Source organism: Massilia sp. UMI-21, from assembly GCA_015277795.1.
Classification (GTDB): Bacteria; Pseudomonadota; Gammaproteobacteria; order Burkholderiales; family Burkholderiaceae_D; genus Telluria.
Genome location: CP063848.1, coordinates 692,059 through 747,604, shown reverse-complemented (window position 1 = coordinate 747,604; position 55,546 = coordinate 692,059). Strand labels below are relative to the sequence as shown.

Annotated in this window: 63 protein-coding genes, 1 tRNA gene and 1 pseudogene (2 of these 65 running past the window's edge); 20 read left to right on the top strand and 45 right to left on the bottom strand. The window is 64.7% G+C overall.

Features of this window, described 5'->3' with window-relative positions; all coding sequences use genetic code 11:
• Both IM543_03285 and hemB read left to right on the top strand, forming a co-directional pair.
• Window positions 1–108: the 3' portion of a YihA family ribosome biogenesis GTP-binding protein gene (locus tag IM543_03285; GenBank protein QOY94936.1), read on the top strand. It extends 633 nt beyond the left edge of the window; the window shows 108 of its 741 coding nt (coding positions 634–741); the start codon falls outside the window, past its left edge; its stop codon occupies window positions 106–108.
• Between the two features lie 29 nt (window positions 109–137).
• A complete protein-coding gene (gene hemB / locus IM543_03280) occupies window positions 138–1,151 on the top strand; it encodes a porphobilinogen synthase (protein QOY94935.1) in 1,014 nt (337 codons plus the stop codon).
• A 66-nt stretch (window positions 1,152–1,217) separates the two neighbouring features.
• On the opposite strand, the gene IM543_03275 is transcribed toward hemB, so the two are convergent.
• The 6 genes from IM543_03275 to IM543_03250 all read right to left on the bottom strand — a co-directional run bounded on the left by IM543_03275 (window position 1,218) and on the right by IM543_03250 (window position 10,654).
• A complete protein-coding gene (locus tag IM543_03275; protein QOY94934.1) occupies window positions 1,218–2,912 on the bottom strand; it encodes a tyrosinase family protein in 1,695 nt (564 codons plus the stop codon).
• Window positions 2,913–3,184: 272 nt separating this feature from the next.
• Window positions 3,185–4,087, bottom strand: coding sequence for a hypothetical protein (locus tag IM543_03270; protein QOY94933.1), 903 nt, complete (start codon window positions 4,085–4,087; stop codon window positions 3,185–3,187).
• A 181-nt stretch (window positions 4,088–4,268) separates the two neighbouring features.
• The gene (locus tag IM543_03265; GenBank protein ID QOY94932.1) at window positions 4,269–7,361 is read right to left on the bottom strand and encodes an efflux RND transporter permease subunit; all 3,093 of its coding nucleotides are present in this window, start codon (window positions 7,359–7,361) and stop codon (window positions 4,269–4,271) included.
• Window positions 7,358–8,518, bottom strand: a complete 1,161-nt coding sequence (locus tag IM543_03260) for an efflux RND transporter periplasmic adaptor subunit (protein QOY94931.1) — start codon at window positions 8,516–8,518, stop codon at window positions 7,358–7,360. Before IM543_03260 ends, IM543_03265 begins: the two co-directional genes overlap by 4 nt.
• A 52-nt stretch (window positions 8,519–8,570) precedes the next feature.
• Window positions 8,571–9,932, bottom strand: a complete 1,362-nt coding sequence (locus IM543_03255; protein ID QOY94930.1) for a HAMP domain-containing protein — start codon at window positions 9,930–9,932, stop codon at window positions 8,571–8,573.
• A complete protein-coding gene (locus IM543_03250; protein ID QOY94929.1) occupies window positions 9,929–10,654 on the bottom strand; it encodes a response regulator in 726 nt (241 codons plus the stop codon). The genes IM543_03255 and IM543_03250 overlap by 4 nt, the downstream gene beginning before the upstream one ends.
• Window positions 10,655–10,858: 204 nt before the next feature.
• On the opposite strand from IM543_03250, the gene IM543_03245 reads away from it, so the two are divergent.
• Window positions 10,859–11,443, top strand: a complete 585-nt coding sequence (locus IM543_03245; GenBank protein ID QOY94928.1) for a Spy/CpxP family protein refolding chaperone — start codon at window positions 10,859–10,861, stop codon at window positions 11,441–11,443.
• 115 nt (window positions 11,444–11,558) lie between these two features.
• Here the strand turns inward: IM543_03245 and dsbD are convergent, their stop codons facing one another.
• The 30 genes from dsbD to IM543_03095 all read right to left on the bottom strand — a co-directional run bounded on the left by dsbD (window position 11,559) and on the right by IM543_03095 (window position 28,164).
• Window positions 11,559–13,379 (bottom strand): protein-disulfide reductase DsbD, encoded by a 1,821-nt coding sequence (gene dsbD, locus IM543_03240; protein ID QOY94927.1) that lies wholly within the window; start codon window positions 13,377–13,379, stop codon window positions 11,559–11,561.
• A 128-nt stretch (window positions 13,380–13,507) separates the two neighbouring features.
• Entirely contained in the window at window positions 13,508–13,903 is a 396-nt protein-coding gene (gene rplQ, locus IM543_03235; protein ID QOY94926.1) for a 50S ribosomal protein L17, read from the bottom strand.
• Between the two features lie 120 nt (window positions 13,904–14,023).
• Window positions 14,024–15,001 carry a DNA-directed RNA polymerase subunit alpha gene (gene rpoA, locus IM543_03230; GenBank protein QOY94925.1) on the bottom strand — a complete coding sequence of 326 codons (978 nt, stop codon included), beginning with the start codon at window positions 14,999–15,001 and terminating at the stop codon, window positions 14,024–14,026.
• Between the two features lie 321 nt (window positions 15,002–15,322).
• The gene (rpsD, locus tag IM543_03225) at window positions 15,323–15,946 is read right to left on the bottom strand and encodes a 30S ribosomal protein S4 (GenBank protein QOY94924.1); all 624 of its coding nucleotides are present in this window, start codon (window positions 15,944–15,946) and stop codon (window positions 15,323–15,325) included.
• Window positions 15,947–16,216: 270 nt separating this feature from the next.
• Window positions 16,217–16,621 (bottom strand): 30S ribosomal protein S11, encoded by a 405-nt coding sequence (rpsK, locus tag IM543_03220; protein ID QOY94923.1) that lies wholly within the window; start codon window positions 16,619–16,621, stop codon window positions 16,217–16,219.
• A 14-nt stretch (window positions 16,622–16,635) separates the two neighbouring features.
• A complete protein-coding gene (gene rpsM, locus IM543_03215) occupies window positions 16,636–17,001 on the bottom strand; it encodes a 30S ribosomal protein S13 (protein ID QOY94922.1) in 366 nt (121 codons plus the stop codon).
• A gap of 12 nt (window positions 17,002–17,013) precedes the next feature.
• Window positions 17,014–17,127 (bottom strand): 50S ribosomal protein L36, encoded by a 114-nt coding sequence (gene rpmJ / locus IM543_03210; GenBank protein ID QOY94921.1) that lies wholly within the window; start codon window positions 17,125–17,127, stop codon window positions 17,014–17,016.
• 36 nt (window positions 17,128–17,163) lie between these two features.
• Window positions 17,164–17,382, bottom strand: coding sequence for a translation initiation factor IF-1 (gene infA / locus IM543_03205; GenBank protein ID QOY94920.1), 219 nt, complete (start codon window positions 17,380–17,382; stop codon window positions 17,164–17,166).
• A gap of 20 nt (window positions 17,383–17,402) precedes the next feature.
• Complete coding sequence (secY, locus tag IM543_03200; GenBank protein QOY94919.1) at window positions 17,403–18,737, bottom strand: preprotein translocase subunit SecY; 1,335 nt, start codon at window positions 18,735–18,737, stop codon at window positions 17,403–17,405.
• A 28-nt stretch (window positions 18,738–18,765) separates the two neighbouring features.
• Window positions 18,766–19,197: a 50S ribosomal protein L15 gene (rplO, locus tag IM543_03195; GenBank protein QOY94918.1), complete on the bottom strand. Its 432-nt coding sequence runs from the start codon at window positions 19,195–19,197 to the stop codon at window positions 18,766–18,768.
• Window positions 19,198–19,225: 28 nt separating this feature from the next.
• On the bottom strand, window positions 19,226–19,405 hold the full coding sequence (gene rpmD / locus IM543_03190; GenBank protein QOY94917.1) for a 50S ribosomal protein L30: 180 nt from the start codon (window positions 19,403–19,405) through the stop codon (window positions 19,226–19,228).
• A gap of 11 nt (window positions 19,406–19,416) precedes the next feature.
• Window positions 19,417–19,935 carry a 30S ribosomal protein S5 gene (gene rpsE, locus IM543_03185; protein QOY94916.1) on the bottom strand — a complete coding sequence of 173 codons (519 nt, stop codon included), beginning with the start codon at window positions 19,933–19,935 and terminating at the stop codon, window positions 19,417–19,419.
• Between the two features lie 12 nt (window positions 19,936–19,947).
• Entirely contained in the window at window positions 19,948–20,310 is a 363-nt protein-coding gene (rplR, locus tag IM543_03180; protein QOY94915.1) for a 50S ribosomal protein L18, read from the bottom strand.
• Window positions 20,311–20,321: 11 nt separating this feature from the next.
• Window positions 20,322–20,855, bottom strand: a complete 534-nt coding sequence (rplF, locus tag IM543_03175; protein QOY94914.1) for a 50S ribosomal protein L6 — start codon at window positions 20,853–20,855, stop codon at window positions 20,322–20,324.
• A 9-nt stretch (window positions 20,856–20,864) separates the two neighbouring features.
• The gene (gene rpsH / locus IM543_03170; protein QOY94913.1) at window positions 20,865–21,260 is read right to left on the bottom strand and encodes a 30S ribosomal protein S8; all 396 of its coding nucleotides are present in this window, start codon (window positions 21,258–21,260) and stop codon (window positions 20,865–20,867) included.
• A 14-nt stretch (window positions 21,261–21,274) separates the two neighbouring features.
• A complete protein-coding gene (gene rpsN, locus IM543_03165; protein QOY94912.1) occupies window positions 21,275–21,580 on the bottom strand; it encodes a 30S ribosomal protein S14 in 306 nt (101 codons plus the stop codon).
• Between the two features lie 4 nt (window positions 21,581–21,584).
• Window positions 21,585–22,124, bottom strand: coding sequence for a 50S ribosomal protein L5 (gene rplE / locus IM543_03160; protein QOY94911.1), 540 nt, complete (start codon window positions 22,122–22,124; stop codon window positions 21,585–21,587).
• 5 nt (window positions 22,125–22,129) lie between these two features.
• A complete protein-coding gene (gene rplX, locus IM543_03155) occupies window positions 22,130–22,444 on the bottom strand; it encodes a 50S ribosomal protein L24 (GenBank protein QOY94910.1) in 315 nt (104 codons plus the stop codon).
• A gap of 9 nt (window positions 22,445–22,453) precedes the next feature.
• Complete coding sequence (gene rplN / locus IM543_03150; GenBank protein QOY94909.1) at window positions 22,454–22,822, bottom strand: 50S ribosomal protein L14; 369 nt, start codon at window positions 22,820–22,822, stop codon at window positions 22,454–22,456.
• Between the two features lie 226 nt (window positions 22,823–23,048).
• On the bottom strand, window positions 23,049–23,321 hold the full coding sequence (gene rpsQ, locus IM543_03145) for a 30S ribosomal protein S17 (GenBank protein ID QOY94908.1): 273 nt from the start codon (window positions 23,319–23,321) through the stop codon (window positions 23,049–23,051).
• A complete protein-coding gene (rpmC, locus tag IM543_03140) occupies window positions 23,318–23,509 on the bottom strand; it encodes a 50S ribosomal protein L29 (protein ID QOY94907.1) in 192 nt (63 codons plus the stop codon). Before rpmC ends, rpsQ begins: the two co-directional genes overlap by 4 nt.
• Before the next feature lie 12 nt (window positions 23,510–23,521).
• Window positions 23,522–23,941 (bottom strand): 50S ribosomal protein L16, encoded by a 420-nt coding sequence (gene rplP / locus IM543_03135; protein QOY94906.1) that lies wholly within the window; start codon window positions 23,939–23,941, stop codon window positions 23,522–23,524.
• A 2-nt stretch (window positions 23,942–23,943) separates the two neighbouring features.
• A complete protein-coding gene (rpsC, locus tag IM543_03130; GenBank protein ID QOY94905.1) occupies window positions 23,944–24,774 on the bottom strand; it encodes a 30S ribosomal protein S3 in 831 nt (276 codons plus the stop codon).
• An 11-nt stretch (window positions 24,775–24,785) separates the two neighbouring features.
• Complete coding sequence (rplV, locus tag IM543_03125) at window positions 24,786–25,118, bottom strand: 50S ribosomal protein L22 (protein QOY96503.1); 333 nt, start codon at window positions 25,116–25,118, stop codon at window positions 24,786–24,788.
• Window positions 25,115–25,390, bottom strand: a complete 276-nt coding sequence (rpsS, locus tag IM543_03120; protein ID QOY94904.1) for a 30S ribosomal protein S19 — start codon at window positions 25,388–25,390, stop codon at window positions 25,115–25,117. The genes rplV and rpsS overlap by 4 nt, the downstream gene beginning before the upstream one ends.
• Window positions 25,391–25,400: 10 nt before the next feature.
• Window positions 25,401–26,228 (bottom strand): 50S ribosomal protein L2, encoded by an 828-nt coding sequence (rplB, locus tag IM543_03115; GenBank protein ID QOY94903.1) that lies wholly within the window; start codon window positions 26,226–26,228, stop codon window positions 25,401–25,403.
• The gene (gene rplW / locus IM543_03110; GenBank protein QOY94902.1) at window positions 26,228–26,545 is read right to left on the bottom strand and encodes a 50S ribosomal protein L23; all 318 of its coding nucleotides are present in this window, start codon (window positions 26,543–26,545) and stop codon (window positions 26,228–26,230) included. Before rplW ends, rplB begins: the two co-directional genes overlap by 1 nt.
• Entirely contained in the window at window positions 26,542–27,162 is a 621-nt protein-coding gene (rplD, locus tag IM543_03105; GenBank protein ID QOY94901.1) for a 50S ribosomal protein L4, read from the bottom strand. The genes rplW and rplD overlap by 4 nt, the downstream gene beginning before the upstream one ends.
• Window positions 27,163–27,164: 2 nt before the next feature.
• Window positions 27,165–27,821 (bottom strand): 50S ribosomal protein L3, encoded by a 657-nt coding sequence (gene rplC, locus IM543_03100; protein ID QOY94900.1) that lies wholly within the window; start codon window positions 27,819–27,821, stop codon window positions 27,165–27,167.
• Between the two features lie 266 nt (window positions 27,822–28,087).
• A tRNA-Val gene (locus tag IM543_03095) sits at window positions 28,088–28,164 on the bottom strand.
• 369 nt (window positions 28,165–28,533) lie between these two features.
• On the opposite strand from IM543_03095, the gene ggpS reads away from it, so the two are divergent.
• The 9 genes from ggpS (at window position 28,534) to IM543_03050 (ending at window position 39,103) form a co-directional block, all read left to right on the top strand.
• Window positions 28,534–30,882, top strand: coding sequence for a glucosylglycerol-phosphate synthase (gene ggpS / locus IM543_03090; protein QOY94899.1), 2,349 nt, complete (start codon window positions 28,534–28,536; stop codon window positions 30,880–30,882).
• Between the two features lie 14 nt (window positions 30,883–30,896).
• Window positions 30,897–31,991: a mechanosensitive ion channel family protein gene (locus IM543_03085; GenBank protein QOY94898.1), complete on the top strand. Its 1,095-nt coding sequence runs from the start codon at window positions 30,897–30,899 to the stop codon at window positions 31,989–31,991.
• Window positions 31,992–32,296: 305 nt separating this feature from the next.
• Window positions 32,297–32,872 (top strand): TerD family protein, encoded by a 576-nt coding sequence (locus IM543_03080; protein ID QOY94897.1) that lies wholly within the window; start codon window positions 32,297–32,299, stop codon window positions 32,870–32,872.
• 79 nt (window positions 32,873–32,951) lie between these two features.
• Window positions 32,952–33,971 (top strand): ATP-grasp domain-containing protein, encoded by a 1,020-nt coding sequence (locus IM543_03075; GenBank protein ID QOY94896.1) that lies wholly within the window; start codon window positions 32,952–32,954, stop codon window positions 33,969–33,971.
• A complete protein-coding gene (locus IM543_03070; protein ID QOY94895.1) occupies window positions 33,968–35,152 on the top strand; it encodes a phosphoribosyltransferase domain-containing protein in 1,185 nt (394 codons plus the stop codon). The genes IM543_03075 and IM543_03070 overlap by 4 nt, the downstream gene beginning before the upstream one ends.
• Complete coding sequence (locus IM543_03065; GenBank protein QOY96502.1) at window positions 35,130–35,882, top strand: hypothetical protein; 753 nt, start codon at window positions 35,130–35,132, stop codon at window positions 35,880–35,882. Before IM543_03070 ends, IM543_03065 begins: the two co-directional genes overlap by 23 nt.
• Complete coding sequence (locus IM543_03060; GenBank protein QOY94894.1) at window positions 35,879–36,967, top strand: cysteine protease StiP family protein; 1,089 nt, start codon at window positions 35,879–35,881, stop codon at window positions 36,965–36,967. Before IM543_03065 ends, IM543_03060 begins: the two co-directional genes overlap by 4 nt.
• Entirely contained in the window at window positions 36,960–37,865 is a 906-nt protein-coding gene (locus IM543_03055) for an HpcH/HpaI aldolase/citrate lyase family protein (protein QOY94893.1), read from the top strand. The genes IM543_03060 and IM543_03055 overlap by 8 nt, the downstream gene beginning before the upstream one ends.
• Window positions 37,862–39,103 (top strand): TerD family protein, encoded by a 1,242-nt coding sequence (locus IM543_03050; protein ID QOY94892.1) that lies wholly within the window; start codon window positions 37,862–37,864, stop codon window positions 39,101–39,103. Before IM543_03055 ends, IM543_03050 begins: the two co-directional genes overlap by 4 nt.
• A gap of 31 nt (window positions 39,104–39,134) precedes the next feature.
• On the opposite strand, the gene IM543_03045 is transcribed toward IM543_03050, so the two are convergent.
• From IM543_03045 to IM543_03035, 3 genes are all read right to left on the bottom strand, one after another.
• The gene (locus tag IM543_03045) at window positions 39,135–39,713 is read right to left on the bottom strand and encodes a hypothetical protein (protein ID QOY94891.1); all 579 of its coding nucleotides are present in this window, start codon (window positions 39,711–39,713) and stop codon (window positions 39,135–39,137) included.
• A 93-nt stretch (window positions 39,714–39,806) separates the two neighbouring features.
• Window positions 39,807–40,394, bottom strand: coding sequence for a hypothetical protein (locus IM543_03040; protein ID QOY94890.1), 588 nt, complete (start codon window positions 40,392–40,394; stop codon window positions 39,807–39,809).
• On the bottom strand, window positions 40,391–40,756 hold the full coding sequence (locus IM543_03035; GenBank protein ID QOY94889.1) for a hypothetical protein: 366 nt from the start codon (window positions 40,754–40,756) through the stop codon (window positions 40,391–40,393). The genes IM543_03040 and IM543_03035 overlap by 4 nt, the downstream gene beginning before the upstream one ends.
• 9 nt (window positions 40,757–40,765) lie before the next feature.
• Between IM543_03035 and IM543_03030 the strand changes: the two genes are divergently transcribed.
• Window positions 40,766–40,957: a hypothetical protein gene (locus IM543_03030; GenBank protein ID QOY94888.1), complete on the top strand. Its 192-nt coding sequence runs from the start codon at window positions 40,766–40,768 to the stop codon at window positions 40,955–40,957.
• A gap of 107 nt (window positions 40,958–41,064) precedes the next feature.
• Here the strand turns inward: IM543_03030 and rpsJ are convergent, their stop codons facing one another.
• The 5 genes from rpsJ to rpsL all read right to left on the bottom strand — a co-directional run bounded on the left by rpsJ (window position 41,065) and on the right by rpsL (window position 46,118).
• Entirely contained in the window at window positions 41,065–41,376 is a 312-nt protein-coding gene (gene rpsJ / locus IM543_03025) for a 30S ribosomal protein S10 (protein QOY94887.1), read from the bottom strand.
• Between the two features lie 249 nt (window positions 41,377–41,625).
• Window positions 41,626–42,816 (bottom strand): elongation factor Tu, encoded by a 1,191-nt coding sequence (tuf, locus tag IM543_03020; GenBank protein ID QOY94886.1) that lies wholly within the window; start codon window positions 42,814–42,816, stop codon window positions 41,626–41,628.
• An 84-nt stretch (window positions 42,817–42,900) separates the two neighbouring features.
• On the bottom strand, window positions 42,901–45,006 hold the full coding sequence (gene fusA / locus IM543_03015; protein ID QOY94885.1) for an elongation factor G: 2,106 nt from the start codon (window positions 45,004–45,006) through the stop codon (window positions 42,901–42,903).
• 116 nt (window positions 45,007–45,122) lie between these two features.
• A complete protein-coding gene (gene rpsG, locus IM543_03010) occupies window positions 45,123–45,593 on the bottom strand; it encodes a 30S ribosomal protein S7 (protein QOY94884.1) in 471 nt (156 codons plus the stop codon).
• 138 nt (window positions 45,594–45,731) lie between these two features.
• Window positions 45,732–46,118: a 30S ribosomal protein S12 gene (gene rpsL / locus IM543_03005; protein ID QOY94883.1), complete on the bottom strand. Its 387-nt coding sequence runs from the start codon at window positions 46,116–46,118 to the stop codon at window positions 45,732–45,734.
• A 395-nt stretch (window positions 46,119–46,513) separates the two neighbouring features.
• On the opposite strand from rpsL, the gene IM543_03000 reads away from it, so the two are divergent.
• Window positions 46,514–48,304 (top strand): phosphoethanolamine transferase, encoded by a 1,791-nt coding sequence (locus tag IM543_03000; protein ID QOY94882.1) that lies wholly within the window; start codon window positions 46,514–46,516, stop codon window positions 48,302–48,304.
• Here IM543_03000 and IM543_02995 read toward each other — a convergent pair.
• Window positions 48,291–48,954 (bottom strand): annotated as a pseudogene (locus IM543_02995) (hypothetical protein). The gene IM543_03000 and the pseudogene IM543_02995 sit on opposite strands and share 14 nt — an antisense overlap.
• A 178-nt stretch (window positions 48,955–49,132) precedes the next feature.
• Between IM543_02995 and IM543_02990 the strand changes: the two are divergent.
• The 6 genes in view from IM543_02990 to IM543_02965 are tightly spaced (at most 42 nt apart) and all read left to right on the top strand, a layout consistent with a single transcriptional unit that may run on beyond the window.
• Complete coding sequence (locus IM543_02990; protein QOY94881.1) at window positions 49,133–50,401, top strand: efflux RND transporter periplasmic adaptor subunit; 1,269 nt, start codon at window positions 49,133–49,135, stop codon at window positions 50,399–50,401.
• Window positions 50,402–50,438: 37 nt separating this feature from the next.
• A complete protein-coding gene (locus IM543_02985; GenBank protein QOY94880.1) occupies window positions 50,439–51,149 on the top strand; it encodes an ABC transporter ATP-binding protein in 711 nt (236 codons plus the stop codon).
• A 13-nt stretch (window positions 51,150–51,162) separates the two neighbouring features.
• The gene (locus tag IM543_02980) at window positions 51,163–52,473 is read left to right on the top strand and encodes an ABC transporter permease (GenBank protein QOY94879.1); all 1,311 of its coding nucleotides are present in this window, start codon (window positions 51,163–51,165) and stop codon (window positions 52,471–52,473) included.
• Between the two features lie 19 nt (window positions 52,474–52,492).
• Window positions 52,493–53,725 (top strand): ABC transporter permease, encoded by a 1,233-nt coding sequence (locus IM543_02975; GenBank protein QOY94878.1) that lies wholly within the window; start codon window positions 52,493–52,495, stop codon window positions 53,723–53,725.
• A gap of 42 nt (window positions 53,726–53,767) precedes the next feature.
• A complete protein-coding gene (locus tag IM543_02970; protein ID QOY94877.1) occupies window positions 53,768–55,105 on the top strand; it encodes a sigma-54-dependent Fis family transcriptional regulator in 1,338 nt (445 codons plus the stop codon).
• Window positions 55,102–55,546: the 5' portion of a HAMP domain-containing histidine kinase gene (locus IM543_02965; protein QOY94876.1), read on the top strand. The gene runs 917 nt beyond the window's last position; 445 of the gene's 1,362 nt are visible here — the first part of the coding sequence; its start codon is at window positions 55,102–55,104; its stop codon lies beyond the right edge, outside the window. The genes IM543_02970 and IM543_02965 overlap by 4 nt, the downstream gene beginning before the upstream one ends.

Genomic DNA, 55,546 nt, shown 5'->3' with positions numbered 1-55,546 from the left:
AAGATCCTCGAACTGCTCGGCCTCGACCAGGAAGACGAACAGGAAGAAGACGCCGACGGTGCGGCGCCGGATGCGCCGGCCGCGGGCCAGGATCCGGATTCGGAATAACGCTTCATTGGGACATCATTGGAACTGAAATGACCATCATCACGCCAGCCACCTACCCTGCCGCCCGCATGCGCCGCATGCGCCGCGATCCATTCTCGCGCGCACTGATGCGCGAGAACGTCGTCACCAGCGCGGACCTGATCTATCCGGTGTTCATCCTCGATGGCGAGAACCAGCGCCAGCAGGTGGCCTCGATGCCGGGCGTGGAACGGGTATCGGTCGACCTACTGTTGACGGTGGCCGAGGAATGCGTGGCGCTGGGCATCCCGATGCTGGCCCTGTTCCCGGTGGTCGACGCCTCGCTCAAGACCTATGACGGCATCGAAGCCACCAATCCGGACGGCCTGGTGCCGCGCGCCGTGCGCGAGCTGAAGCGCCGCTTCCCGGAACTGGGCATCATGACCGACGTCGCGCTCGACCCCTACACCACCCACGGCCAGGACGGCCTGCCCGACGAGAACGGCTACATCGTCAACGAAAAGACCATCGAGATGCTGATCAAGCAGTCGCTGGCGCAGGCCGAGGCCGGCGTGGACGTGGTGGCGCCCTCGGACATGATGGACGGCAGGATCGGCGCGATTCGTGGCGCCCTCGAACAGAACGGCCACATCCACACCCGCATCATGGCCTACTCGGCCAAGTATGCGTCGGCGTTTTACGGCCCGTTCCGCGACGCGGTCGGCTCAAGCGCCAATCTGGGCAAGGCCGACAAGAACACCTACCAGATGGACCCGGGCAACAGCGACGAGGCCCTGCGCGAAGTGGCGCTCGACCTGGCCGAAGGCGCCGACATGGTGATGGTCAAGCCGGGCATGCCCTACCTGGACGTGGTGCGCCGCGTGAAGGACGAGTTCAAGGTACCGACCTTCGCCTACCAGGTCAGCGGCGAGTACGCGATGCTCAAAGCAGCGGCGCAGAACGGCTGGCTGGATCACGACAAGGTCATGATGGAATCGATGATGGCCTTCAAGCGCGCCGGCGCGGACGGCGTGCTGACTTATTTCGCGCTGGAGGTGGCGCGCAAGCTGAAAGCGCAGGGCTGATGCGCCCGACATGATACTGAAAGACGGCGCCGATGGCGCCGTCTTTCGTTTGCGCGAGCACTCCGCTCAGTAGGTTTCGACATTCACCGCCAGCAACTCCACCGCCTCCGCCCCTCCCATGCCATGGTGGTGCCCCGGCATCGCCGCCAGCGGCAGCACGCGCAGGCGGATGCTGCCGTCGGCCGGTAGCGGCTGGGCGGCGCTGGCCTGGCGCAGCTTCTCGGTCAGGGGCAAGCTGTAGGTCAGCGCGCCGCAGGCGCCGCGGTGGCCGAACATCATGATGGTCGCCAGGTAGAACGGGCTGCCCGCATCCACCTGCGTGGCGTCGTCCGGACCGTTGAGCACCACCACGTAGGCGTCGTGCACCATCAGCGGGAAGTTCAGGGTGACGTTGACCACCAGCACCTGGCTGGCTGTGCGCGCCCCGTCGATGGTCGCGCCGGACAGGCGCACGACCGCGCTGGCCGGCTCGGCGGTGGAAATTTCGCGCCGCAATACGGTGCCGTTGGTGCGGCCACGCTTGGCTTTCGGCCCCGGGACGGTGGCGTAGCGCGGAATCTGCTCCTCGCCCGCACCGGGCTCGTAGTCGTAGGCGAAGGCCGTGGTCCAGGCGTAATCGCCGGCCCGGGTCTGGGTGACCGGCTTGCCCTGGGCATCGACGAAGAACAGTATCGGCTCGCGCGCCCAGCGGTAGTAGTCGCTCGCGCGTTCCGCCGGCGACTTCTGCTCGTCCGGCAGGTCGGTGCGCAGGTCGTAGCCGGCCGGCAGATAAGGCAGGCCGAGCTGGATCTGCTTGCGGGTCCAGACGTCCCACAGGCGGTCCATGTTGCCATGGTGAAGGAAGAAGATCGGGTCGACCGGGGACAGCATGTCGCCCATGAATCCGCGTGCCTCGGTGAAGTTGCAGTCGCGCGAGCCGACGCAGCGGTGGATCGAATTGTGCGGCCGCGCTTCCAGGATGCCGAAGCCGGCGCTGGTGTGATGGTTCGCGCTCTTCGCGCTGCCGAAGGTGAGGAAATCCGGCGCCGCCAGCGCCGCCTCGATGGTGGCGGGTGCGACGGCGTCGGCGGTGGCCAGCGAGAAGCCCGGCTGCTCGCGCCGGATGCCGCGCGCGCCGGGCTGGTCGAAGAACATGCGGCCGGACGGATCCTGGACGATGTCGAACATCAGGTCCTGCTCGAAACGGATGCGGCGCGACAGCAGTTGCCCGAGTTGCGTGCGGCTACTGAAGCCGGTGCCGGGCAGCGACCAGTAACCGGCCTGCTCGATGACCCCTGTCAGCATGCGTTCGAAGTCCGGCGCGCTCGCCAGGTAGGCAGGGTGATTGGGATCGAGCACATCGTCGAACATGCCGTCGGGGATCTTCTGCTCCACCGTCCAGTCCCAGTACGGCAGGGCGAACTGCGGGTCGCCGCTGAGCTCGCGACAGACCTGCTCGAACCAGCCGAGGTAGCCGCGGTGCCATGGCAGGAACCACCAGTTGCCATGCGGGCAGTCGAGCGTGTGGACGATTGCCTGGCGATACCAGTTGCGCGGGTCTTCGGGCGGCAGCGCCAGCATGGCGCGGATGGCCTTGGCGTAGCTCTTCAGCATGCGCGCCCCCTGCTTGCCGGACGCGTTGTAGCGTCTGTAGCGCACGGGCTTGCTGCTGGCCATGGCGGTGCCGCCAAACGGCAGCATGCTGGTGCAGAGGGTGATGCCGGCGGTCTTCAGGACGGTGCGGCGCGACGGGCTGGGCAGCGCGAGTGGCTTGTCGATCATGGATGCTCTCCGTTGATGTGAAGAACAATGCCTGGAAACAGTTCCTCCAGACACGAAGGGATGACCCGCCCGAATGGCGGGCATGAACCCAGCCTAAATGCTTCGCCCGCAGCGCCATCTGGCCGCGCACAAGCATGCTCATCCTCGCGGCATTGCGCGGGATCGAGCCGCTTGCATGGGAACAGTCGAAAAGGGAGGCGGCTGCCGCGGACGCCGCAACCGGAGGTGGACAGCCAGTGAACGGGACGGCCCCGCCCCGCCCTGGGCCGGTGTCAGCGCCACTGCGCCGGCGGCTTGTACTCCGGGAACATTTCTTTGAACAAGAAGGTCATCAGCTGGTCGGTATCCTGTGGCCGCGCGCTCAGCTTGACGACGCGCCCCAGGCGGTGCGAATCCCACTCGAAGTCGCCGGTCTTTTCGCGGCGGATCAGTTCGATCATCTTCTTGACCACGGCAATCTCGAGGTCCGGCTCGCTGCCCTGCTCCACCGTCACCTGCGTCAGCCAGCGGCGCTGGAAGTTCGGATTCCAGCCGCGGAACTTCAGGTCCATGCTGTGGAACGTCTTGTTCGACACCGAGAACACGCCGCCGCTCTCGTTGCGGTCTTCGCGGCCGCGGCCGTTGATGGCGGCGACGTTGGCCAGCGCATTGCGCATGCCCTTGGCCGACTCGCTCTCCTGGGCCGGCTGCTCGCTGCCGGTGGGCGCCCCGCGCTGGCGGCGGCGCGCTTCGATGAAGGCCTGCATGTCGACCGGTTTTTCTTCGTCGAACTTCTGCGGCGGCCTGGTTTCCTTGACCGGCTCTTCCGGCGGCGTGGTGATCGTGTCCGGCAGGCGCGCGATCTCGATGCGCTCCTGGCGCGGCACCGGGATGGATGGCATCGGCAGGGGCTTCGGCGCCTGCTCGCGCGGCGCGTCCGTCGGCTTCTGTTGCATCGGTGCGACGTACACCACCTGGCCTTCGTCGCCCGAGGCCGGCTTGGCCTGCTTTGCGTCCTTGTCGGGATTGAACAGCCAGATCAGGACCAGCAGCAGGTGCAGCAGGATCGTCGCGACCAGCGCCGGCCGGTTCGGCCCCCGGCGTCCGTATACAGGCACGGGACGGGCGTGCAATGGCTGGCCGCAGTGCGCGCACACGTCGCTGTGCTCGTCGTAGATGTGGGAGTGGTCACGCAAGGTCGAACGGGTTCCTGGATCGGCGTCTAATCAATACTGCATGTGTGCCGCAGTCTACCCGTTTTGCGGCTGCGGCGCAGCTTAGGGGAAGCTTAGCGCGGGGCGATGCAGCCTTGATCGATGTTACAAGATGTTTCAGGACGAAAAAACGGCAGGCGGGTCGCGCCGCCTGCCGGTGTCGTCAATGGGTCGCTTCCAGCTTGCTGAGCTGCCTGTCGGTCATCGGGCCGGTACCGCTGTACCTGTCCAGGTACAGGTAGATGACCGGGGTGATGTACAGCGTGATCACTTGCGAGAAGATCAGGCCGCCGACGACGGCGAGGCCGAGCGGCTGGCGCAGCTCGGCGCCGGCGCCGATGCCCAGCGCGATCGGCAGCGCGCCCATCATCGCCGCCAGGGTCGTCATCAGGATCGGACGGAAACGCAGGATGCAGGCCTCGCGGATCGCCTCATGCGGGCTCAATCCCTGGTTGCGCTGGGCGTCGAGCGCGAAGTCGATCATCATGATCGCGTTCTTCTTCACGATACCGATCAGCATCAGGATACCGATCATCGCGATCAGGGTCAGGTCCATGTCGAAGATCCACAAGGTCAGCAGCGCGCCCACCGCCGCCGACGGCAGGCCGGCCAGGATGGTGATCGGGTGGATGTAGCTCTCGTAGAGCACGCCCAGCAGCACGTAGATCACGCCGATCGCGGCCAGGATCAGGATGAGCTGGCTCGACTGGGTGTCCTTGAACACCGCGGCGTCGCCGCCGTAGTTGGTGATGACCGAGGCCGGCAGCTTCATGTCGCGCCCCATCTGCTCGATGGCGGCGGTGGCGTCGCCCAGCGGCACGCCGGGCGCCAGGTTGAAGGACAGCGTGATCGCCTGCAGCTGGCCCTGGTGGTTGACCGCCAGCGGGCCGACCGTGCGCCGGACGGTGGCGAAGCTCGACAGCTTGACCAGTTCGCCGGACTTGGCGCGCACCGACACCCGCGACAGCGCTTCGTCGTAGTAGCGGTCGGCCGGGGCGGCTTCCAGGATCACGAAGTAGCTGGCCGCGGTCGAGTAGATGGTCGAGACCTGGCGCTCGCCGAAAGAGGCGTACAGCACGGTGCGGATGTCGGCCATCCCGACGCCCAGCAGCGCGGCCTTGTCGCGGTCGATGTCGATGGTGGCCTGCAGCGCCTTGTTCTGCGAGTCGCTGGTGACGTCGCGGAAGCGCTGGTCGGCCCGCATGCGCTCGAGGAACTGCTCGGCCCAGCCGCCGATCTCGCCGCCCGACACGCTCTGCAGGGTGTACTGGTAGCGGCTCTTGCTCGAGCGGCCGCCCAGCTGCAGGTTCTGCAAGGGCGCCATGAACACCTGCACGCCGGCGACGCCGCGCGTGGCCTGGCGCAGCTCGTCGACCACCTGGGCCATCGGCGGACGCTCGCTGCGCGGCTTGAGCACCATGAACATGCGACCGGTATTCCCGCCACCCGTGAACGAGGTCACGTCCTTCACGTAGGGGCTGGCGCGCATGATCGCCAGCACCTGGGCCTGCAGGCCGACCAGGGCCTGCGAGGACGTGTCTTCCGATGCCTCCACCGTCACGCGCACCTGACCGATGTCTTCCTCGGGGAAGAAACCCTTCGGCATGCTCATGTACAGCACGGCGGTCAGCACGAAGGTGCCGAGCATCAGCATCAGCACCAGGGGACGGTGGCGCAGCGCCATGTCCAGCGTGCGGGCATAGCCGTCGCGCACGTTGGTGAACATCGCTTCGAACCGGCGGCCGACCCAGGACATTTCTTTCGGATCGACGTGGCCGCCGTGCTTGATCAGGCGCGAGCACATCATCGGCACCAGGGTCAGCGACACCACGGCCGACACCAGCACCGCCAGGCCGACGATCACCGCGAATTCACGGAACAGCAGGCCGATCACGCCCGGCATGAAGAAGATCGGGATGAACACCGCCACCAGCGAGATCGAGATCGAGATGATGGTGAAGCCCATCTCGCGCGAACCGACCAGGGCGGCCTGCATCGGTTTCTTGCCCATCTCCATGTGGCGCACGATGTTTTCCAGCACCACGATGGCATCGTCGACCACCAGTCCCACCGCCAGCGTGATGCCGAGCAGGGAGATGTTGTCGAGGCTGTAGCCGAAGGCGTAGAGCAGCGACAGCGCGCCCAGCAGCGAGATCGGCACGGTGACGGCCGGGATCAGGGTCGCGGTGAGGCGGTGCAGGAACAGGAAGATGACCAGGATCACCAGGATGACGGTGCCGGCCAGGGTCAGGTTGACGTCGTGGATCGCTTCGCGGATCGACACCGAGCGGTCGCTGACGAGGTGGATCTTGATCGATTGCGGCAGTTGCTGTTCGAAACGCGGCATCAGCGCGCGCACCGCGTCGACCACCGCCACGGTGTTGGCGTTGGGCTGGCGCTGCAGCATCAGCACGATCGACCGCTCGCCGTTCAGGCTGCCCTGCGCCTTGACCGACTGGTAGCTGTCCTCGACCTCGGCGACGTCGCGTACGCGCACCGGCAGGCCGTCGCGGGTGGCGACGATCACCTTGGCGAAATCGGCGGCGCGCATCAGCTGGCCCGCGCCCTGGATGGTCAGGGTCTGGCTAGGCCCGTCGAGCATGCCCAGCGGCGTATTCGAGTTGGCCGAGCGCAGGGCCGCAGCCAGTTCGTCCATCGAGATGTTGCGCGCGTTCATCAGGTCGTGCTTCGCGCGCACCCGCACCGCAAAGCGCTTGCCGCCGTTGACCGTGACCTGGGCCACGCCCGGCAGGGTCGAGATCGCGGGCGACACCAGGTTTTCCGCGTAGTCGTTGAGATCGGCCAGGTCCATCGACGGCGAGGTCATGTGCATGAACAGGACCGGGGCGTCGGCCGGGTTGACCTTGCGGTAGGACGGCAGCTCGGTCATTTCCTGCGGCAGGCGGCGCTGCGCCAGCAGCAGGGCCGCCTGGACGTCGACGGCGGCCTGGTTGACGTCGATCGATTCGTCGAACTCGAGGGTGATGTTGGTGTCGCCCTCGGTGCTCGTCGAGCTGATCATCTTGATGCCGGCGATCGTCGCGAACTGTTTCTCCAGCGGCAGCGCGACCGAGGATGCCATGGTTTCCGGGCTGGCGCCCGGCAGGTCGGCGCGGACGTTGATGACCGGCGTGTTATAGCTCGGCAGCGCGGCGACCGGGATGTGCATGTAGGCCAGCACGCCGGCCAGGACCAGGCTGATCGACAGCAGCACCACCATCACCGGACGGCGGATACACAATTCCGACAGGTTCATGCCTTGTCACCTTTCTGGGCCGCCGCCGGCGTGCCGGCCGGACGCACCTTGCCGCCCGGACGCAGGTTCTGCTTGCCTTCGGTGATGACCTTCTCGTTACCGGCCAGGCCGGTCACGGCAGCATACTCGCCAAAACCGTGCAGGCGCGCCACCTTGACCTGGCGCGCTTCGTTGCCTTCGCCCACCACGTAAACGAAGGTGCCGTGGGTATTCGTGATGATGGCGTTCTGCGGGATCACGACCGCGTCGCGCAGGGTCTGCACGGTGACGCGGGTGGAGACGTACTGGCCCGGCCACAGGCCCGTTTCGGGATTCGCGAACTGGGCCTTCACACGGATCGTGCCGGTGCTCGGGTCGACCGCATTGTCCACGAATTTCAGCTCGCCGCTCACGGGCCTGGCTTGCGCGCCGGTGCTTGCCTGCACGACGACCTTGCCCGCGCGCTGGGCCGTCAGCAATGCCCCGAGCGCCGATTCCGGCAGGTTGAACGAGACGTCGATCGGGTCGAGCTGGGTGATGGTGGTCAGCGAGGTGGCCGGCTGCACCAGCGCGCCCGGGTGGATGTCGATGGCGCCGACGCGGCCCGCCATCGGCGCGCGGATGGTGGTGTAGCTGGCGCTGACCTGGCTGGCGCGTGCGGCCGCGGCATTGCTCTGCACCAGCGCGCGCGCCGCCTCGACCTGGCTTTTCAGCGAGTCGACGGCGCTCTGGGACAGGAAATTCTGGGACGCGAGCTCCTGGCTGCGCTTGTACTGGCGCTCGAGGTCGGCCAGGGTCGCGCGGTTTTGCGCCACCTGCGCTTCGGCGCGGGCGACGTTGGCGCGATCGGCGCGGTCGTCGAGCGAGAACATGACCTGGCCCTGCTTGACGAACTGGCCTTCGCGGATGTGCACCTGGCGGATGGTGGCGGTGGTCTGCGGGTGCAGGTCGACGGTGCGTACCGGGGTGACGGTGCCGTTGGCCGAGAGCTCGACGCCGACGTCCTGCCGTTGCGGGCTCACCACGTTGACCGTGGTCGGCGGCATGCCGCCCTTGCCGCCCGGGCCCTTGCCGCCGCCGTTCTCGGCATGGGCGGCGTCGCCCTTGTTCAGGTACCAGGCACCGGCGACGGCCAGCGCCACGACGCCGACGATGAATCCCGCATTCTTGTTTTTCATGATGTCCCTTGCTGCCGGTTCCGGCGGCTCTTTCTGTAGGATGGTGTATTCGCTATTTGTTGGGGTAGTACTCCGGCAGCACCAGTGTGACCTCCAGGCCGCCTTCCGGATGGTTGGCCAGCGCGATGCTGCCGCCGTGCCGTTCCGCGATGTTGCGTGCGATGGTCAGACCCAGGCCGGTGCCGCCCGATTCGCGCGAGCGCGAGGTCTCGACGCGGTAGAACGGGTCGAATACCCGGCCCAGCTCGCTCGCCGGAATGCCGGGGCCGCTGTCGCGGATACGCACGCGTGCCGCGCCGCCCACGCGGTCGACGCAGACACGCGCATCGCGGCCGTACTTCACCGCATTGTCGATCAGGTTGCCGAGGCAGCGGCGCAGGTCCAGCGGACGGCCCAGCAGGGCCATGCCGGCATGGCCCTTGAGCTCCACCTGCTGGCCGGCATCGACGGCGTCGGCGCACACGGCTTCGAGCAGCGAGTCGAGGTCCAGCATCTGCATGTTCTCGGTGGTATCCATGCTGCGCGCCAGCACCAGGCCTTCGCGCACCATTGCCTGCATGGCGGACAGGTCGCCGATCAGGCGTTCCTGCAGTTCGGCGTCCGCCACCTTCTCCAGGCGCAGGCGCATGCGGGTCAGCGGCGTTTGCAGGTCATGCGTGATGGCCGCCAGCATCTGGGTGCGCTGGAAGATGTACTGGCGGATCCGCGCCTGCATCGCGTTGAAGGCGGCGCTGGCCTGGCGAATCTCGCTGGCGCCATTGAGTTCGAGCGGCGCGCGGTTGATGTCCTGGCCCAGGTCCTGGGCGGCGCGCGCCAGCACCTTCAAGGGGCGGGTGGTCATGCGCGCCACCACATAGGCCAGCGCGGCGATGCTCACCAGGAACAGGCCGATGGTGCTGCGGTAGTCGGTTTCCGGGCCGGTGAAGGACGAGCGCGGCGGCAGCACCGACAGGCGCAGCTCCTCGCCGTCGCGCAGGCGCACGTTCAGGGTTTCGCAGGCGCCTTGCCACTGGGTGCGGATCAGGCCGTAGAGCACGGTCTGCTGGTGCGGCATGTCGCACGAGGCGGGCCGGAGCCCGGCCGAGTCGATGCCGTAACCGTCGCCGAGGCGTGCCGCCAGCGAACGCGCGAACCAGCTGCGGCTGGCGGCCAGCGGCTGCGGCGCGCCGACTTCGAGGCGCAGGCCCGGGCGGTTGGCCACCGACAGGTAGACCGAGCGTGCCGAGGTCGGCACGATTTCCGTGGCCATCACCAGTTGTTCGGCGCGCTCGAGCAGGTGCTGGTCGCGCTGTTGTTCGATGACGCGCTTGCGTTCGAGGTCGGCGGCCAGCTGGGTCAGTGTTGCCGAGATCAGGATACCGAGCAGCAGCGTGATGAACACGCGCCCGGTCATCGATCCGAGGAAGGCTTTCACGCAGGCTCCACGGTTACCTGTCCGGCCAGCACATAGCCACCGTTGCGCACGGTCTTGATGATCTGCGGCATGCGCGCGTCCTCGCCCAGCTTCTGGCGCAGGCGGCTGATCTGGATGTCGATCGAGCGGTCGAAGGGATCGGCGTCGCGGCCCTGGGTCAGGTTGAGCAGCTGGTCGCGGTTGAGCACACGGTTCGGGTGCTCGAGGAACACGCGCAGCAGGCGGAACTCGGCGCCCGAGAGCATGATCACCATGCCCTGCGGATTGACCAGGTGGCGTGCGGTCAGGTCCAGGGTCCAGCCGGAGAAACGCATCTGCTGCACGTTCTCGGACGGGGTATTGGACGGCATCGCGTGCGAGCGGCGCAGCACGCTGCGGATGCGGGCCAGCAATTCGCGCGGCTCGAAGGGCTTGGGCAGGTAGTCGTCGGCGCCCATTTCGAGGCCGAGGATGCGGTCGAGCGGCTCATTGCGGGCGGTCAGCATGATCACCGGCAGGCTCGAGGTGGCGCGCAGCTTGCGGCACAGTGTCAGGCCATCGTCGCCGGGCATGTTCAGATCGAGCACGATCAGGTCGGGACGGGCGTCGTCGAGCGCTTTCCACATGCCGGTGCCGTCGGCCGCCGACAAGCTGCGGTAGCCGTTCGATTCCAGGTAGTCGGCGAGCAGGCTGCGGATGTCGCGGTCGTCGTCGACGATCAAAATCGTAGAGGGATTATCCATGATCGTAATTATCCGCATCTACAGCAAGCATGGACAGCGGTTTTGTATCGGCTTGTATATGCCGATAGGCGCGAAACATATTGATACAAAGAACCGGACAGGGGAAATCCCGCGGTTACAGTTTGTGGCGATGATGGGAACCGTGCAGCGAGCAGTCCGGATGCAACGTGCACACCTTACTGACTCTGACCAAAGGAAATTACCATGAACACCGTCCGCAAGAATGTCCTGAAGAATGTTGTGATTGCACTGAGCGCGGTCGGCATTGCCGGCGCCGCGATCGGCGTGCAAGCCCAGACCGCTGCCCCCGCCGAAGGACGCCATGGCCACGCCATGAGCCAGGAACGACACGCCGCCAAGCGCGCCGAGTTTCGCGCCCTGAGCCCGGAACAGCGCCAGGCCAAAATGGCCGAGTTCCGCGCCAAGCGTCTCGAACAGCGTGCCGCCCGCCAGGCCAGGCTGGCGGACGCGCTCAAGCTGACCCCGGCCCAGCAGCCGGTGTGGCAGGCTTTCGTGGCCACCATGACGCCGCCGCAAAAAGGTGAACGTGCCGGCCAGCGCCTGAGCAAGGAAGCGCGTGCCGCCCTCACCGCGCCGCAGCGCATGGAACGCCGCATCGCCATGCAAAAACAGCGCACCGCCCGCATGGAAGCCCGCCTGTCGGCCCTGAACAGCCTGTATGCGGCCTTGAGCCCGGAACAGCGCAAGGCGTTCGACGCGCAGCAGCGGCGCGGTGGCGGCCGCCATCATGGCGGCCACCGCGGCCATGGCATGATGATGCGCGGCTAAGCGCCCCGCAAACGGCCAGGCCCGCTCCCTGTCGCGTCAGGGAGCGGGCCTGGTTCTTGGTAGTCATGTGACAGCACGCCTCACGGGGCGACGAACGGCCTTGAGTGGCGGCCCGTCAGGCCGAGGGCAGCCTGGCCAGCGAATTCAGGAACTTGCCGGCATCCTGGTAGCCGATCACGCGGCTGTCGGGGATTTCCTTGCCGTCACGGTCGAACAGGATGATGCCCGGCGGGCCGAACAGCTTGAAGCGCTTCAGCATCGCCTTGTCTTGCGCGTCGTTGGCGGTCACGTCGACCTGCAGCAGGACCGTATCGGCCAGCTTCGCCTGCACCGCCGGATCGACGAAGGTCAGCTTTTCCATCTCCTTGCACGACACGCACCAGTCCGCATAAAAGTCGAGCATCACGGTCTTGCCGCCGCTGCCGGCCAGTTCGCGGTCGAGGTCGTCCACCGTCTTGATGCGCTTGAATACGAGTTCCTGATGCGCGCTATCGGTCAGGTGCGCCAGCGGGGCAAGCGCATCGCGCCCGCCGGTTGCGGCGCCGACCAGCTGCACGCCGCCCAGCAAGGCGAAGGCGGCGCCCGCCGCCATCGCCATCCAATGCCTGTGCTTGCGCAGCAGGTAGAAGCCATAGCCGAACAGCAGCGCCGCCCAACCCAGCATCTGGACGATCGGCGGCAGCACCGGCGACACCAGCCACAGGGCCATGGCCAGCATCAGCACGCCGAACAGGCGCTTGACCGATTCCATCCACGCCCCTGCGCGCGGCAGCAGCGAGCCTGCCGATATGCCGACCAGCAGCAGCGGAATGCTCATCCCGACCGCCATCGCGAACAGCGCGGCGCCGCCGATCAACACGTCGCGGGTCTGGCTGATGTAGACCAGCGCGCCGGCCAGCGGCGCGGCCACGCAGGGGCCGACGATCAGCGCCGAGATCGCGCCCATCGCGAACACGCCCAGCAGCTTGCCGCCCGACTGGCGGCTCGATACGCCGGCCAGCCTGCTTTGCAGCCCGCTCGGCAACTGCAGCTGGTAGAAGCCGAACATCGACAGGGCCATCGCCACGATCAACAGGGCGAAGGCGCCCAGCACCCACGGGTTCTGCAGCGCCGCGGCCAGGCCCTCGCCGGCCAGGCCGGCGGCCACGCCCAGCGCCGTATAGACGATCGCCATCCCGAGCGAATACGTGAGCGACAGGATGAAGCCGCGCGCGCGGCTGACCTGGCGGCCTTCGCCGACGATGATCGAGGACAGGATCGGCACCATCGGCAGCACGCAGGGCGTGAAGGCCAGGCCCAGGCCGAGTATCACGAAGGCCGGAACGATCGCCAGCAGGCGGCCGCCTTCGAGGACGCCGGCGATGCCGGCCAGTTCGGACGGCTGCGCAGCGGAGGCGGCCTCGGGAGCCGGCGCCGCGGCCGGCGCCGCCGGGGTGTCCATCTGCGGCGTCGACGACAGCGCTGCGGTCGACATCTGCGCCGCGCCGGCGCCGCTCGACAGCCGGGCGCTATGCTCCTGGGGCGGATAGCACAGGCCGGCGTCGGCGCAGCCCTGGCTGGTGGCAGTCAGGGTAAACGGCGCGCTGCCTTCGACCGGGATGCGGACCCGCAGTTCGCCTTTGTAGGTCTCGACATCCTTCTGGAAAGTCTCGTCGAACTTCACCTTCCCGGGCGGGAACGTGGGACTGCCGAGCTGCGCGCCGCTGGCGCGGAAGGCGAAGCGCTCGCGGTACATGTAATAGCCCTCGGCGATCTGGTAGCGCACCTCGACCGTCTGCGGGTCGAGCATGCGCGCCTCGAAGCGGAAGGCGATCGCGGGGTCGAGGAAGTCGTCGGCGGCCCGGGCGCTGCCGGCACCCGACAGCAGCAAGGCGGCGAACAGCACGATGCAGGCCTGCAGCAGCCCGCGCGAAAAACGGTGGAGCGTGAAGAACATGGTATCCGATGAGTTGTTACTGCGCACCGGCATGGTACACCCGGGCGCGTTTTCATGTGTAACGGCCGGTCGGCGTACGGGCGAAAAAAAACCAGGCCGAAGCCTGGTTCTCGCGTCGCGGAAAGCGATTACTCGGCGGTCGGTGCTTCTTCAGCCGAGGTGACTTCCGGACGGTCCAGCAGTTCGACGTAGGCCATCGGCGCATTGTCGCCCACGCGGAAACCCATTTTCAGGATGCGCAGGTAGCCGCCGTTACGGTTGGCGTAACGTGGGCCGAGTTCAGCGAACAGCTTCTGCACCATTTCGCGATCGCGCAGGCGGGCGAATGCCAGGCGCTTGTTGGCCAGGGTGTCGGTCTTGCCCAGGGTCAGGATCGGTTCGATGACGCGACGCAGTTCCTTGGCTTTCGGCACGGTGGTTTTGATGGCTTCATGACGCAGCAGCGAGACGGTCATGTTGCGCAGCATTGCCAGGCGGTGGGACGAGGTACGGTTCAGCTTACGGAGGCCGTGACGGTGACGCATGGTACTTCCTTTCGAGTGTTTAATATCCAGTTCTTCGATCGTTCATGCTTGCGCATGCCCGCGGACCGGTTCTAGGGGTTTAAAACTGCCCGGACAACATTGCTCGGGCAGGTGCAGCAATTATTTTTCGAGACCAGCCGGCGGCCAGTTTTCCAGCTTCATGCCCAGGGTCAGACCACGGGATGCCAGCACTTCCTTGATCTCGTTGAGCGACTTGCGGCCCAGGTTCGGGGTCTTCAGCAGTTCGTTTTCCGAACGCTGGATCAGGTCGCCGATGTAGTAGATGTTCTCGGCCTTCAGGCAGTTTGCCGAACGGACGGTCAGTTCCAGGTCGTCCACCGGACGCAGCAGGATCGGATCGACCAGCGGAGCACGCGACGGTGCTTCGGCGGCGGCTTCGGTGCCTTCCAGGGCGGCGAACACGTTCAGCTGGTCGACCAGCACGCGTGCCGACTGGCGGATCGCTTCTTCCGGGGTGATGACGCCGTTGGTCTCGATGTTGATGATCAGCTTGTCCAGGTCGGTACGCTGCTCGACACGGGCCGATTCCACGGCGTACGACACGCGGCGCACCGGCGAGAACGACGCGTCCAGGATGATGCGGCCGATGGTCTTGTTGGTGTCTTCCGACAGGCGACGCACGTTACCGGGAACGTAGCCGCGGCCCTTCTCGACCTTGATCTGCATGTCGAGCTTGCCGCCGGCGGTCAGGTGAGCGATCACGTGATCCGGGTTGATCAGTTCCACGTCATGCGGCAGGTCGATGTCCGATGCCAGCACCGCGCCTTCGCCTTCCTTCTTCAGGGTCAGGGTGACGGAATCACGGTTGTGCACCTTGAACACGACGCCCTTCAGGTTCAGCAGCAGGTCGACGACGTCTTCCTGCACACCGTCCAACGACGAGTACTCGTGCACGACACCGGCGATCGTCACTTCGGTCGGCGCGTAGCCGACCATCGACGACAGCAGCACGCGACGCAGCGCGTTGCCCAGGGTGTGACCGTAACCACGCTCGAACGGCTCCATCACGACTTTAGCGTGGCCGGCACCGAGTGCTTCGACATCGATGATACGTGGTTTCAACAGACTGTTTTGCATGAAATGTCCTTTTCAATACCCTCGGTTCGTTACACCGATAAGGCTGATGGCATTAATAGAAAGCGCCTGCTCGACGAGCAGGCGGTGAGACGAATTCGATGAACGACCGAAGTGGAGGAATATGGATTCTTGCAAATCCGGTCTTCGTTGCGAGGCCGAGCCTTCGCTCGCTGCACTCGCACACCACCACGTCGTACCCGCCACTGGCGGCTCCAACTTTCCGCGCAGGCGGGAACCCAATTTTTCGCAGCTGAGCCACCAAAATTGGATCCCCGCCTGCGCGGGGACGACATCGTCGCGGGAAGACCGCGACGATGTCGATTAACGCGAGTACAGTTCGACGATCAGCGCTTCGTTGACGTCAGCAGCGATCTCGTTGCGTTCCGGGAACGAACGGAAGGTGCCTTCCATCTTCTTGCTGTCGACCGACACCCATGCCGGCATGCCGATTTGTTCAGCCAGCGACAGGGCTTCCTGGATACGCACTTGCTTCTTGGCCTTTTCGCGCACAGCGATGACGTCGCCGGTCTTGACCTGGTACGACGCGATGTTCACGACGTTGCCGTTCACGGTGAAGGCCTTGTGGCTCACCAGCTGGCGCGCTTCAGCGCGGGTCGAGCCGAAGCCCATGCGGTACGCGACGTTGTCGAGACGCGCTTCCAGCAGCTTCAGCAGGGTTTCGCCGGTGTTGCCCTTGCGGCGCGATGCTTCCGCGAAGTAGCGGCGGAACTGGCGCTCGAGCACGCCGTACATGCGCTTGACCTTCTGCTTTTCGCGCAGCTGGTTGCCGTAGTCCGAGGTGCGGGCACCCGACTTGACGCCGTGCTGGCCTGGCTTGATGTCCAGTTTGCACTTCGAATCGAGCGAGCGACGTGCGCTCTTCAGGAACAGGTCAGTGCCTTCACGGCGCGACAGTTTTGCTTTTGGTCCGATATAACGTGCCACGTTGAATACCTTTATAAATTAAATCACGCCCCAGAGGCATCGCAAGCGATGCGGCAGGCGCTAGTCCACCGCTGCATGACGATGGACGTGGCTTGAAAAAATCGCCGGCCGTACGAACGGCAGACGACAATAGCCGGGCAGTATAACCCATTTTCAGGGCACTGCACCGGCCAATCTCGTAAAACACAACGGGGCGCAAGGCCCCGTTGTTGGCTTTTCGCGACGCCAGGCGGTCCGAAGACCACCTTGCATCAGCTTCAGCGAGCCGTATTAGATACGACGACGCTTCGGCGGACGGCAGCCGTTGTGCGGAACCGGGGTAACGTCCTGGATCTCGGTGATCTTGATGCCCAGGTTGTTCAGTGCGCGCACAGCCGACTCGCGGCCTGGGCCTGGGCCCTTGATGCGCACTTCCAGGTTCTTCACGCCCGATTCCTGAGCGACCTTGCCTGCGGCTTCGGCAGCAACCTGCGCTGCGAACGGGGTCGATTTGCGCGAACCCTTGAAGCCGGCGCCGCCGGAGGTTGCCCACGACAGAGCATTGCCCTGGCGATCGGTGATCGTGATGATGGTGTTGTTGAAGGACGCGTGGACGTGGGCGATGCCCTCGGCGACGTTCTTCTTGACTTTCTTGCGCACGCGGGCTGCTGCTGCGCTGCTCTGTTGCTTGGCCATAGTCGGTTCCTAGATTATTTCTTGAGCGATTGAGCGGCCTTGCGCGGGCCCTTGCGGGTACGTGCATTGGTACGGGTACGCTGGCCGCGCACTGGCAGGCCCTTACGGTGACGCATGCCGCGGTAGCAGCCCAGGTCCATCAGACGCTTGATGTTCATGGACAGTTCGCGGCGCAGATCGCCTTCCACGACAAACTTCGCGACTTCGTCACGCAGCTTCTCGAGTTCGTTGTCGTCCAGGTCCTTGACCTTCTTGTTGGTCGCGATACCGGTTGCGTCGCAGATTTTCTGCGAACGTGGACGGCCAACACCGTAGATCGCCGTCAGGCCGATAACAGTGTGCTGATGATTTGGGATGTTAACCCCTGCAATACGTGCCATTCGTTATTCCTCTTAACCTTGACGCTGCTTATGACGCGGCTCGACGCAGATCACGCGGACCACGCCCTTGCGCTTGATGATCTTGCAGTTGCGGCAGATCCGCTTGACTGAAGCGTTAACTTTCATTTTGCACTCTCTTCGGTTCGTTTACTTTAATAATTTTTACTTGGTGCGGAACACAATGCGAGCCCGGGACAGATCGTACGGGGTGAGCTCCACCGTTACTTTGTCACCCGGGAGAATGCGGATGTAATTCATGCGCATTTTACCCGAGATATGTCCAAGAACCACGTGACCGTTTTCCAGCTTCACGCGAAATGTTGCGTTCGGGAGGTTCTCGAGAACCTCCCCTTGCATTTGGATGACGTCGTCTTTTGCCATTCGGTCTATGCCTCCCCCGCTTATCGCGACGGAATTCCGCCCTTGAAGTTCGCCTTCCGCAACAATGATTCGTACTGTTGCGACATGACGTAGTTCTGCACTTGTGCCATGAAGTCCATTGTCACCACCACGACGATCAGCAGCGACGTGCCACCGAAGTAGAAAGGAACTTTCCACTGCGAGGTCATGAATTCTGGCACCAGGCACACCAGGGTGATGTAGACCGCACCGGCCAGGGTCAGGCGCATCAGGATCTTGTCGATGTAGCGGGCAGTCTGCTCGCCCGGACGGATGCCCGGAACAAACGCGCCGCTCTTCTTCAAGTTGTCCGCCGTTTCCTTGCTGTTAAATACCAGCGCCGTGTAGAAAAAGCAGAAGAACACGATCGCCACCGCATACAGCAACGCGTGGATCGGCTCGCCCGGTGCCATCGACGCGGCCAGGTCCTTCAGGAACCCGATGAACGGGCTCGAGGAGTCCTTGCCACGCGTGAACCAGTCGACGATCGTCGCCGGGAACAGGATGATCGACGAGGCGAAGATCGGCGGGATCACGCCTGCCATGTTCAGCTTCAAGGGCAGGTGGCTGGTTTGGCCACCGTAGATCTTGTTGCCGACCTGGCGTTTGGCGTAATTGACCAGGATCTTGCGCTGGCCGCGTTCCACGAACACGACGGCATACGTCACCGCCGCCACCAGAATCACGATGAGGATCGCGGAAATGCTGCCGATCGAACCGTTCGAGACCAGGGTGAACAGGCCACCCAGGGCCGACGGCAGACCTGCTGCGATACCGGCAAAAATGATGATCGAAATACCGTTGCCAAGACCACGTTCGGTGATCTGCTCGCCCAGCCACATGAGGAACATGGTGCCGGTCAGGAGCGTCACGACCGTAACGAAGCGGAAGCCCATGCCCGGATCGAGCACGAGACCAGGCTGCGCTTCGAGCGCGACCGCGATGCCGAACGCCTGGAACAATGCCAGTGCCACCGTGAAGTAACGGGTGTACTGGGTGATCTTGCGGCGGCCGGCTTCGCCCTCTTTCTTCAGCGCCTCGAGTTGCGGCGAGACGATCGATGCAAGCTGCATGATGATCGAAGCCGAAATGTAAGGCATGATGCCGAGGGCGAACACGGTAAAGCGGGACAGGGCGCCACCCGAGAACATGTTGAACATGCCCAGGATGCCGCCTTCGTTCTGCTTGAACAGCGCTGCCAGCTGCACCGGGTCAATCCCGGGGACCGGGATGTGAGCACCGATGCGGTACACGACCAATGCGCCAAGCAAAAACCACAGCCGACCCCAGGGGAAGCCGGACGCGGCGCTTTTACCAAGTTGTGAATTAGTCGCCAATTTTTGCTCCGATCAGGCAGGGCCGCAATTAAGCGACCGAACCGCCAGCTGCTTCGATCGCCGCTTTCGCGCCGGCAGTAGCCTTCAGGCCCTTGAGGGTCACCGCTTTGGTGATCTCGCCCGACAGGATGACGCGCACGTCGCGTGCCACCACCGGCAGGATGCCTGCTTGCTTCAGCACCAGGATGTCGATTTCGCCGACGGCCAGGTTGTTCAGGTCCGACAGACGCACTTCAGCCTTGAACGATGCGTTCAGCGACTTGAAGCCACGCTTCGGCAGACGACGCTGCAGAGGCATCTGACCGCCTTCGAAGCCGACCTTGTGGAAGCCGCCCGAACGCGATTTCTGACCCTTGTGACCGCGACCGGCAGTCTTGCCCAGACCCGAGCCGATACCGCGGCCAACGCGACGCTTCGCGTGCTTGGCGCCGTCAGCTGGTTGAATGGTATTGAGTTCCATTGATTTCTCCGTACGTAAGCCCGAAGGCTTACGAGACTACTTTAACGAGGTACGCGACTTTGTTGATCATGCCACGCACGGATGGGGTGTCCTGCAGCTCGGAAACCGAGTTGACACGACGCAGGCCCAGACCGCGGACGGTAGCACGGTGATCCTGACGGGTACCGATCAAGCCCTTGACGAGCTGAACTTTGACAGTGTTTGCCATGTTTGTTCCCCTTAACCCAGGATGTCTTCAACCGACTTGCCGCGCTTGGCAGCGATGTCGGATGCAGTGCTCATTTTCGACAGGCCGTCGAGGGTGGCGCGAACCAGGTTGTACGGGTTCGACGAACCGGTCGACTTGGCGACCACGTCGGTCACGCCCATCACCTCGAAGATAGCGCGCATTGCGCCACCAGCGATCACGCCGGTACCAGGCTTGGCCGGCATCATCATGACGCGCGAGGCGCCGTGTCGACCCGACACCATGTGGTGCAGCGTACCGTTCTTGAGGGGCACCTTGATCAGGTTGCGGCGGGCTTCTTCCATTGCTTTCTGCACGCCGACAGGAACTTCCTTCGACTTGCCCTTGCCCATGCCGATGCGGCCATCGCCGTCACCGACAACGGTCAGCGCTGCAAAACCCATGATACGACCACCCTTGACCACTTTGGTCACGCGGTTGATCGCGATCATTTTCTCGCGCATGCCATCATCCGGCTTGTCGCTTTGCATTTTTGCTTGCATTTTTGCCATGACGATTCTTCCTTAGAACTTCAGACCGGCTTCACGCGCGGCTTCTGCCAGCGCCTTCACACGGCCGTGGTAACGGAAACCCGAGCGGTCGAACGCAACTTCGGTGATTCCTGCTTTCAGTGCTTTCTCTGCGACGCGCTTGCCGACCAGGGCAGCAGCGGCAGCGTTGCCGCCGGCGCCGGTCTTGCCAGCCAGTTCGGCGCGCACTTCTGCTTCCAGCGTCGAAGCCGACACCAGCACCTTTGCGTCCGGGCTGATCAGGTTCGCATAGATGTGCAGGTTGGTGCGGTGAACCGACAGACGGTTCACGCCCAGCTGGGCGATCTTGATGCGGGTTTGACGTCCGCGACGCAGACGCGATTGTTTCTTGTCCATGTCAGCTCCGATTATTTCTTCTTGGTTTCTTTAAGCTTCACCACTTCGTCCGAATAACGGACACCCTTGCCTTTGTAAGGCTCAGGCGAGCGGTAAGCGCGCACTTCAGCGGCGACCTGGCCGACCTTTTGACGATCGATACCCTTGATCAGGATTTCGGTCGGGGTCGGGGTCACTGCGGTGACGCCTTCCGGCATCGCGTGCAGCACCGGGTGCGAGAAGCCCAGCGACAGGTTCAGGGCGTTGCCCTGCACAGCTGCCTTGTAGCCCACGCCCACCAGGTTCAGCTTGCGCTCGAAGCCCTTGGTGACGCCGGTAACCATGTTGTTGACCAGGGCGCGCAGGGTGCCCGACATGGCGTTCGATTCACGGGAATCGTCCACCACGTCGAACGTCAGCGTGCCGTTGTTGTTTTCCACTTTGACCAGGCCGTTCAGCGGCTGGGTCAGGGTGCCGAGCGGGCCCTTGACGGTGATCGACGACGCGTTGATCGCGACATCGGTACCTGCCGGGACGGCGATTGGCATCTTAGCTACTCGAGACATGTCTACTCCTTAAGCCACGTAGCACAGCACTTCGCCACCGACGCCGGTAGCACGTGCTTTGCGGTCAGTCATGACGCCTTGCGGGGTCGAGACGATTGCCACGCCCAGGCCGTTCATGACCGACGGGATTTCGTTCTTGCCTTTGTAGACGCGCAGGCCAGGACGGGACACGCGCTCGATGCGCTCGATGACCGGACGGCCGGTGTAATACTTCAAACCGATTTTCAGTTCAGCCTTGCCACCTTCGGTGGTCACGGCGAAATCTTCGATGTAACCCTCGTCCTTCAGGACGTTGGCGATCGCAACTTTAACTTTCGACGACGGCATGTTGACGGTGGTCTTCGAAACAGTTTGTGCGTTGCGGATGCGGGTCAGCATATCGGCGATAGGATCGCTCATACTCATTGCTTATTCTCCTATTACCAGCTGGCTTTGGTCATACCCGGGATTTCGCCTTTCATGGCGAATTCGCGGAGCTTGGTGCGGGCCAGACCGAATTTACGGAAGGTGCCACGTGGACGGCCGGTGATGGCGCAGCGGTTACGTTGGCGGGACGGGGCCGAGTTACGCGGCAGTGCCTGCAGTTTCAGGCGTGCTTCGTACTGCTCTTCTTCCGACTTCGACTGGTCGTTGATGATCGCTTTCAGAGCTGCACGCTTTGCGGCGAATTTCTCCACCAGGTCTGCACGCTTCTGTTCGCGGTTAATCAGTGCAAGTTTTGCCATGCTCTTAGTTCCTGAACGGGAATTTGAAGGCGGCGAGCAGCGCTTTGGCTTCTTCGTCGGTCTTAGCGGTCGTGGTGATCGAGATGTTCATGCCACGCAGCGCATCGATCTTGTCGTAATCGATTTCCGGGAAGATGATCTGCTCTTTGACGCCGATGTTGTAGTTGCCACGGCCGTCGAACGATTTGCCATTGACACCACGGAAGTCACGCACGCGCGGCAGGGCCACGGTGATGAAACGGTCCAGGAATTCGTACATACGGTTACCGCGCAGGGTCACCATCGTACCGATCGGGTAGCCTTCGCGGATCTTGAAACCTGCGATTGCCTTGCGCGCCTTGGTCACGACCGGCTTCTGGCCGGCGATCTTGGTCAGGTCGCCAGTGGCGTGCTCGATGACCTTCTTGTCAGCGACTGCTTCCGACAGACCCATGTTCAGGGTGATCTTGGTCAGGCGCGGGACTTCCATGATCGACTTGTAACCGAATTTCTCGGTCAGTTCGGCGACGACTTTTTCTTTGTAAATTGCTTGGAGACGGGCCATTGTTCTTACCCTTTCACTACTTCGCCGTTCGACTTGAAGACGCGGACTTTTTTGCCGTCCTGGTCTTTGAAGCCAACGCGATCTGCCTTGCCGGTCGCAGCATTGAACAGCGCGACGTTCGACACGTGAATCGGCATAGTCTTGTCGACGATACCACCAGTAACACCGGTCATCGGGTTCGGCTTGGTCGCTTTTTTAGCGACGTTGACGCCTTCAACGATGACGTGTTCAGCGTCTACACGCTTCTGAACGACGCCACGCTTGCCCTTGTCTTTCCCGGCCAGAACGATGACTTCGTCGTTTTTACGAATCTTATCCATGTCGACTCCTTACAGAACTTCAGGTGCCAGCGACACGATCTTCATGAACTTCTCGGTACGCAGCTCGCGCGTGACCGGTCCGAAGATACGGGTGCCGATCGGCTCCAGCTTGGCGTTCAGCAGGACGGCGGCATTGCCATCGAACTTGACCAGGGAACCGTCCTGGCGGCGCACACCTTTAGCGGTACGCACAACCACGGCGTTGTAAATTTCGCCCTTCTTGACGCGACCACGCGGCGCAGCCACCTTGACGGTGACCTTGATGATGTCGCCAATGCTCGCATAACGGCGCTTCGAGCCGCCCAACACCTTGATGCACAGAACTTCCTTGGCACCGGTGTTGTCGGCTACTTCGAGCCGGCTTTCGGTTTGAATCATAGTATTTTCTTTCCCAACTTAAGCCGTAGAAAACCCCACGGAAACCGTGGGCCTGCGGTCAGTCTTGGTCCCGCCGCTTTGCCCCTGCTGGAGCGCCGCGTTTGGGTGATGGACTTTCCATTCGTTACAGGCCGCAGTTACCGAGGAATACAAACTGCGGCAACACATGAACGAAGCCCGCTAGTATCACAGATACCAGCGGGCCACGCAAGACAAATTTTAAGGCTTAGATGACCTGTGCTTCTTGCACAACACGGGTCACGGTCCAGGCCTTCGTCTTCGAGATCGGGCGACCTTCCGTGATCTCGACCGTGTCGCCGGTCTTGACCTGGTTGGTCTCGTCGTGCGCGTGATACTTGTTCGAGCGCACGATGATCTTGCCGTACAGCGGGTGCTTCACGTGACGCTCGATCAGGACGGTCACCGTCTTGTCCATTTTGTCGGACACGACCTTGCCGACCAGCGTACGCTTCAGCGCCGTTTTAGTGGTGTCGTTCATTTGGCTTCCTTCGAGTTCATCACAGTCTTCACACGCGCGATGTCGCGACGTACTTTCTTGAGCTGCGCGGTATTGCCCAGCTGCTGGGTAGCGATTTGCATGCGCAGGCCGAACTGGGCCTTCAGCAGCTCATTCAGCTCCTTCTGCAGCGCTTCCTGGTCCTTGCCGCGGAGTTCCGATGCTTTCATATTCAACTCCTGTTATTGGCCGACTTGACGGACCACGAACGTGGTCGCCAGCGGCAGTTTGGCAGCGGCCAGGCGGAACGCTTCGCGCGCCAGTTCTTCAGCAACGCCGTCCATCTCGTACAGGACTTTGCCTGGCTGGATTTCAGCGACGTAGTACTCCGGGTTACCCTTACCGTTACCCATACGGACTTCAGCCGGCTTGTTCGAGATCGGCTTGTCCGGGAAGATACGGATCCAGATACGGCCGCCACGCTTGATGTGACGGGTCATGGCACGACGTGCCGCTTCGATCTGGCGTGCGGTGATACGGCCGCGGGCAACTGCCTTCAGGCCGAACTCGCCGAACGAGACCGCGGTGCCGCGGGTGTGCGAAATGCCGGTGTTACGGCCTTTCTGCTCTTTACGATACTTCCTGCGCGATGGTTGCAGCATGCTTATTCTCCTGCTTTCTCAGCTGGCGCAGCGGCGGCCGGAGCGGCAGGCTTGACAGCCGGACGCGCACGGACGGTAGGTGCTGCGGTGCCAGGACGGGCGCCGCCAGCCGGGCGTGGGCCGCGCGACGGCTTGCCGTCGTCGCGACGCGGGCCGCGTGGCTTCTTCTCATCCGGCGGGGTGTCGATGACTGGTGCTTCGCCGGTGACCGAACGGTCGCCCTTGTAGACCCAGACCTTGACGCCGATGATGCCGTAGGTGGTCGATGCTTCGCTGGTGCCGTAGTCGATATCGGCGCGCAGGGTGTGCAGAGGCACACGGCCTTCGCGGTACCATTCGGTACGTGCGATTTCGATGCCGTTCAGGCGGCCCGACGACATGATCTTGATGCCGACAGCGCCCAGGCGCATGGCGTTCTGCATCGCACGCTTCATGGCGCGACGGAACATGATGCGCTTTTCGAGCTGCTGCGAGATCGAGTCGGCGATCAGCTGCGAATCGATTTCCGGCTTGCGGATCTCTTCGATATTGACGTGCACAGGCACGCCCATGATCTTCGCCAGCGACGACTTCAGCACTTCGATGTCTTCGCCTTTCTTGCCGATCACGACGCCCGGACGCGACGAGTAGATCGTGAAGCGCGCGTTCTTGGCAGGACGCTCGATGACGACGCGACCGACCGAAGCGTTCTTCAGCTTCTTCTTCAGGAAAGCGCGTGCTTCCAGGTCTTCCTTCAGCATGTCGGCAAAGTTGCCGTTGCCAGCGTACCAGCGCGATGCCCAGTTACGGGTGACCGCCAGGCGGAAGCCGGTTGGGTGGATTTTCTGACCCATTCTGTGACCCCTTAGTTACCGACAGTCACGTAAATGTGACAGGATTGTTTCGAAATGCGATCACCGCGGCCTTTGGCGCGAGCCGTAAAGCGCTTCAGGATCGGGCCCTTTTCAACGTAGATCTGGACGACCTTCAGTTCGTCGATGTCGGCGCCATCGTTGTGCTCGGCGTTGGCGATTGCCGACTCGAGCACCTTCTTGATGATGGTCGCGCCCTTCTTCGGGCTGAACTGCAGAATGTTGAGTGCTGCGTCAACTTTCTTGCCGCGGATCAGGTCCGCAACGAGGCGGCCCTTTTGTTCCGACAGGCGAACGCCTTTGAGGATTGCTTTAGTTTCCATTATCGTTTCGCCTTCTTGTCAGCAGCGTGGCCCTTGAACGTACGGGTCAGCGCGAATTCGCCGAGCTTGTGGCCGACCATGTTCTCCGACACGTACACCGGCACGTGGACCTTGCCGTTGTGCACGGCGATGGTCAGACCGATGAAGTCAGGAGAGATCGTCGAGCGGCGCGACCAGGTTTTGACTGGCTTCTTGTCTTTGGTCGCTTGCGCGGCTTCGACTTTTTTCACCAGGTGGGCGTCAATGAACGGCCCTTTTTTCAATGAACGAGTCATGTGTTATCCCTTATTTCTTGCCGCGGCGCGAGACGATCATCGACGAAGTGCGCTTGTTCGAACGCGTCTTCTTGCCCTTGGTCTGCTGGCCCCATGGCGACACCGGATGACGACCTGCTGCCGTCTTGCCTTCACCACCACCGTGCGGGTGATCGACCGGGTTCATGACGACACCGCGGACGGTCGGACGCACACCGCGCCAACGCATCGCACCGGCTTTACCGATCTTGCGCAGGCTGTGCTCGGCATTGCCGACTTCGCCCACGGTTGCACGGCACTCGATGTGCACGCGACGGACTTCACCCGAGCGCAGGCGAACCTGGGCGTAGGTGCCTTCACGGGCCATCAGGACGACAGCGGCGCCGGCGGTGCGGGCCATCTGCGCGCCTTTGCCAGGCAGCATCTCGATGCAGTGCATCACGGTACCGACCGGGATGTTGCGGATTGGCAGGCAGTTACCGGCCTTGATCGGCGCTTCCGAACCGTTCATCAGGGTGTCGCCGACAGCGACGCCCTTCGGAGCGATGATGTACGCACGTGCGCCGTCCGCGTAGCACAGCAGAGCGATGTGCGCGGTACGGTTCGGGTCGTATTCGATACGCTCGACCTTGGCAGGGATGCCGTCCTTCTGGCGCTTGAAGTCGACCAGACGGTAGTGCTGCTTGTGGCCACCGCCCATGTGGCGGGTGGTGATGTGACCGTTGTTGTTACGGCCAGCAGTCTTCGATTTCTTCTCAACCAGGGCTGCGAGCGGACGACCTTTGTACAGGTCGCTGTTCACAACCTTCACCATGCCGCGGCGGCCTGGGGAGGTTGGCTTCATCTTAACGAGTGCCATTATTTAGCCTCCTCGACAAAATTGATTTCCTGACCCGGCTTCAGGGCCACGAAAGCGCGTTTGGTGTGGTTGCGGCGACCGGTGAAACGGCCCGAACGCTTGACCTTGCCTTCGCGGTTGACGGTTTGCACCGATTCCACTTCGACCTTGAACAGCAGTTCGACGGCAGCCTTGATTTCCGGCTTGGTCGCATCCGGCAGAACCTTGAACACGATCTGTTCGTTCTTTTCAGCGACGAAGGTCGCCTTTTCGGAAATGACCGGAGCCAGCAGCACCTTCATCAGGCGCTCTTCGCTGAATTTGATTGCGGCGCTCATGCGTACATCTCCTCGATCTTGGCCAGAGCTGCTTTGGTGACCAGGACTTTTTTGTAGAACACCAGCGACATCGGATCGGCTGCCTTCGGCTCGACGACGAGCACGTGCGGCAGGTTACGCGATGCCAGTTCCAGGTTTTCATCGATGGTGTCGGTGATCACCAGGACCGATTCCAGGCCCATGCCCTGCAGCTTTTGCGACAGCAGCTTGGTCTTCGGAGCTTCGATCGACAGGTTTTCGACAACGTTCAGACGGCCTTCGCGGGCCAGCTGCGAGAAGATCGAGCAGATACCTGCGCGGAACATCTTCTTGTTGACCTTGTGCGAGAAGTTCTCGTCCGGGGTGTTCGGGAAGATGCGACCACCGCCGCGCCACAGAGGCGACGACGACATACCAGCACGAGCGCGGCCGGTGCCTTTCTGGCGCCATGGCTTCTTGGTGGTGTGGCTGACTTCTTCACGGTCTTTCTGCTTGCGGTTGCCGCTGCGCGCGTTGGCGGCGTAGGCGACCACGACCTGGTGGATCAGGGCTTCGTTGTATTCACGGCCGAACACGGTGTCGGCAGCTGCAACGCCGGCGCCAGCTTGACCTTGCTCATTCAGGAGCTGGAGTTCCATACTTAGGCTCCTTTCTTGGCTTTGGTTTTGACAGCCGGCTTGACGATCACCTGGCCGTTCTTGGCGCCAGGAACGGCACCTTTCACGAGCAGCAGTTGACGGTCAGCGTCGATGCGGGCGATTTCCAGGTTCTGGGTGGTGACGGTAACGTCGCCCATGTGACCGGTCATGCGCTTGCCTGGGAACACGCGGCCCGGATCCTGCGCCATACCGATGGAGCCAGGAACATTGTGCGAACGCGAGTTACCGTGGGTCTGACGACCCGAGGCGAAGTTGTGACGCTTGATGGTACCGGCGTAGCCCTTACCGATCGAGGTGCCTTGCACGTCGATTTTCTGGCCCACTTCGAACATCGAAGCATTGATGGTGTCGCCGGCTTTGAGTTCAGCGGCTTTTGCGGAATCGATGAGGAATTCACGCAGCATCGTGCCAGCTTCGACGCCAGCTTTGGCGTAGTGGCCGGCAGCGGCCTTGTTCACGCGCGAGGCGCGACGTTGACCGAAGACAACCTGAACTGCAGTGTAGCCATCAGTTTCAGGGGTTTTGACTTGCGCAACACGGTTGTTGGACACGTCCAGCACGGTGACAGGGATCGAATCGCCGTCATCCGTGAAGATACGCATCATGCCAACCTTGCGACCGAGGAGGCCCAGGCTCATTTTTTCTCCATTCCCACCTACGATTGGGCGGGGCTAATTAGTACTACTAAAAAAGCATGGGCTAAAAAAGACGCGCCCATACCGAAGCCGGCTAGTATAGCGTGCAAACGGCAACGGCGCAACAGGATTAACGAGGTGAACTCGGCCTGTTGCGTTTTCCGCAGTGTCCTGGAGAGAGCGAGGAATCTGACCATGCTGGTCAGCACAGAAAAGGCGCATCACACGCCTTTTCTCTGCAAGCCATGAAGGCTTGCGATCTGGAAGTCTGGTGGGCGGTGCAGGATTCGAACCTGCGACCCCTTGGATGTCGACCAAGTATTCTAACCAGCTGAACTAACCGCCCGGGGAGCCGCATTATACGAGCCTGCCCGACAGTTTTGCAATAGCTTTTTTTAAAGGTGTGCGCGGCCCGCCGGCGCACGATCGACCCGCACGTATCGGGCCACGGGTTGTCCGGGCCGCCATAAAATGCTATTGTACAAATGTGTTCAGCGGGACAGGCGCCCCGCGGCGACGCATCCGGGTCCCAGACGGGACCCACATCCCGGCGCCAGTCTCTCCGCTTCCCTAGTTTCCCTTCGCCGGCAGATGGCGGTGCATTCCCCGCACCGCATCTGCCATTCCTGGCATGCGCGCCTTGTGGCGTATCACGCATGCTCCGACCCGGTCCGCCGCCCTTCGCGTGCGGACGCATCGTAGAAAAGGATGATTCATGACTGTCATCGATTCGCAACGTTGGTCCCGCCCTCTCGACCCCACCCGCCTCGTGCTCGCCACCGACCTGGACGGCACACTGCTGGCCGGCACCCATGAGGCACGGCGCCGCGTGCGCGACCTGTTTGCCGCCACCGCCGCCCAGGCGGAGGACCCCGCGGGCGTGCGCCCGACCCTGGTATTCGTCACCGGACGCGGCCTGGAAAGCGTCATACCGCTGCTGAGCGACCCGACCATCCCGCGCCCGGACTTCATCATCGCCGACGTCGGCGCCACCGTGGTCGACAGCGAGCTGCGGCCGGTCGAGCAGATCCAGCGCGAGCTGACCGCCCACTGGCCCGGCAGCCAGGCCGTGCTGCGCGCCCTGTCCGGCTTCCCGGAACTGGTGCGCCAGAGCGTGCCGCAGGAGCGCCGCTGCTCCTTCCTGGCTCCCGAGGACGCGATGACGCCGGAGCTGCAGGCGGCGGTCGAGGCGCTCGACTGCGAACTGCTGTTCTCGGCCGGCCGCTATCTCGACGTGCTGCCGCGCGGGGTCGGCAAGGGCGCCGCGCTGCGCCGCCTGGTCTCCGTGGCCGGCTTCGATCCGGCCAGCGTGGTGGTGGCGGGCGACACCCTGAACGACCTGTCGATGTTCGAGACCGGTTTCCGCGGCGTGGCCGTGGGCGGTTCCGAGCCGGCCCTGGTCGAGCGCGTGCGCAAGAACTCGCGTGTCTACGTGGCCACCGCGGAAGGCTGCGGCGGCATCCTGGAAGCCCTGACCCACTACGGCATGAAGCTCGGCGCGGGTGAAGGCATGCAGCCGACGCCCAGCCACGGCGACGCCGAGCTGGTCATGGTGTATCACCGCCTGCCCTACGACGAGCTGGTGGTGGATGGCGTCACCCTGCAACGCCGCCCGAAGAGCCCGAACGGCATCATGCCCACCCTGCTGAGCTTTTTCGCGGATGGACGCAAGGGCTCGTGGGTGGCCTGGTCGCAGCAGGACAGCCGCGATCCGCAGGACTTCGAATCGCACGTGGCGGTGGATGCCGCCCGCTATCCGAACCTGAAGGCGGCCCGCATCGCCCTCACGCCGGAGGACATCGACCTGTTCTACAAGAAGTTCTCGAAAGAAGCCTTCTGGCCGATCATCTTCTCCTTCCCGGACAAGGCCGAGTTCAAGCAGGCCCACTGGGAGCGCTTCCTGGAAGTGAATCGCCTGTTCGCCGAGCAGACCGCGCGCGAAGCCGCGCACGGCGCCACCGCCTGGATCCACGACTACAACCTGTGGATGGTCCCGGCCTTCCTGCGCGCGCTGCGCCCGGACCTGACGATTGCCTTCTTCCACCATACGGCCTTCCCCTCGAGCGACGTGTTCAACATCCTGCCGTGGCGCCGCGACATCATCGGCAGCCTGCTGCAATGCGATTATGTGGGCTTCCACGTGCCGCGCTACGTCGAGAATTTCGTCGATGCGGTGCGCTCGTTCGCGCCGGTCGAGATCGCGGGCACCGAAGCCTGCGCGCCGCGCTTCCTGACCTACGGCTGCGCGCTCGGGGTCGACCGCGTGACGACCGCGATCGAGGTCGGCGAACGCCGGGTGGCGCTGGGTGCGCATCCGGTCGGCACCGACGTCAAGCTGATCGGGCGCCTGGCGGCCGGCGACGAAGTGCAGCGCCAGCTGGGTGAGCTCGACAGCTACCTGGCAGGCAACGCCGACCAGCGCCGCACCGGGATCGTGTCGATCGAACGCCTGGACTATGTCAAGGGCTCGCTGGAAAAGCTGGAAGCCTACGAGCGCATGCTGGAGCGGCATCCTGAGATGCTGGGCAAGGTGACCCTGCTGAACATCGTCACCCCGGCCGCCAGCGGCATGGAGATCTACGACAGCCTGCGCGAGGAACTCGACCGCACGGTGGGCCGCATCAACGGCCGTTTCTCGACCCTCGACTGGGTGCCGGTACGCTACTTCTACCGCTCGCTGCCCTTCGAAGACGTGCTGGCTCACTACGCTGCCGCCGGCGTTGCCTGGATCACGCCGCTGCGTGACGGCCTCAACCTGGTTGCCAAGGAATACATTGCTACCCGGCATGCGCTGGGACGGCCGGGCCTGCTGATCCTGTCCGAGTTCGCCGGCGCCGCCGTCGAGCTGCATGGCGCCCTGCTGGTCAACCCCTACGACGCCAACGCCATGAGCGAAACCCTGTACCAGGCGCTGACCATGGGCGAGGACGAGATCGCCTACCGCTCCGAGCGGCTGGCGATGATCGTCGAGGAGCACGACGTGCGGCATTGGGGCGAAGGCTTCCTGGCCGCGCTGGCGGAAGAAGAAAAGCTCGCCGCTATCGACCAACGTCCGGCCGCCTGAACGGAAGCGCACACGTGAATACCATGTTTCTTGGTAATCCCGTGGCCGACTGGCTGGTGGCGCTGGCGCTGGCCGCGATGACGGTGGTTGGCCTGGACGGCCTGAAGACGATCGTGCTGCGGCGCCTGCGCGCCGTGGTCGCCGCCGCGCCCGGCGCTGCGCGCGGCGCCGGCGCGGCCGTGGCCGCGCTGTCGGCAACCCGGCTGGCGGTGCTGGTCGTGGTCGGCCTGTATGCCGGCGCCAACATGCTGGCGCTGCCGGAGCGCACGCAGCTGTTCCTGAGCCGGGCCGCCATCGCCGCGCTGCTGGTCCAGTGCGCGATCTGGGGCGACCATGCGGTCAAGGCCTGGCTGGCCGGCGCCCGCGCCCAGCAGGCGGGAGACCCCGACCGCATCACTTCCTCGGTGGCGGTCGCCTACCTGATGCGGGTGGTGCTGTGGGCCGTGGTCGCGTTGATGATCCTCGATAACCTGGGCGTCGACATCACCACCCTGGTGGCCAGCCTGGGCATCGGCGGTATCGCGGTGGCGCTGGCGGTGCAGAGCATCCTGGGCGACCTGTTCGCCTCGCTGTCGATCGTGCTCGACAAGCCTTTCGTGGTGGGCGATTTCATCATCGTCGACAAGATGCTGGGTACGGTCGAGCGCATCGGCCTGAAGACCACGCGCGTGCGCAGCCTTGGCGGCGAGCAGATCGTGTTCTCGAATGCCGACCTGCTCAAGAGCCGGATCCACAACCTGCGCCGCATGGAAACACGGCGCGTGGCGTTCCAGTTCGCGGTCACCTACGACACGCCCGAACCTGCCCTGCGCGCCCTGCCGGACCTGCTGGCAGCGATCGTCACGGCCCAGCCGCAGGTGCGCTTCGATCGCGCGCACCTGAGCTCGCTGGCGGCGCCCGCCTACAGTTTCGAAGTCGTGTATTTCGTCGATAGCGCGGACTATCTCGTGTTCATGGACGTGCAACAGGAAATCTACCTGCGCATCGTGGCCATGCTCGCCGAACAGGGCATCCGCCTGGCGCTGCCGGCACAGACCGTGCACCTCGACGCGTCCGGCGAGCTGCCGGTCGTCGGGAAGACCTTCCTCGATACCCGGGCCGCCGCCTAGCCGCGGCATGCCGGGCGCGCGTCCAGACAGCCCATGTCCGGCCGCGCCGCCCGGCTGCAGGCCAACCCCGCCGGAAGCACATCCAGCGCTCTTTGCGCCCCCCATCCAGGCCAGAATCTTACGAAGCCGACAAGGGCGTATGGACATCACGCCAGAGAGCAATGTGAAATCCGGAGCGTGTACAATCGAATAATTAACGCCCTGGATACGCTGGGCGGGCGTTGATTCGGACACTGACCCGCCGGCCCTCGCGCCCCTTGCGGCCGCGACGATGGCCGATCCACCCGACTAATAAAGGAGTTCGTATGGCAATCAGTTTGCAGAAAGGCGGCAACGTCAACCTGAGCAAGGAAGCACCGGGTTTGACCAAGGTGATCATCGGCCTCGGCTGGGACCCGCGTTCCACCGACGGCGCCGCTTTCGACCTCGACGGCAGCGCTTTCCTGCTGAAGACGGACACCAAGGTCCGCAGCGACAGCGATTTTATTTTCTATAACAACCTGAAATCGAGCGACGGCTCGGTGGTCCACGCCGGCGACAACACCACCGGCCAGGGCGAAGGCGACGACGAGAAGATCGCGGTCGACCTGTCGCGCGTGCCGGCCGACATCGACAAGATCTCGTTCTGCGTCACCATCCACGACGCCGACGCACGGCGCCAGAACTTCGGCATGATCGCCAAGGCCTACATCCGCTGCCTGAACGGCGCCGGCGAGGCCGAGATCGCGCGCTACGACCTGTCCGAGGACAGCTCGACCGAAACCGCGATGATCTTCGGCGAACTGTACCGCCACGGCGGCGAGTGGAAGTTCCGCGCCGTCGGCCAGGGCTTCAAGGGCGGCCTCGGCCCGCTGGCGCGTTCGTTCGGCGTCAACGTCTGAACAAGAAGCGGCCCCAGCCGCTCTTCCCGCGTGCCCGCGCCATGCGGGCACGCCTGTCCATCCTGTCTTGAAAGACTTCATGCGCGTCTGGTACAACAGGACGTTTTCGTCCGTCTACGCCGCCATCGGCCTGATCCGCGAAGCGGACAGCGCCGGCCGTTTCACCATCGTCCACAGCAATGCCAACCGCCACACGCCGGCCGCGCGCCTGGCCCACGAGTTCCACGGCGAGCCGACCGGACTGGATGCGGCCGCCTACGTCGACTGGTGCGTCGAATTCTGCCGCAAGCAGCGCATCGACATCTTCGTGCCGGGGCGCGAAGCCACCGTGCTGGCCGCGCACCACGCGCGTTTCCTGGAAGGCGGCACGCGCGTGCTGAGCGCAGCCTCGCCGCGCCAGCTCCAGCTCATCCACGACAAGGCCGGCTTCTACGCCGAGACCGATCTGCCGCAGGCGCCGGTGGCCGAGTTCCGCCGCTTCGACAATCTCGCCGCGTTCGACGCCGCCTGGGCCGAACTGCGCCCGCGCCATGCGAAGCTGTGCATCAAGCCGGCCAAGGGCATCTACGGCATCGGCTTCGCCATCGTCGACGAGCAACGCAGCGCCGCCGCCCTGCTGCTGGGGGGCGTCGAGTACCACATCGGCTACCAGGACCTGCGCCGCGGCCTGGCCGAACTGGGCGAGTTCCGCACCATGCTGCTGATGGAATACCTGGACGGCCATGAATACAGCGTCGACTGCGTGGGCGACCAGGGCCGCCTGGTGACCGCGGTGGCGCGCCGCAAGCTGCCGCAGTCCGGCAGCGGGCAGCTGATCGACATGCGGCCGGAGATCATCGCCGCGACCGCCAGGCTCGCCGCCGACCATGGCCTGAACGGTATCTTCAACGTGCAGTTCCGCGAGGCCAAGGGCAAGCCGCGGCTACTGGAAATCAACCCGCGCATGTCGGGCGGGATCGGCATGGCCTGCGCGGCCGGGCCGAACCTGCCCTGGATCACGCTGAAGGGCTTTGCCGACGGCTTCGATACGGTCGAGGTGCCGCCGGTCCGCGACGGCATGCGCGTGATCGAGGTGGCCGAAGCGCTGGAGCTGGCATGAACGCCACGTCCGACCCCGACGCCCTGGCGCGGCGCAGCGTGGCGCTGCCGACCGGCACCCTGGAAGTCACGCTCGCCGAGGGCGCCGACACGCTGGACGAACTGCTCGGCTTCGCGGCGCGGGCCAACGCCAAGCGCGGCTTCCTGTTCCTGAGCAAGGTGCTGGGCAAGCACTGGCCGGTGAAGCCCGCCGGCATGATCGCCGTCCACGAGCGCCTGGCCGCCACCGTCCCGCCAAGCGAAGGGCCGGTGGTGTTCATCGCCATGGCCGAGACCGCGATCGGCCTGGGACAGGGCGTGTTCGAAGCCTGGCTGCGCGCGCATCCCGGGCGCGAGGCGCTGTTCATCCATACCACGCGCTACCGCGTCGGCGGCGGAGAGCTCATCGAATTCGAAGAGGCGCACAGCCACGCGCCGCGCCAGTTCCTGCACATGCCGCTCGACGCGTCGCTGCGCGCCCTGCTGCTGACGGCGCGCACCCTGGTGCTGGTGGACGACGAAGCCAGCACCGGCAACACCTTCCTGAACCTGCTCGATGCCTGCCGCCGCCTCAACCCGGGCATCGAGCGCGTGCACCTGGCGACGATCACCAATTTCATGGGACCCGAGGCCACCGCGGGCCTGGCCGCGCGTTTCGGGCTGCCGGCGACGATGGGCGCGCTGCTCAGCGGCGAATACCGCTTCACCCCGGGCGACTACGTGGCCCCGGATACCGCGGCCCAGCGCTTCGATCCGGACGCCGACCGCGGCGCCAGCCCCCGCTTCGGCCGCCTGGGCCTGCGCGCGGCCCTGCCCGCGCCCGCGCGGCTGGCGGCCCGGCTGGCGCGCGAGTTCGCGCCCGGCGCCAGGGTGGCGGTGCTGGGCACCGGCGAATTCATGCACGCGGCCATGCTGCTGGGCGCGGCGCTCGAAGCGCACGGCGTCGAGGTCCGGGTGCAATCGACCACGCGTTCGCCGATCCTGACCTGGGGCGCCGTCGGACACGCCTTGCGCTTCCCCGACAACTACGGCGAAGGGGTCGCCAATTTCATCTACAACCTCGCTCCCGGCCAGTACGACCACGTGCTAATCTGCCACGAGACCGCCGCCAATCCCGCCCTGCGCGAGCTTGCCGGCCTGCTGGATGCGCGCCTGTTCCACTTCCTGTCCGAGGCTGATGTTGAAGAAGTTCCTGTTCGCTGACCTGGACGACACCCTGTTCCAGACTTTCGAGAAGTGCTCCCCGCTGGAGGCGCTCGAGCCGGCCGCCTATTACAAGGACGGCAGCATCTGTTCCTACACCACCCGGGCGCAGCGCGCCTTCCTGAGCTTCGTGCAGGACGGGATGACCGTGATCCCGACCACGGCGCGCGACCACGACGGCCTGCGCCGCGTCCACCTGCCGTTCGACAGCTACGCCATCATCAACTACGGCGGCGTGGTGCTGCAGCCCGACGGCAGCGTCGACCGCGCCTGGCTCGAGCAGACCCGCTCGGCGATGCACGCCGCCCTGCCCGGCCTGCAGGAACTGGCGAGGCACCTCGACGCCTACGCGGCTGCCACCTCCTTCGGAGGACGCGCGCGCATGATCGAGGATTTCGCCACGCCGTTCTTCCTGGTCGTGAAAGACCCGGACAAGCGCCACGAACGCCTGGCGCCGCTCGAGACGGAGGTGGTGCGGCCCTGGATCGCGGACGGCCACCCCGACTATGTCGTGCACCGCAACGGCAACAACCTGGCGATCCTGCCGAAGGCGCTCGACAAGGCCAATGCGGTGGCCCACGTCAGCGCCCTGCTGCGCGCCGAGCACGGCGACATCGTCACCTTCGGCATGGGCGACAGCCGTTCGGATGCGCGCTTCATGGCCGCCTGCGACTACGCCATCGTCCCGCGCGCCACCCAGCTGGCGCGCCTGACCGTGGAGACGCTGTGAGCTTTCCGGGCAGCTACCGCAGCGGCGAGGTGGACTTTTTGCTCACGCGCCTGCCGGCGCAGGAATTTACCAGCGTGGCCGAGAAGGAGCGCCTGATCCAGTCCGGACAGCGCCACTACAGCCAGATGCTGTCGCCGGAATCGCCACCCTCGCCACGCTACATGGCCCTGTTCGACGAGGCCTGCCGCGCCAACAATGCGCGCATGGCGGCCGACTGCCTGCGCCTGGCCGCGCTGATCGACGGGCGGCGCAGCGGCGACATCGCCGTGGTGTCGCTGGCGCGCGCCGGCACGCCGGTGGGCGTGGTCGTGACGCGCCTGCTGCGCGACGTGTTCGGGCGCCGGGCGACGCATTACTCGGTATCGATCGTGCGCGACCGCGGCATCGACCGGGCCGCCCTGCGCCACATCCTGGCCCGGGGCCACGCACCGCACTCGCTGGTGTTCGTCGACGGCTGGACCGGCAAGGGCGTGATCGCGCGCGAGCTGGCGCTGTCGGTGTCCGCCTTCAACGCGGCGCAGGGCACGCAGATCGACACCGGCCTGTATGTGCTGTCCGACCTGGCCGGGGCTGCCGCCTGCGCGGCCTCGGGAGACGATTACCTGATCCCGTCGAGCATCCTGAACGCGACGGTGTCGGGGTTGGTCAGCCGCACCGTGCTGGACGAACGCATCGGCCTCGATGACTTCCACGGTTGCGTCTACTACGGCGAATACGCGGCGCACGACCAGTCGCAGCGCTTCGCCGACGCGCTGGTGGAGCTGGCCGCCGCGCAGGCGCTGGAAGGGCTGCCACATGCCGAGCCGCTGGATGCGCGGGCGGCGGCCGGGCGCTCGCGCGACTATCTCGCCGGCGCCATGGCGCGCTACGGCATCCAGGACGTCAACCTCATCAAGCCCGGCATCGGCGAGGCCACCCGCGTGCTGCTGCGCCGCGTGCCGCGCCTGCTGGTGCTGCGCCAGTCCGGCGCCGCCGAGGTGCGGCACCTGGAAGTCCTGGCCGAAGAAAAACAGGTGCCGGTCGCGACCGACCCGCTTCTCCCCTACCACGCGGTTTCCCTGATCAGGAGTGCATCGGATGGCTAATCTGGCCAATAAGTCTCTGGGTGCGTCGCTGTACGTGCCTGCCAATCACAAGGACCTGGCGGCAATCGCCAACGGCGACAAGCTGGCGCAGGCGCGCTCGCTCATCTTCTGCCTGGAGGACGCGATCGCCGACCGGGAACTGAGCTGGTCGCTGTTCAACCTGTCGGTGGTGCTGGCGAACATGCGCGCCGACGTCGCGGCCGAACGCTTCGTGCGGGTGCGCAACCCGGACGTGCTGGCCCGGGTGCTGGCCATGCCCGGCGCCGAGAAACTGAGCGGCTTCGTGCTGCCCAAGGTCACGCGCCACAATTTCGAGACCTATTTCCGGCTGGTGCGCGATACCTCCCACCTCCTGATGCCGACCCTGGAGACCGCGGAGGTCTTCTGCGACAGCGAAATGCAGCAGCTGCGCGCCGTGTTCGACGCCCCCGGCGTGCGCCAGCGCATCCTCTGCCTGCGCATCGGCGGCAACGACCTGCTGGCCCTGCTGGGCCTGCGCCGGCCGCGCGGCATGACGATCTACCGCACCCCGCTCGGCCCGGTGATCGCGCGCCTGGTGACCACCTTCCGTCCCTGGGGCTTTGCCCTGACGGCGCCGGTGTTCGAATACCTCGACCTGCCCGAACTGCTCGACCAGGAAGTGCTCGAAGACCTCGCCTACGGCATGGTCGGCAAGACCGCGATCCACCCGACCCAGATCGGCCCGATCGAGCAGCACTACCAGGTGCGCCCGCAAGACCTGGCGGTGGCGCGCGCCATCCTCGACGACGCCAGCCCCGCCGTGTTCCGCATGGATGATGCGATGTGCGAAGTCGCCACCCACCGCGCCTGGGCCGAAGGCCTGGTGGCGCAGTCGCACCGCTTTGGATCACGATCGATGGAAGGAGAACCCTCATGAACCAGTTTTCGCGTGGCCAGAAAGGCAAGCTGGCCGATCTCGGCGTCGGCAATACTTTCACCGTCGAGGTGGATATCGGGGCGCCCGGCATGTCCGTTGACGTATCCTGCTTCGGGCTGGATGCGGCCGAACGCCTGTCGGACGAGCGCTACATGGTGTTCTACAACCAGCTGGCCAGCCCCGAAGGGGCGCTGCGGCTGGAACCGGGCGCCGTCCCGCGCTTCGCCGTCGACCTCGAGCGCTTGCCGGCAACGATCGCCAAGCTGGTGTTCGTGGCCGCCATCGATGGCGCGCCGACCATGCGCGCGCTCGGCGCCTGCGCCCTGACGCTCGGCGGCGCGGTGCGCTTTCCGTGGTCGGGCGCGGACTTCGGCGACGAAAAAGCGGTGATCGTGGCGGAGCTGTACCGCCGCGACGGCAGCTGGCGCTTCGGCGCGGTCGGCCAGGGTTTCAATGGCGGGCTGTCGGCCCTGCTGGCGCATTTCGGCGGCACCGAGGCGACGCCGGCGGCGGCGCCACCAGCCGCTCCCGCCCCCGCTCCCGCCGCCGCGCCAGCCAGCCCCCCCGTCTCGCTCTCGAAGGTCACGCTGGAAAAGCGCGGCGACAAGGTCTCGCTCGACAAGCGTGCAGGCCAGGGCTTCGGGCGCATCCACGTGAACCTGAACTGGAACCAGTCGGCCACCGCGGCGCCGCCCCAGCCTGCGAAAACCGGCTTCTTCGACAAGCTGATCGGCGCGGCAAGCCCGCGCAAGGGCCGCGGCGGCATCGACCTCGACCTCGGCTGCATGTACGAGCTGGCCGACGGCCGGCGCGGGCTGGTGCAGGCGCTCGGCAACGCCTGGGGCGACTTCGAGCGCGAACCCTATATGCGGCTGGACGCCGACGACCGCACCGGCGCGGCGGCGGGCGGCGAGAACCTGTTTATCAACGGCGAGCGGTTCGACCAGATCCGCCGCGCGCTCATCTTCTCGTTCATCTACGAGGGCGTTCCCAACTGGGCGGCGACCGATGGCGTGGTGACCATCGCGGCGCCCGGCCAGGCCCCGATCGAGGTGCGCCTGGACGGCGGCGGCAACCAGATGATGTGCGCGATCGCGCTCATCGAGAACCGGAACGGAAGCCTGCAGGTGACCAAGCTGGCCGAGTACTTCCAGCAGCAGGGCGGCACCAGCGCGCACGAGCTGATGGATCGCCACTTCGGCTTCGGCCTGCGCTGGAAGACCGGCACGAAAGGCTGAGCGACCCGGCCGAGGCGCGTGCTTCGGTGGACTAGCCGCAGGTTTCGACGTAGGAAACCGCGGGCTGGAGACCGGCGCGCATCGCGGTCACCTTGCCGCCCGACTCCTCCAGGACGATGGCGCTGCGGCCGTCGGCGCTGGGAAAGCTCAGGTAGTGGCCGTTGGCATCGTATTTGTGCGCGCTGAGCTGCGCTTCCGGATGCGCGGCGCGCACCTGCGCCAGCGTGTCGCCGATGCTGGCCACGGCACTGGCAACGCCCGGTCCGGCATCGGCACGGGTGACGACACCGTTTTCGACCATGAAGCGCAGCCCGGGCAAGTCACTGAAGCGCACCATGCTGCAGGCCGGATCGACGGGGTCGGGCAATATCGCCTTGCCGCCAAGCGCCTGCTCCGCCTGCGCCAGCGTCATGCCGAAGCGGACCGCCTTGAATCCTTCGGCGCTCAGCATGGCCGACGCTGCCGGACTGCGCGCGGCCGGCGCGGCTGGCGCTGTAACTGACGCCTGGGCTGGCGCGGTGCCGGTATTGCCCGGTGCCGCAGGCGGCGCGGCCTTGTCCACACATGCGCTCAAGAGCGCCATCGTCGCCAGCATGAGTTGTGGTCGCATTCCCGTCCTCTTTTCGTTTGATTCAGGCGCGACTATACGGCGAAAGCCTGCCACATGACGCACGCCGCACCCTGGTGCGGCTGCCGGGACGGGTTACCACTTGCAGCCCTTGTCGCGAATGGTGTCGAGCACGAGCGGCACCAGGATGAAGAGGTCCGCCTTGGGGCTGTCGCCGGCATAGGCGGTCTGGCAGTCCGGACGCTTCGCGCGCCGGATGCCCCTGGCCAGCGGGCTGTCGTCTTCGCTGCGCAGCTGTTCGGCCGCGCGCAGGCGTTCCGACGCGCTCCGTCCATCCTCTCGCTCCACGTCGCGCGCCGCGGCGCGCAGCGCCTCCATGTCCAGCCTGCGCGGCTGCGCGGCACGCCGTTCCGCTGTGGCGTCCTGTGGCCCGGGCCGCGCCAGGGTGGGGGTTTCCACCGGCGCCGGCGCCGCGGCGTCCTGGCGCCGCACGACACGATCGCGGTGGCGGCGCAGCGGCGGCGACGGCGCGCTCAGCGCCGGTTCCGGCAAGCGCGGCGCCGTCCGCTCGGGAACCAGCGTGAGCGCCATGTAGACAGCGTCGGGCGCTTCCTCGCGCGCGGACGGGATGCCGGCGTAGCGGATCACGACAGCCAACAACACCAGGTGCGCCAGCAGGATGCACGCGCCTGTCCCGGCACGCGGCCGCCAGCCGCGCCTCATCCGGCGATGCGGCCGAGCTGGCCGGCGAGCAGGATGAAGCATCCGAGGCAGGGGTAGCCGGCAAGCTGCGTCCAGGAAGTGCGGCGCAGGCGGATCGCGCTGGTGTGAATGCAATGGGCGGCGAGCATGCTTGATGAGCTGGTTGTCATTGCATCGATTACAACATGGCCACTGGAGCGAAACAATTGGTCCCGCATAAAGCCGCGAGCCGCGGCTGGCAGCGTGCCGGGTTTTAAGGCAAGCGTAAGGAAACGCGCCGGCGTGGCGGAAAGATGACGGCACAAGGTAGGCGGAACTGCGCAGGCGGTCTGCGGCAGAACAAAGTGCGTCGTAAAAGCGCGCTCGACAATGGGCTTTTGCACGGAGGCCCCATGTCGAACTTCGATCACCTGCCGGACGATGCCACCCGACTCAGCAGCGCCAGCCTGCGCTCGCATTTCACGGGCATGGCCCCGACGCTGGTCGGCTGGCTCGGCCGCTATGTCCTGTTGATCGTACTGCTGGGCGGCGGCGTCGTCGCCGGCACCTTGCTCGGCCCGACCGTCTACGCACTGCTCAATTGAGCCGCAGCCGAGCAAAAACCTTAGCGCAAATGACAAGGGCCGGGAAGTCCCTGCGGACTTCCCGGCCCTTGCTACCGCAGCGCAAGCGCTTGCGGCCGATCAGGCGATTACTGCAGCTTGATTTCGACGTCGACGCCAGCCGGCAGGTCGAGCTTCATCAGTGCGTCGACGGTCTTGTCGGTCGGATCCACGATGTCCATCAGGCGCTGGTGGGTGCGGATTTCGAACTGGTCGCGCGAGGTCTTGTTGACGTGCGGCGAACGCAGGACGTCGAAACGCTGGATGCGGGTCGGCAGCGGGACCGGGCCCTTGACCACTGCGCCGGTGCGCTTGGCGGTGTCGACGATTTCCAGTGCGGACTGGTCGATCAGCTTGTAGTCGAACGCTTTCAGGCGGATGCGGATCTTTTGATTGGACATTGCTATTCCTTAAAGAGCGAACCACACGGGAGTGTGGCAATAAAAAACGCATACGGAAATCCGGATGCGCAACAGGGTCGGTATCGTAACACACTTGTCCGGGCTGCGTATACGCCCCCCGGGCCAGTGTTGCGTTTCAGCGGACACGCATGAACGCTGAAAAAACCCTCAGATAAACAAATGTCGGCCTAAGCCGACATTTGTTTAGTCTTCAGGCGGCTTGCGCCGCCCTTCGAACGGATATCGCTATCAGGCGATGATCTTGGCAACCACGCCGGCGCCGACGGTACGGCCACCTTCGCGGATTGCGAAGCGCAGGCCTTCTTCCATCGCGATCGGAGCGATCAGCTTGACGGTGATCGACACGTTGTCGCCTGGCATGACCATTTCTTTGTCGGCCGGCAGCACGATCGAACCGGTCACGTCAGTCGTACGGAAGTAGAACTGCGGACGGTAGTTGTTGAAGAACGGGGTGTGACGGCCGCCTTCGTCTTTCGACAGGACGTACACTTCGCCGGTGAAGTCGGTGTGCGGCTTGATCGAGCCCGGCTTGGCCAGAACCTGGCCACGCTGGACGTCTTCACGCTTGGTGCCGCGCAGCAGCAGGCCGACGTTGTCGCCAGCTTGACCCTGGTCCAGCAGCTTGCGGAACATTTCCACGCCGGTGCAGGTGGTCTTGACGGTGTCGACGATACCGACGATTTCGATCTCTTCGCCGACCTTGATGATGCCGCGCTCGACACGACCGGTCACCACGGTACCGCGGCCCGAGATCGAGAACACGTCTTCCACCGGCATCAGGAAGGCGCCGTCAACGGCACGTTCCGGGGTCGGGATGTAGGTGTCCAGGGCTTCAGCCAGCTTGATGATGCACTCTTCGCCCATTTCGCCAGCAGCGCCTTCCAGCGCCATACGTGCCGAACCCTTGATGATTGGCAGGTCGTCGCCTGGGAACTCGTACTTCGAGAGGAGCTCGCGGACTTCCATTTCGACCAGTTCCAGCAGTTCTGCGTCGTCGACCAGGTCGCACTTGTTCAGGAACACGATGATGTACGGAACGCCAACCTGACGCGCCAGCAGGATGTGCTCGCGGGTCTGTGGCATCGGGCCGTCAGCGGCCGAGCACACCAGGATCGCGCCGTCCATCTGCGCGGCACCGGTAATCATGTTCTTGATGTAGTCGGCGTGGCCTGGGCAGTCAACGTGTGCGTAGTGACGGTTTTCGGTTTCGTACTCGACGTGCGCGGTGTTGATGGTGATGCCGCGTGCCTTCTCTTCCGGAGCCGCGTCGATCTGGTCGTAGGCCTTGGCTTCGCCGCCGAACTTCTTCGACAGGACGGTTGCGATTGCAGCCGTCAGGGTGGTTTTACCGTGGTCAACGTGACCGATGGTGCCGACGTTGACGTGCGGCTTGGTCCGTTCGAATTTACCTTTTGCCATTTCCTATCTTCCTTTAAAAGAAACGATTGTTTGTTTTTAGTCTGTTTGGACAGGACGCCTTGGGCATCCTGTCCGGATTTTTTATTACTTGGACTTTGCGGTCACGATAGCGTCGATCACATGCTTCGGAGCTTCCGAATAGTGCTTGAACTCCATCGTGTAGGTCGCACGGCCCTGGGTTGCCGAACGCAGCGAGGTCGAGTAACCGAACATTTCCGACAGCGGAACTTCGGCCTTGATGATCTTGCCGCCGCCGCCCGGGATTTCGTCCATGCCCTGCACCATGCCGCGGCGGGACGACAGGTCGCCCATCACGGAACCGGCGTAGTCTTCCGGGGTTTCCACTTCCACGGCCATCATCGGCTCGAGGATGACCGGGCTCGCCTTGCGGCAGCCTTCCTTGAACGCCATCGAGCCCGCCATGCGGAACGCGTTTTCGTTCGAGTCGACGTCGTGGTACGAACCGAAGGTCAGGGTGACTTTGACGTCAACCACCGGGTAGCCAGCCAGCACGCCGCTGGTCAGGGTCTCGCGCACACCCTTCTCGACTGCCGGGATGTATTCGCGCGGAACCACGCCGCCCTTGATGGCGTCGATGAATTCGAAGCCCTTGCCCGGCTCTTGCGGCTCGATCGACAGGACAGCGTGACCGTACTGGCCGCGACCGCCCGACTGCTTGACGAACTTGCCTTCGACGTCGGTGACTGCCTTGCGGATGGTCTCGCGGTAGGCAACCTGCGGCTTGCCGACGGTCGCTTCCACGTTGAATTCGCGCTTCATGCGGTCAACGATAATTTCCAGGTGCAGCTCGCCCATACCACCGATGATGGTCTGGCCCGATTCTTCGTCGGTACGCACGCGGAACGACGGGTCTTCCTGAGCCAGACGGTTCAGTGCCAGGCCCATCTTTTCCTGGTCGGCCTTGGTCTTCGGCTCGACTGCCTGCTGGATGACCGGCTCCGGGAACACCATCTTTTCCAGGGTGATGACAGCCGAAGGATCGCACAGGGTTTCGCCGGTGGTCGCTTCTTTCAGGCCGACCGCCGCGGCGATGTCGCCGGCACGGACTTCCTTGATTTCTTCGCGCTGGTTGGCGTGCATCTGCAGAATACGACCCAGGCGCTCTTTCTTGCCCTTGACCGGGTTGTAGACGGTATCGCCCGAATTGACCATGCCCGAGTAGACGCGGAAGAAGATCAGCTGGCCGACGAACGGGTCGGTCATGATCTTGAATGCCAGCGCAGCGAATTTCTCGCTGTCGTCGGCCTTGCGGGTGACCGGCTGGTCATCTTCGTCGGTACCGGCGACTGGCGGGATGTCGATCGGCGACGGCAGGTATTCGATGACCGCGTCGAGCATGGCCTGCACGCCCTTGTTCTTGAACGCGGTGCCGCACATCATCGGGACGATTTCCGACGCGATGGTACGCTGGCGCAGAGCGGCCTTGATCTCTTCTTCCGAGAGCGAGCCTTCTTCCAGGTACTTGTTCATCAGCTCTTCCGACGCTTCAGCGGCGGTTTCGACCAGCTTTTCGTGCCATTCGTTGGCTTGATCGACCAGTTCCGCCGGGATGTCGCGGTAGTCGAACTTCATGCCCTGCGACGCGTCGTCCCAGATGATCGCTTTCATCTTGACCAGGTCGACCACGCCCAGGAAGTTCTCTTCCGCGCCGATCGGGATCTGCAGCGGGATCGGGTTGGCCTTCAGGCGAGCGCGCATCTGCTCGTAGACCTTGAAGAAGTTCGCACCGGTACGGTCCATCTTGTTGACGAAAGCCAGACGCGGGACTTTGTACTTGTTAGCCTGGCGCCACACGGTTTCCGACTGTGGCTGCACGCCGCCGACTGCGCAGTAGACCATGCAGGCGCCGTCGAGCACGCGCATCGAGCGCTCGACTTCAATGGTGAAGTCGACGTGGCCCGGGGTGTCGATGATGTTGATGTGGTGCGGCTCGAAGTTGTTGGCCATACCCTTCCAGAAGCAGGTCGTCGCTGCCGAGGTAATGGTAATGCCGCGTTCCTGCTCCTGCTCCATCCAGTCCATCGTCGCGGCGCCATCGTGCACTTCGCCGATCTTGTGGTTCACGCCGGTGTAGAACAGGACGCGTTCGGTGGTGGTGGTTTTACCAGCATCGATGTGAGCGGAAATACCGATATTGCGGTAGCGCTCAATGGGGGTCTTGCGTGCCATAATTTTTCCTAAATCTTTGAATGGACAAAACCGGGCGGCATCTTGGAGTCAAAATGTGCCCGGCCTGAACAACTGATACTGCACAGCCTCGCCCCCGGAAGGGTCTGGCCATTTGCTTAGAAGCGGAAGTGCGAGAACGCTTTGTTCGCTTCAGCCATGCGGTGAACTTCGTCACGGCGCTTCATCGCGCCGCCGCGCATTTCCGCGGCTTCCATCAGTTCACCACCCAGGCGTTGTGGCATGGATTTTTCGCTGCGCTTGTTTGCGGCTTCGCGCAACCAACGCATGGACAGCGCCATACGACGAACCGGACGAACTTCCACTGGCACCTGGTAGTTGGCGCCGCCGACGCGGCGGGATTTCACCTCGACCATCGGCTTGCAGTTGTTGATCGCGGTCGTGAACACTTCCAGCGGGTCCTTGCCCGATTTTTGCTGGATGTGCTCGAACGCACCGTAGATGATGTTTTCAGCGACCGATTTCTTGCCGGACAGCATCAGAACATTGACGAACTTGGCGACATCGGTGTTGCCGAATTTTGGATCCGGCAGAATTTCGCGCTTGGGTACTTCACGACGACGTGGCATTTCAATTCCTTCCTATCTTCAGTTGAGTGCGGTGTCCGCACTCGCGAAAGACCCTCATGATCTTTCACTTACTCGGCCTTCCGGCCGGCTCAACTTAACTTTTTATAATGTGACCTGTATGCGACAGGGTCCGCAGGATTACTTCTTGGCGCCAGCTTTAGCGCGCTTCGCACCGTACTTCGAGCGAGCCTGCTTACGGTCTTTCACGCCCTGGGTATCCAGTGCGCCGCGGACCATGTGGTAACGCACACCCGGCAAGTCTTTCACACGGCCGCCGCGGATCAGGACGACGCTGTGCTCTTGCAGGTTGTGGCCTTCACCGCCGATGTACGAAATGACTTCGAAACCGTTGGTCAGGCGAACTTTGGCGACCTTACGCAGTGCCGAGTTCGGCTTCTTCGGGGTCGTGGTGTAGACACGGGTGCAAACGCCGCGCTTCTGCGGGCAGTTTTCCAGTGCCGGGGACTTGCTCTTCACAACCGCGGCTTCACGCGGCTTGCGAATCAGTTGATTGATGGTTGGCATCGTTCAAAAATCCAACAAAATAACTACGTTGATGACCCGGACCCTTGTTGCGCGTGTCCGGGGACTGAAACCTAGTCCCGAATTCGCTACCCAAAGCAGAGGCGACGAAAGCCACTCACCGAAGGAGCGGCTGCGAATGCGCGGTGCTTATATAAGATGTGCAGAATAAATTCGAGAACTCGCGAGTATAGTCCCGATGCGCAAGGGGGTCAACCGCTTTGCCCGATGCGGAGCCCGCGGCGCGGGTAAACCGCGGTTTGGCAGGATGGATGTGGCAAGCGTGCTACAAAGTGCCGCCGCGGCTTGCAGCAGGAATGATGTATTTCCGGCTATAAAGACCCCATAATAGTCGATCCATAGCCGATGTATCCCCGATTTCGCCCGCTTCCCACCCCATGCCCCGCCTGTCACATCCGCTGCTGCCCCGCTTGCTGCGCCCCGCCACGCTCTATCTGCTGCTGAGCTATGTGCTGCTGTCCAGCATGCCTTTCGCCGGCCAATTGCTGGGCACGGCGGCGCAGGCGGACAGCCCCTGGCAGCTGCTGGGCGCCAGCCTGTTCGCCTGGATCGCGGCCTGGGCCCTGTGCAAGCGCCCGGCCTGGTTCCACCTGGCCCTGCTGCCGGCCTTCCTCGCCTTGCCGACCGAGCTCTACCTGCTTACGTATTATGGGCAGGGCATCTCGACCCACCATCTCGGGGTCATCGCCGAGACCAGTCCCAGCGAAGCGCTGGAATTCCTGGGCGCGAAAGCCTGGCTGCTGGGCGCGGTGCTGCTCGCGGTGCTGCTGTGGTTCGGCAGCACCTGGGTGGTGGCCTGGCGCACCCGCGACCTGGACTGGAACGACCGCTCGCGCTGGATCGTGCTGGCGGCGCTCGGCGGCTGCGCGGCGGTGCTGGGCTATGGACAGAAAGCCGGGTTCGCCCAGTCCGGCTCCCCAGCCGCCTTCGCCGGCAGCTGGCCGGCCCTGCCCGCCTGGGCCAGGCCGCCCGTCGACCTGGCGCTGTTCGCCCATTCCTGGCCCTTCGGCATGACCGCGCGCGGCCTCGACTTCTACAAGGAGCGGGTCTACCTGGCGCAACTGAACCGGCGCAGCGCCGCCTTCCGCTTCCATGCCAGGCAGGCCGGGGACGGGCACGGCCCGCAAGTCTTCGTCGTGGTCCTGGGCGAATCCTCGCGCTTCGACCGCTGGAGCCTGAACGGCTACGCGCGCGCGACCACGCCCCTGCTCGCGCAGGAACAGAACCTGGTGATGCTGCAGGACGTGATCACGCCGGTATCGGCCACCCGCCTGTCGGTGCCGGTGATTATTTCGCGCAAGCCGGCGATGCAGAGCCTGAAGGACGGCTTCTCGGAAAAATCCTTTTTGACGGCCTTCAAGGAAGCCGGCTTCAAGACCTTCTGGATCTCGAACCAGGTCTCGTTCGGCAAGTTCGACACCCCGGTATCGGTGTTCGCGCAAGAGGCGGACGAGGTCCAGTTCCTGAACCTGGGCAGCATCTCCGACGCGTCCAGTCACGACGCGGTGCTGCTCGATCCGCTACGGCGCGCCGTCGCCGAGCCGGCCGGAAAGGTGCTGGTGGTGCTGCACACCCTGGGCAGCCACTGGAACTACGCCCACCGCTACCCGAAGGAATTCGACCGCTGGCAGCCCTCGCTGCGCGCGATCGACAAGCCCGACTTCACCAATCCGCGCATCGAGCCGGAGATGAACAACAGCTACGACAGCGCCATCTTGTATACCGACTGGTTCCTGTCGCACGTGATTGGGGTCTTGAAGGAGACCGGCGTGCCGGCCTCGCTGCTGTACGTGGCCGACCATGGCCAGACCCTGTACGACAAGTCGTGCAAGATCGCCTTCCATGGCCACAACACCCAGTACGAATTCCATGTGCCGGCCTTCGTCTGGTATTCAAACAGCTACGGCGAGCGCTTCCCCGACAAGATCGCCCAGTTGCAGCGCCACCGCAAGGCCAGGCTCTCGACCGAGAACATGTTCCACACCCTGCTCGACATGGCCGACATCCGCTATCCCGACGAGCGGCTCGCCTGGAGCTTCGTGAACCCGGCCTTCCAGCGCCACAAACGCTACGTCGACAGCTACGGCTGGACCGACTACGACGACGCGAAGATGCGCGGCGACTGCCGCGAGGTCATCGCCAACGGCAAGCCGCTCAAGCGTTACTGAGCTCCGCCGGCGCCGGTTCGCCCAAATGCGCGCTGAGCCAGCGCGCCACCTCGGCCGCCCTGCCCTCGATCTGCGCACCGAAGCCCTGGGTCGCCAGCAGCGCGATGCCGTTCGGGTTGCGCAGCACGCCCGGCAACAGCACCGGGCGCCCGCTCGCGGTATCGATGCGGAAGGGGTCGAGCTTGCCGGCCAGGATCCGGGCCAGCACCAGGTTGTGCGAAGACACCAGCACCAGGTCGCGGGCGCACAGGGACTCCAGCACCGCGCTTGCCGCCGACACCGATTCGAGGTGGTTGGTGCCGCGGAACACCTCGTCGACCAGGCAGATGCCGGCCGGCGCCCCGCTGGCATCGAGCAGTTCGCGCGCCCGGCGCAGCTCAGACATGTAGAGACTCTCGCCGCCCAGCAGCGAATCCTCGTTCTGCATGCTGGCGCGCCTGCTGCGCGTAGCAGAAGCCGAACGCGCGCGCCGCCACCAGGTTCAGGCCGACCATGCGCAGGAAAGTGCTTTTGCCGGAGGCGTTCTGCCCGGAGACGAAAGCGCCTTGATTATCCAGCGCGATCGACAGCGGCACCGGTTCCGGCATCAAGGGATGCACACCGCCGACCAGCGCCAGCGAGCGCCACGCGCTGCGCTCGGCCCAGCACCAGCGGCGCGGCAGCCAATATTCAAGCTTTGTCACGCTGTCCGGACGCTGTCCGCGCTGTCGTGACGGACAGGCCGGACAGCGAACGCAAGCATGGCACTCCTTGTGAAATCAAGGACTTGCTTGACTGGCACGGATCGTGCATTGACTACGCCATCGAATGTAGTCAACCAAAGATGCCATGATCCGCGACACCTCACATCAAGACGCCGTCCTCACCCCGGCCCCGGTCCACAAGCTCAAGCGCCGCGCGCTGTGGGTGGGCGGCGCCATCGCCGTCCTGACCCTGGGCACCGCCGTGCTGGGCGCCTGGAGCAGCAGCGAACACTCGGTCAGCGAAGCGCGCCTGCGCATCGCCGAAGTCACCCGCGGCACCCTGGTGCGCGACGCCTCGGTGAACGGCCGCATCGTCGCCGCCGTCAGCCCCACCCTGTACTCGACTTCGCCCGCCACCGTCAACCTGAAGGTCGCCGCCGGCGATACCGTCAAACGGGGTGACGTCCTCGCCGTGCTGGAATCGCCCGACCTGGCCGATGAACTCAAGCGCGAGACCTCGAGCTACGAGCAGCTCAAGGCCGAGGTGGCGCGCCAGCATATCCTGGCGCGCAAGCAGAAGCTGCTGGCGCAGAAGGAAGCCGACACCGCCGAGATCGATCGCCTGTCGGCCCAGCGCACCCTGGAGCGCTACGAAAGCGTGGCGCAGGTCGGCATCATCGCCAAGATCGACTTCCAGAAAGCCAAGGACGCCCTGAACTCGGCCGAGATCCGCGCGCGCCATGCCTCGCAGGCCGCCAGCCTGGAGAGCGACGACGTGCAGCTGGCCCTGAAAACCAAGATCAACGAGCTGGAACGCCAGCGCCTGTCGCTGGCCAATGCCCAGCGCCGCGTCGACGAACTCACCGTGCGCGCGCCGGTCGACGGCTTCATCGGCACCCTGAACGTCCAGAACCGCATGGTGGTGGCGGCCAATGCGCCCCTGATGACCCTGGTCGACCTGTCCAAGCTCGAAGTCGAGATCGAGGTGCCCGAAACCTACGTTGCCGACATCGGCCTGGGGCTCAACGCCGAAATCACCCTGCCCTCGGGCACCGCGACCGGCAAGCTGTCCGCGCTGTCGCCCGAGGTGGTAAAGAACCAGGTGCTGGCGCGCGTGCGCTTCGACGGCGCGCAGCCCACCGGCCTGCGCCAGAGCCAGCGCGTGACCGCGCGCCTCCTGATCGAAGAGCGCCCCAACGTCTTGCTGCTGCCGCGCGGCCCGTTCGTGGAGAGCGAAGGCGGGCGCCATGCCTATGTGGTGCGCGACGGGATCGCCGTGCGCACCCCGATCCAGCTGGGCGCCACCAGCATTTCCGCCGTCGAGATCCTGTCGGGCCTGAAGCCGGGCGAGAAGGTGGTCGTCTCCGGCACCGATACCTTCAAGAACGCCGAACGCGTTTCCATCAATCGCTGAGCCAAGCGCCAAAACCAATACCAACAAGGAGAATCCCATGCTGCGCATGACCAACCTGAGCAAGGTGTACCGCACCCACATGATCGAGACCCACGCGCTGCGCGGCTTCGAGATCGCCGTCAAGCAGGGTGAATTCGTCACCGTGACCGGTCCGTCCGGCTCGGGCAAGACCAGCTTCCTGAACATCGCCGGCCTGCTGGAAGAATTCACCTCGGGCGAGTACATCCTGGACGGCGTCAACGTGCAGGGCCTGGACGACAGCGCCCGCTCGCGCCTGCGCAACGAAAAGCTCGGCTTCATCTTCCAGGGCTTCAACCTGATTCCCGACCTGAACCTGTTCGACAACGTCGACGTGCCGCTGCGCTACCGCGGCTTCAACAAGACCGAGCGCAAGGAGCGCATCGAGGACGCGCTCGCCAAGGTCGGCCTGGCCTCGCGCATGAAGCACTACCCGGCCGAGCTGTCCGGCGGCCAGCAGCAGCGCGTGGCGATCGCGCGCGCGCTGGCCGGTTCGCCCAAGCTGCTGCTGGCCGACGAACCGACCGGCAACCTGGATACGCAGATGGCGCGCGGCGTCATGGAACTGCTCGAAGAGATCAACGCGGCCGGCACCACCATCCTGATGGTGACCCACGACCCGGAACTGGCGGTGCGCACCCATCGTAACGTCCACATCATCGACGGCCAGGTCTCGGACCTGGTGCGCAAGGGCCCGACCCTGGTCGACAAGTCCACGGTGTCGGCATAAGGAGCGGCGCACCATGTTTTCCTACTACCTCAAACTGGGCGTGCGCAGCCTGCGCCGCAATCCCGCGCTGACCGCCCTGATGGTGCTGACCCTGGCCATCGGCGTGGCCGCCAGCGTCTCGACCCTGACTATCCTGCACATGATGTCGGCCGATCCGATCCCCGAGAAAAGCGAGCGCCTGTTCGTGCCGCTCGTGGACAACGGCCAGGTCGAAGGCTGGGCCCCGAGCGACGGCCCCAATGACCACCAGCTGGGCTATATCGACGCCGCCAACTTCCTCAAGAGCGGCCAGGGCGAGCGCCGCACCGCGATGTACGGCGTGTTCCAGCCGATCGAGCCGCCGCGCAGCGACATCCCGGCCTTCACCGCCTCGGGCCTGGCGCCGACGCGCGACTTCTTCACGATGTTCAAGGTGCCTTTCCTGTACGGCCAGCCATGGCTCGATGCCGACGACACCCGCGCCGCCGACGTGGTGGTGCTGGGCCGCGAGGTCTCCGAGAAGCTGTTCGGCGACGTCAACCCGGTTGGCAAGCAGCTCCGGATCGGCGGCTTTCCCTATACCGTGGTCGGCGTGACCGACACCTGGAACCCGCTGCCGCGTTACTACAAGCTGATCGGCGGCAGCCGCTTCGGCAAGGCCGAAGAATTCTTCATCCCGTTCTCGACCGCCCTGCGCCACGAGATGGGCCACAACGGCAGCATGAACTGCAGCTCCAGCCGCGATCCGGGCTTCGCCAACCTGCTCACTTCGGAGTGCACCTGGCTCCAGTTCTGGTTCGAGGCCAGGAGCGGCGGCGAGCGCGCCGATCTGCAGTCCTGGCTCGACAACTACGCCAGCGAGCAGCGCAAGCTGGGGCGCCTGAAGCGCAACGCGCCGAACAAGCTGTACAACGTGCGCGAGTGGATGGAAGAACTGAAGGTCGTCGGCAACGACAGCAAGCTGTCGGCCTGGCTGGCCTTCGGCTTCCTGGTCCTGTGCCTGGTGAACACGGTCGGCCTGCTGCTGGCGAAGTTCTCGGTACGCGCTACCGAAGTCGGCATCCGTCGCGCGCTGGGCGCCTCGCGCCGCGACGTGTTCAGGCAGTTCCTGGTCGAGACCGGCGTGGTCGGCCTGGTCGGCGGCGTGCTCGGGCTGGTGCTGGCCTTCGGTGCGCTGGCGCTGATCGGCATGCAGAGCAAGGGCATGGCGGCGGTCGCGCGCATGGACTGGCAGATGCTGATCCTGACCTTCGTCATGTCGATCGTCGCCGCCATCGTGGCCGGCCTGCTGCCGACCTGGCGCGCCTGCCAGGTGACGCCGGCCATCCAGCTCAAATCGCAATGAACGCCTGAGGAAACACATCATGGAAATCCGCCCCATCCTGTCCGCGCTGATGCGCAACAAGACCGGCCCGATCCTGGTCGCGCTGCAGGTCGCGCTGAGCCTGGCGATCCTGGCCAACGCCCTGCACGTCGTGAACGAACGCCGTGAGGTGGCCGCGCGGCCGTCCGGCCTGCTCGATGAAGCCGCCACCTTCTATTTCACCGTGCGCAACCTGAACAGCGACGGTCCCGAGCAGATGCTCGCCACCATGAAGCGCGAAGCCGAGGTGCTGCGCGCGGTGCCGGGCGTGGTCTCGGTGGCGAACGTGTCGCAGATGCCGATCTCCGGCAGCGGCAGCACCAACAGCGTCGCGCTCGACCGCCGCCAGGAGCGCGAGAGCGCACTGGCCTCGGTGTACATCTCCGGCGACTCGCTGGTCAAGACCTTCGGCCTGCGCCTGGTCGAAGGCCGCGACTTCCTGCCCCAGGAACTGGTCGACGTCAACGAGAACGAAAGCCGCGACCTGCCCAAGCAACTGATCATCACGAAAGCGCTGGCCGACAAGCTGTGGCCGGGCGGCTCGGCGATCGGCAAGACCATGTACTTCGGCACCGGCGAGCAGGCCCAGGGCGCGCAGGTGGTCGGCGTGGTCGAACGGCTGCAGTCGGCCCACGGCGACGTGGGCGAACGCGGTGAGTGGGCGGCCCTGGTCCCGGCGCGCCTGTACGGCAACCCCGGCGTCCTGTACGCCATCCGCGCCGAAGCGGGCCAGCGCGACCGCGTGATGAAGGAAGCCGAGGCGGCGCTGCGCAAGTCCTCGGCCACGCCGATGATCCTGGAAGCCAAGACCGTCGAGGAAGACCGCACCAGGCGCTACCGCGGCGACGTCACGCTGTCGTGGATGCTGATCATGGTGAGCGTGCTGCTCCTGCTGATCACCTGCTCGGGCATCGTCGGCATGGCCAGCCTGTGGGTGACCCAGCGCCGCAAGCAGATCGGCGTGCGCCGCGCCCTGGGTGCGCGCAAGCTCGACATCCTGCGCTATTTCATCATGGAGAACATCATGATCACCAGCGCCGGCGTGTTCGGCGGCGTGCTGCTCGGCCTGGGCCTGAACCACCTGCTGGTGACCAGGCTCGAGATGGCGCGCCTGCCGGCCCACTACCTGGTGGGCGGCGCGGTGGTGTTCTGGGCGCTCGGCATCCTGGCGGCCTACGGCCCGGCGTGGCGCGCGGCGAGCATTTCGCCGGCGACGGCGACCCGTAGTGCCTAAGTTGATAATTGAGAGTAAGCAACTAATGCTAAACTGGCCCGCATGCCCACCGTACTGATCATCGACGACAACGCCGCGGTCGCCATCGCGCTCGACGTCCTGTTCTCCCTCCACGACATCGCCTCCCTGAGCGCGGCGTCGCCCGAGGAAGGACTGGACATCCTCGGGCGCGAGCAGGTCGACCTGGTCATCCAGGACATGAACTTCACGGCCGACACCACGTCCGGCGAAGAAGGCGTGGTGCTGTTCCGCGAGATCCGCCGGCGCCACCCCGACCTGCCGGTGATCCTGTTGACCGCCTGGACCCACCTCGACGCCGCGGTGGAGCTGATCAAGGCCGGCGCCGCCGACTACCTGTCCAAGCCTTGGCACGACGAGCGCCTGCTCACCACGGTGACCAACCTGATCGAACTGGGCCAGGCCAACCGCGCCCTGGGCCAGCGCCTGCAGCGCGAACGCAAGGCCAGGCGCGAGCTGGAACAGCACTTCGACCTGCGCGGCCTGGTCTGGCAGGACCCGGCCACCGAGCGCGTCTTGAGCCTGGCCTGCCAGGTGGCGCGCGCCGACGTACCGGTGCTCATCACCGGTCCGAACGGCACCGGCAAGGAGCGCATCGCCGAGATCATCCAGGCCAATTCGCAGGTGGCCGACGGCCCCTTCGTGGTGCTCAATTGCGGCGCACTGCCCTCGGAACTGATCGAGGCAGAGCTGTTCGGGGCCGACGCCGGCGCCTACACCGGCGCTTCGAAAGCGCGCGAAGGCAAGTTCGAGGCGGCCGACGGCGGCACCCTGTTTCTGGACGAGATCGGCAACCTGCCCTTGGCCGGCCAGATGAAATTGCTGCGGGTGCTGGAAACCGGGCGCTTCGAACGGCTCGGCTCCAACCGCGAACGCCAGGTGAAGGTGCGTGTGATCAGCGCCACCAACGCCGACCTGGGCGCCATGATCCGCGCCGGCACCTTCCGCGAAGACCTGTTCTACCGCCTCAACGTGATCGAACTGCGCCTGCCGCCCCTGAGCGCGCGCCCGGGCGACATCCTGCCGCTGGCCGTGAGCTTCCTGCGCGGGAAGACCCTGCACCCGTCGGCCGAAAGCGCGCTGCTGGCCCACGCCTGGCCCGGCAACGTGCGCGAACTGAAGAACGTGATGGCGCGCGCCAGCCTGCTGGCGCAGGGAGATCTCATCAAGGCGCTCGATCTGGGCTTGCCGCTGGCCCCGACGCTGGCGCAATCCTCCGATTCCGAGCCCGACCGCGACGCCATCGTGCAGGCGCTGGCGCGCGCCGGCGGCGTGGTGGCGCAGGCCTCCGCCGAGCTGGGCCTGTCGCGCCAGGCCCTGTACCGGCGCATGGAACGGCTCGGCATCGCCAGGCCGGCATGAGCAAGGGAGCGCGCCGGCGCTTCCGGCTCTCGCTGGTGACGCGCTGGTCGGCGCTGGTCGGCACCCTGCTGGCCTTGGGCATGCTGATCGCGCTCGGGCTGGACCACGTCTTCCCCGAGCGTCCGGTGCTGGTGTTCCTGGCCTGCCTGCTGGCGATCGTCCCGATCGCCATCATCACCATCCGCTCCCAGATCCAGCCGATCCTGTCGCTGTTCCGCGCCCTCGAGGGCACCGTGGCGAGCTACCGCGACGGCGACTTTTCCTTCAGCCTGCACTGGCCGCAGAACGACGAGCTGGCCGACCTGATCGCCGCCCACAACGACCTGGGACAGGTGCTGCGCGAACAGCGCCTCGGCCTGGTGCAGCGCGAGCTGCTGCTCGACACCATGGTCCAGAACACGCCGGTGGCGATGCTGCTGGTGACCGATTTTTCCGCCAATG

Coding starts and splice junctions, on each gene's coding strand:
- hemB (QOY94935.1), top strand. CDS start 138: ATGACCATCATCACGCCAGCCACCTACCCTGCCGCCCGCATGCGCCGC.
- IM543_03275 (QOY94934.1), bottom strand. CDS start 2,912: ATGATCGACAAGCCACTCGCGCTGCCCAGCCCGTCGCGCCGCACCGTC.
- IM543_03265 (QOY94932.1), bottom strand. CDS start 7,361: ATGAACCTGTCGGAATTGTGTATCCGCCGTCCGGTGATGGTGGTGCTG.
- IM543_03260 (QOY94931.1), bottom strand. CDS start 8,518: ATGAAAAACAAGAATGCGGGATTCATCGTCGGCGTCGTGGCGCTGGCC.
- IM543_03250 (QOY94929.1), bottom strand. CDS start 10,654: ATGGATAATCCCTCTACGATTTTGATCGTCGACGACGACCGCGACATC.
- IM543_03245 (QOY94928.1), top strand. CDS start 10,859: ATGAACACCGTCCGCAAGAATGTCCTGAAGAATGTTGTGATTGCACTG.
- dsbD (QOY94927.1), bottom strand. CDS start 13,379: ATGTTCTTCACGCTCCACCGTTTTTCGCGCGGGCTGCTGCAGGCCTGC.
- rplQ (QOY94926.1), bottom strand. CDS start 13,903: ATGCGTCACCGTCACGGCCTCCGTAAGCTGAACCGTACCTCGTCCCAC.
- rpoA (QOY94925.1), bottom strand. CDS start 15,001: ATGCAAAACAGTCTGTTGAAACCACGTATCATCGATGTCGAAGCACTC.
- rpsK (QOY94923.1), bottom strand. CDS start 16,621: ATGGCCAAGCAACAGAGCAGCGCAGCAGCAGCCCGCGTGCGCAAGAAA.
- rpsM (QOY94922.1), bottom strand. CDS start 17,001: ATGGCACGTATTGCAGGGGTTAACATCCCAAATCATCAGCACACTGTT.
- rpmJ (QOY94921.1), bottom strand. CDS start 17,127: ATGAAAGTTAACGCTTCAGTCAAGCGGATCTGCCGCAACTGCAAGATC.
- infA (QOY94920.1), bottom strand. CDS start 17,382: ATGGCAAAAGACGACGTCATCCAAATGCAAGGGGAGGTTCTCGAGAAC.
- rplO (QOY94918.1), bottom strand. CDS start 19,197: ATGGAACTCAATACCATTCAACCAGCTGACGGCGCCAAGCACGCGAAG.
- rpmD (QOY94917.1), bottom strand. CDS start 19,405: ATGGCAAACACTGTCAAAGTTCAGCTCGTCAAGGGCTTGATCGGTACC.
- rpsE (QOY94916.1), bottom strand. CDS start 19,935: ATGGCAAAAATGCAAGCAAAAATGCAAAGCGACAAGCCGGATGATGGC.
- rplR (QOY94915.1), bottom strand. CDS start 20,310: ATGGACAAGAAACAATCGCGTCTGCGTCGCGGACGTCAAACCCGCATC.
- rplF (QOY94914.1), bottom strand. CDS start 20,855: ATGTCTCGAGTAGCTAAGATGCCAATCGCCGTCCCGGCAGGTACCGAT.
- rpsH (QOY94913.1), bottom strand. CDS start 21,260: ATGAGTATGAGCGATCCTATCGCCGATATGCTGACCCGCATCCGCAAC.
- rpsN (QOY94912.1), bottom strand. CDS start 21,580: ATGGCAAAACTTGCACTGATTAACCGCGAACAGAAGCGTGCAGACCTG.
- rplE (QOY94911.1), bottom strand. CDS start 22,124: ATGGCCCGTCTCCAAGCAATTTACAAAGAAAAAGTCGTCGCCGAACTG.
- rplX (QOY94910.1), bottom strand. CDS start 22,444: ATGGATAAGATTCGTAAAAACGACGAAGTCATCGTTCTGGCCGGGAAA.
- rplN (QOY94909.1), bottom strand. CDS start 22,822: ATGATTCAAACCGAAAGCCGGCTCGAAGTAGCCGACAACACCGGTGCC.
- rpsQ (QOY94908.1), bottom strand. CDS start 23,321: ATGAACGACACCACTAAAACGGCGCTGAAGCGTACGCTGGTCGGCAAG.
- rpmC (QOY94907.1), bottom strand. CDS start 23,509: ATGAAAGCATCGGAACTCCGCGGCAAGGACCAGGAAGCGCTGCAGAAG.
- rplP (QOY94906.1), bottom strand. CDS start 23,941: ATGCTGCAACCATCGCGCAGGAAGTATCGTAAAGAGCAGAAAGGCCGT.
- rpsC (QOY94905.1), bottom strand. CDS start 24,774: ATGGGTCAGAAAATCCACCCAACCGGCTTCCGCCTGGCGGTCACCCGT.
- rpsS (QOY94904.1), bottom strand. CDS start 25,390: ATGACTCGTTCATTGAAAAAAGGGCCGTTCATTGACGCCCACCTGGTG.
- rplB (QOY94903.1), bottom strand. CDS start 26,228: ATGGCACTCGTTAAGATGAAGCCAACCTCCCCAGGCCGCCGCGGCATG.
- rplW (QOY94902.1), bottom strand. CDS start 26,545: ATGAGCGCCGCAATCAAATTCAGCGAAGAGCGCCTGATGAAGGTGCTG.
- rplD (QOY94901.1), bottom strand. CDS start 27,162: ATGGAACTCCAGCTCCTGAATGAGCAAGGTCAAGCTGGCGCCGGCGTT.
- rplC (QOY94900.1), bottom strand. CDS start 27,821: ATGAGCCTGGGCCTCCTCGGTCGCAAGGTTGGCATGATGCGTATCTTC.
- ggpS (QOY94899.1), top strand. CDS start 28,534: ATGACTGTCATCGATTCGCAACGTTGGTCCCGCCCTCTCGACCCCACC.
- IM543_03080 (QOY94897.1), top strand. CDS start 32,297: ATGGCAATCAGTTTGCAGAAAGGCGGCAACGTCAACCTGAGCAAGGAA.
- IM543_03075 (QOY94896.1), top strand. CDS start 32,952: ATGCGCGTCTGGTACAACAGGACGTTTTCGTCCGTCTACGCCGCCATC.
- IM543_03070 (QOY94895.1), top strand. CDS start 33,968: ATGAACGCCACGTCCGACCCCGACGCCCTGGCGCGGCGCAGCGTGGCG.
- IM543_03055 (QOY94893.1), top strand. CDS start 36,960: ATGGCTAATCTGGCCAATAAGTCTCTGGGTGCGTCGCTGTACGTGCCT.
- IM543_03050 (QOY94892.1), top strand. CDS start 37,862: ATGAACCAGTTTTCGCGTGGCCAGAAAGGCAAGCTGGCCGATCTCGGC.
- IM543_03045 (QOY94891.1), bottom strand. CDS start 39,713: ATGCGACCACAACTCATGCTGGCGACGATGGCGCTCTTGAGCGCATGT.
- IM543_03040 (QOY94890.1), bottom strand. CDS start 40,394: ATGAGGCGCGGCTGGCGGCCGCGTGCCGGGACAGGCGCGTGCATCCTG.
- IM543_03030 (QOY94888.1), top strand. CDS start 40,766: ATGTCGAACTTCGATCACCTGCCGGACGATGCCACCCGACTCAGCAGC.
- rpsJ (QOY94887.1), bottom strand. CDS start 41,376: ATGTCCAATCAAAAGATCCGCATCCGCCTGAAAGCGTTCGACTACAAG.
- tuf (QOY94886.1), bottom strand. CDS start 42,816: ATGGCAAAAGGTAAATTCGAACGGACCAAGCCGCACGTCAACGTCGGC.
- fusA (QOY94885.1), bottom strand. CDS start 45,006: ATGGCACGCAAGACCCCCATTGAGCGCTACCGCAATATCGGTATTTCC.
- rpsG (QOY94884.1), bottom strand. CDS start 45,593: ATGCCACGTCGTCGTGAAGTACCCAAGCGCGAAATTCTGCCGGATCCA.
- rpsL (QOY94883.1), bottom strand. CDS start 46,118: ATGCCAACCATCAATCAACTGATTCGCAAGCCGCGTGAAGCCGCGGTT.
- IM543_03000 (QOY94882.1), top strand. CDS start 46,514: ATGCCCCGCCTGTCACATCCGCTGCTGCCCCGCTTGCTGCGCCCCGCC.
- IM543_02990 (QOY94881.1), top strand. CDS start 49,133: ATGATCCGCGACACCTCACATCAAGACGCCGTCCTCACCCCGGCCCCG.
- IM543_02985 (QOY94880.1), top strand. CDS start 50,439: ATGCTGCGCATGACCAACCTGAGCAAGGTGTACCGCACCCACATGATC.
- IM543_02980 (QOY94879.1), top strand. CDS start 51,163: ATGTTTTCCTACTACCTCAAACTGGGCGTGCGCAGCCTGCGCCGCAAT.
- IM543_02975 (QOY94878.1), top strand. CDS start 52,493: ATGGAAATCCGCCCCATCCTGTCCGCGCTGATGCGCAACAAGACCGGC.
- IM543_02970 (QOY94877.1), top strand. CDS start 53,768: ATGCCCACCGTACTGATCATCGACGACAACGCCGCGGTCGCCATCGCG.